The organism is Tenacibaculum sp. 190130A14a, assembly GCF_964048965.1.
Classification (GTDB): Bacteria; Bacteroidota; Bacteroidia; order Flavobacteriales; family Flavobacteriaceae; genus Polaribacter; species Polaribacter polynesiense.
On sequence record NZ_OZ040189.1, the window covers coordinates 3,273,187 to 3,330,857 of the forward strand.

The 57,671-nt window shown below is 32.3% G+C and carries 50 protein-coding genes (2 of these 50 only partly in view); 20 read left to right on the top strand and 30 right to left on the bottom strand.

The features are described 5' to 3' along the window. The 5 genes in view from tpiA to ABNT22_RS15235 are tightly spaced (at most 42 nt apart) and all read right to left on the bottom strand, a layout consistent with a single transcriptional unit that may run on beyond the window. Positions 1 to 173 carry the 5' end (the start) of a triose-phosphate isomerase gene (gene tpiA / locus ABNT22_RS15215; protein ID WP_348717818.1) on the bottom strand. It extends 589 nt beyond the left edge of the window, so the window shows 173 of its 762 coding nt (coding positions 1-173); its start codon is at positions 171 to 173; its stop codon lies off the left edge, out of view. Between the two features lie 16 nt (positions 174 to 189). Further along, positions 190 to 684 (bottom strand): TlpA family protein disulfide reductase, encoded by a 495-nt coding sequence (locus ABNT22_RS15220; protein ID WP_348717817.1) that lies wholly within the window; start codon positions 682 to 684, stop codon positions 190 to 192. A gap of 42 nt (positions 685 to 726) precedes the next feature. Then, the gene (locus ABNT22_RS15225) at positions 727 to 1,218 is read right to left on the bottom strand and encodes a TlpA disulfide reductase family protein (protein ID WP_348717816.1); all 492 of its coding nucleotides are present in this window, start codon (positions 1,216 to 1,218) and stop codon (positions 727 to 729) included. A gap of 2 nt (positions 1,219 to 1,220) precedes the next feature. Next, positions 1,221 to 1,703: a TlpA family protein disulfide reductase gene (locus ABNT22_RS15230; protein ID WP_348717815.1), complete on the bottom strand. Its 483-nt coding sequence runs from the start codon at positions 1,701 to 1,703 to the stop codon at positions 1,221 to 1,223. 2 nt (positions 1,704 to 1,705) lie between these two features. Beyond that, positions 1,706 to 2,782, bottom strand: a complete 1,077-nt coding sequence (locus tag ABNT22_RS15235; protein WP_348717814.1) for an ABC transporter permease — start codon at positions 2,780 to 2,782, stop codon at positions 1,706 to 1,708. Positions 2,783 to 2,845: 63 nt separating this feature from the next. Between ABNT22_RS15235 and pyrF the strand changes: the two genes are divergently transcribed. Further along, positions 2,846 to 3,655, top strand: a complete 810-nt coding sequence (gene pyrF / locus ABNT22_RS15240; protein ID WP_348717813.1) for an orotidine-5'-phosphate decarboxylase — start codon at positions 2,846 to 2,848, stop codon at positions 3,653 to 3,655. A 95-nt stretch (positions 3,656 to 3,750) separates the two neighbouring features. Here pyrF and ABNT22_RS15245 read toward each other — a convergent pair whose 3' ends face one another. Then, positions 3,751 to 5,385, bottom strand: coding sequence for a RagB/SusD family nutrient uptake outer membrane protein (locus ABNT22_RS15245; RefSeq protein WP_348717812.1), 1,635 nt, complete (start codon positions 5,383 to 5,385; stop codon positions 3,751 to 3,753). Positions 5,386 to 5,405: 20 nt separating this feature from the next. Next, positions 5,406 to 8,525 (bottom strand): TonB-dependent receptor, encoded by a 3,120-nt coding sequence (locus ABNT22_RS15250; protein WP_348717811.1) that lies wholly within the window; start codon positions 8,523 to 8,525, stop codon positions 5,406 to 5,408. Positions 8,526 to 8,877: 352 nt separating this feature from the next. Between ABNT22_RS15250 and ABNT22_RS15255 the strand changes: the two genes are divergently transcribed. Next, positions 8,878 to 9,669 (top strand): helical backbone metal receptor, encoded by a 792-nt coding sequence (locus tag ABNT22_RS15255; RefSeq protein WP_348717810.1) that lies wholly within the window; start codon positions 8,878 to 8,880, stop codon positions 9,667 to 9,669. Here the strand turns inward: ABNT22_RS15255 and ABNT22_RS15260 are convergent. The 6 genes from ABNT22_RS15260 to hutH form a co-directional block, all read right to left on the bottom strand. Then, positions 9,646 to 9,846, bottom strand: coding sequence for a Lacal_2735 family protein (locus ABNT22_RS15260; RefSeq protein ID WP_299107365.1), 201 nt, complete (start codon positions 9,844 to 9,846; stop codon positions 9,646 to 9,648). The genes ABNT22_RS15255 and ABNT22_RS15260 overlap by 24 nt on opposite strands. Before the next feature lie 149 nt (positions 9,847 to 9,995). Next, positions 9,996 to 10,703 carry a DUF4197 domain-containing protein gene (locus ABNT22_RS15265; RefSeq protein ID WP_348717809.1) on the bottom strand — a complete coding sequence of 236 codons (708 nt, stop codon included), beginning with the start codon at positions 10,701 to 10,703 and terminating at the stop codon, positions 9,996 to 9,998. A gap of 46 nt (positions 10,704 to 10,749) precedes the next feature. Further along, on the bottom strand, positions 10,750 to 10,917 hold the full coding sequence (locus ABNT22_RS15270; protein ID WP_348717808.1) for a DUF5522 domain-containing protein: 168 nt from the start codon (positions 10,915 to 10,917) through the stop codon (positions 10,750 to 10,752). An 82-nt stretch (positions 10,918 to 10,999) separates the two neighbouring features. Then, the gene (locus ABNT22_RS15275; protein WP_348717807.1) at positions 11,000 to 11,551 is read right to left on the bottom strand and encodes a DUF4136 domain-containing protein; all 552 of its coding nucleotides are present in this window, start codon (positions 11,549 to 11,551) and stop codon (positions 11,000 to 11,002) included. Positions 11,552 to 11,563: 12 nt separating this feature from the next. Further along, positions 11,564 to 13,558, bottom strand: a complete 1,995-nt coding sequence (locus tag ABNT22_RS15280) for a urocanate hydratase (protein ID WP_348717806.1) — start codon at positions 13,556 to 13,558, stop codon at positions 11,564 to 11,566. Between the two features lie 24 nt (positions 13,559 to 13,582). Beyond that, on the bottom strand, positions 13,583 to 15,073 hold the full coding sequence (gene hutH, locus ABNT22_RS15285) for a histidine ammonia-lyase (protein WP_348717956.1): 1,491 nt from the start codon (positions 15,071 to 15,073) through the stop codon (positions 13,583 to 13,585). Positions 15,074 to 15,151: 78 nt separating this feature from the next. On the opposite strand from hutH, the gene ABNT22_RS15290 reads away from it, so the two are divergent. The 6 genes from ABNT22_RS15290 (at position 15,152) to ABNT22_RS15315 (ending at position 22,996) form a co-directional block, all read left to right on the top strand. Then, positions 15,152 to 16,042, top strand: coding sequence for a LysR family transcriptional regulator (locus ABNT22_RS15290; protein WP_348717805.1), 891 nt, complete (start codon positions 15,152 to 15,154; stop codon positions 16,040 to 16,042). A gap of 452 nt (positions 16,043 to 16,494) precedes the next feature. After that, positions 16,495 to 19,920 (top strand): methylmalonyl-CoA mutase family protein, encoded by a 3,426-nt coding sequence (locus tag ABNT22_RS15295; protein WP_348717804.1) that lies wholly within the window; start codon positions 16,495 to 16,497, stop codon positions 19,918 to 19,920. Positions 19,921 to 19,993: 73 nt separating this feature from the next. Further along, the gene (locus ABNT22_RS15300) at positions 19,994 to 20,701 is read left to right on the top strand and encodes a prolipoprotein diacylglyceryl transferase family protein (RefSeq protein WP_348717803.1); all 708 of its coding nucleotides are present in this window, start codon (positions 19,994 to 19,996) and stop codon (positions 20,699 to 20,701) included. Next, positions 20,691 to 22,079, top strand: coding sequence for a radical SAM protein (locus ABNT22_RS15305; protein ID WP_348717802.1), 1,389 nt, complete (start codon positions 20,691 to 20,693; stop codon positions 22,077 to 22,079). The genes ABNT22_RS15300 and ABNT22_RS15305 overlap by 11 nt, the downstream gene beginning before the upstream one ends. Further along, complete coding sequence (locus tag ABNT22_RS15310) at positions 22,076 to 22,270, top strand: hypothetical protein (protein WP_348727162.1); 195 nt, start codon at positions 22,076 to 22,078, stop codon at positions 22,268 to 22,270. The genes ABNT22_RS15305 and ABNT22_RS15310 overlap by 4 nt, the downstream gene beginning before the upstream one ends. Before the next feature lie 102 nt (positions 22,271 to 22,372). After that, entirely contained in the window at positions 22,373 to 22,996 is a 624-nt protein-coding gene (locus ABNT22_RS15315; RefSeq protein WP_348717801.1) for a TonB-dependent receptor plug domain-containing protein, read from the top strand. A 24-nt stretch (positions 22,997 to 23,020) separates the two neighbouring features. Here ABNT22_RS15315 and ABNT22_RS15320 read toward each other — a convergent pair whose 3' ends face one another. From ABNT22_RS15320 to ABNT22_RS15340, 5 genes are all read right to left on the bottom strand, one after another. Further along, positions 23,021 to 23,728 carry a DUF2071 domain-containing protein gene (locus ABNT22_RS15320; protein WP_348717800.1) on the bottom strand — a complete coding sequence of 236 codons (708 nt, stop codon included), beginning with the start codon at positions 23,726 to 23,728 and terminating at the stop codon, positions 23,021 to 23,023. Between the two features lie 91 nt (positions 23,729 to 23,819). Beyond that, the gene (locus ABNT22_RS15325; protein WP_348717799.1) at positions 23,820 to 24,197 is read right to left on the bottom strand and encodes a hypothetical protein; all 378 of its coding nucleotides are present in this window, start codon (positions 24,195 to 24,197) and stop codon (positions 23,820 to 23,822) included. 4 nt (positions 24,198 to 24,201) lie between these two features. Next, positions 24,202 to 24,543, bottom strand: a complete 342-nt coding sequence (locus ABNT22_RS15330; protein WP_348717798.1) for a hypothetical protein — start codon at positions 24,541 to 24,543, stop codon at positions 24,202 to 24,204. Then, the gene (locus ABNT22_RS15335) at positions 24,540 to 24,917 is read right to left on the bottom strand and encodes a hypothetical protein (RefSeq protein WP_348717797.1); all 378 of its coding nucleotides are present in this window, start codon (positions 24,915 to 24,917) and stop codon (positions 24,540 to 24,542) included. The genes ABNT22_RS15330 and ABNT22_RS15335 overlap by 4 nt, the downstream gene beginning before the upstream one ends. 38 nt (positions 24,918 to 24,955) lie before the next feature. Next, a complete protein-coding gene (locus ABNT22_RS15340; protein WP_348717796.1) occupies positions 24,956 to 25,462 on the bottom strand; it encodes a GbsR/MarR family transcriptional regulator in 507 nt (168 codons plus the stop codon). 121 nt (positions 25,463 to 25,583) lie between these two features. On the opposite strand from ABNT22_RS15340, the gene ABNT22_RS15345 reads away from it, so the two are divergent. Next, positions 25,584 to 26,066: a sigma-70 family RNA polymerase sigma factor gene (locus ABNT22_RS15345; protein ID WP_348717795.1), complete on the top strand. Its 483-nt coding sequence runs from the start codon at positions 25,584 to 25,586 to the stop codon at positions 26,064 to 26,066. Then, positions 26,050 to 26,667, top strand: coding sequence for a hypothetical protein (locus ABNT22_RS15350; RefSeq protein WP_348717794.1), 618 nt, complete (start codon positions 26,050 to 26,052; stop codon positions 26,665 to 26,667). Before ABNT22_RS15345 ends, ABNT22_RS15350 begins: the two co-directional genes overlap by 17 nt. Before the next feature lie 43 nt (positions 26,668 to 26,710). Here ABNT22_RS15350 and recQ read toward each other — a convergent pair whose 3' ends face one another. From recQ to ABNT22_RS15400, 10 genes are all read right to left on the bottom strand, one after another. Further along, on the bottom strand, positions 26,711 to 28,816 hold the full coding sequence (gene recQ, locus ABNT22_RS15355; RefSeq protein ID WP_348727164.1) for a DNA helicase RecQ: 2,106 nt from the start codon (positions 28,814 to 28,816) through the stop codon (positions 26,711 to 26,713). 78 nt (positions 28,817 to 28,894) lie between these two features. Next, the gene (locus ABNT22_RS15360; protein ID WP_348717792.1) at positions 28,895 to 32,065 is read right to left on the bottom strand and encodes a S41 family peptidase; all 3,171 of its coding nucleotides are present in this window, start codon (positions 32,063 to 32,065) and stop codon (positions 28,895 to 28,897) included. A gap of 65 nt (positions 32,066 to 32,130) precedes the next feature. Beyond that, complete coding sequence (trpA, locus tag ABNT22_RS15365; protein WP_348717791.1) at positions 32,131 to 32,901, bottom strand: tryptophan synthase subunit alpha; 771 nt, start codon at positions 32,899 to 32,901, stop codon at positions 32,131 to 32,133. Between the two features lies 1 nt (position 32,902). Further along, positions 32,903 to 34,081, bottom strand: coding sequence for a tryptophan synthase subunit beta (gene trpB, locus ABNT22_RS15370; RefSeq protein ID WP_348717790.1), 1,179 nt, complete (start codon positions 34,079 to 34,081; stop codon positions 32,903 to 32,905). Positions 34,082 to 34,102: 21 nt separating this feature from the next. Further along, the gene (locus ABNT22_RS15375; protein ID WP_348717789.1) at positions 34,103 to 34,873 is read right to left on the bottom strand and encodes a hypothetical protein; all 771 of its coding nucleotides are present in this window, start codon (positions 34,871 to 34,873) and stop codon (positions 34,103 to 34,105) included. Between the two features lie 53 nt (positions 34,874 to 34,926). Beyond that, a complete protein-coding gene (locus tag ABNT22_RS15380; RefSeq protein WP_348717788.1) occupies positions 34,927 to 35,580 on the bottom strand; it encodes a phosphoribosylanthranilate isomerase in 654 nt (217 codons plus the stop codon). 23 nt (positions 35,581 to 35,603) lie between these two features. Next, positions 35,604 to 36,392 (bottom strand): indole-3-glycerol phosphate synthase TrpC, encoded by a 789-nt coding sequence (trpC, locus tag ABNT22_RS15385; RefSeq protein WP_348717955.1) that lies wholly within the window; start codon positions 36,390 to 36,392, stop codon positions 35,604 to 35,606. A 71-nt stretch (positions 36,393 to 36,463) separates the two neighbouring features. After that, entirely contained in the window at positions 36,464 to 37,450 is a 987-nt protein-coding gene (gene trpD / locus ABNT22_RS15390) for an anthranilate phosphoribosyltransferase (RefSeq protein WP_348717787.1), read from the bottom strand. A gap of 10 nt (positions 37,451 to 37,460) precedes the next feature. Then, positions 37,461 to 38,054 carry an aminodeoxychorismate/anthranilate synthase component II gene (locus ABNT22_RS15395; protein ID WP_348717786.1) on the bottom strand — a complete coding sequence of 198 codons (594 nt, stop codon included), beginning with the start codon at positions 38,052 to 38,054 and terminating at the stop codon, positions 37,461 to 37,463. Between the two features lies 1 nt (position 38,055). Continuing rightward, positions 38,056 to 39,447 carry an anthranilate synthase component I family protein gene (locus ABNT22_RS15400; RefSeq protein ID WP_348717785.1) on the bottom strand — a complete coding sequence of 464 codons (1,392 nt, stop codon included), beginning with the start codon at positions 39,445 to 39,447 and terminating at the stop codon, positions 38,056 to 38,058. Positions 39,448 to 39,828: 381 nt separating this feature from the next. Between ABNT22_RS15400 and asnB the strand changes: the two genes are divergently transcribed. The 3 genes from asnB (at position 39,829) to ABNT22_RS15415 (ending at position 43,225) form a co-directional block, all read left to right on the top strand. Beyond that, the gene (asnB, locus tag ABNT22_RS15405) at positions 39,829 to 41,490 is read left to right on the top strand and encodes an asparagine synthase B (protein ID WP_348717784.1); all 1,662 of its coding nucleotides are present in this window, start codon (positions 39,829 to 39,831) and stop codon (positions 41,488 to 41,490) included. A 344-nt stretch (positions 41,491 to 41,834) separates the two neighbouring features. After that, positions 41,835 to 42,395: a helix-turn-helix domain-containing protein gene (locus tag ABNT22_RS15410; RefSeq protein ID WP_348717783.1), complete on the top strand. Its 561-nt coding sequence runs from the start codon at positions 41,835 to 41,837 to the stop codon at positions 42,393 to 42,395. 41 nt (positions 42,396 to 42,436) lie between these two features. Then, complete coding sequence (locus tag ABNT22_RS15415; RefSeq protein ID WP_348717782.1) at positions 42,437 to 43,225, top strand: type II CAAX endopeptidase family protein; 789 nt, start codon at positions 42,437 to 42,439, stop codon at positions 43,223 to 43,225. 19 nt (positions 43,226 to 43,244) lie between these two features. Here the strand turns inward: ABNT22_RS15415 and ABNT22_RS15420 are convergent, their stop codons facing one another. Further along, positions 43,245 to 44,417, bottom strand: coding sequence for a DUF3103 family protein (locus ABNT22_RS15420; protein WP_348721674.1), 1,173 nt, complete (start codon positions 44,415 to 44,417; stop codon positions 43,245 to 43,247). 457 nt (positions 44,418 to 44,874) lie between these two features. On the opposite strand from ABNT22_RS15420, the gene gyrB reads away from it, so the two are divergent. The 3 genes from gyrB to mdh all read left to right on the top strand — a co-directional run bounded on the left by gyrB (position 44,875) and on the right by mdh (position 49,140). Further along, positions 44,875 to 46,812, top strand: coding sequence for a DNA topoisomerase (ATP-hydrolyzing) subunit B (gene gyrB / locus ABNT22_RS15425; RefSeq protein WP_348717781.1), 1,938 nt, complete (start codon positions 44,875 to 44,877; stop codon positions 46,810 to 46,812). A gap of 106 nt (positions 46,813 to 46,918) precedes the next feature. After that, a complete protein-coding gene (locus tag ABNT22_RS15430) occupies positions 46,919 to 47,947 on the top strand; it encodes a DUF6588 family protein (protein WP_348717780.1) in 1,029 nt (342 codons plus the stop codon). Positions 47,948 to 48,213: 266 nt separating this feature from the next. Then, on the top strand, positions 48,214 to 49,140 hold the full coding sequence (gene mdh, locus ABNT22_RS15435) for a malate dehydrogenase (protein ID WP_348717779.1): 927 nt from the start codon (positions 48,214 to 48,216) through the stop codon (positions 49,138 to 49,140). A gap of 193 nt (positions 49,141 to 49,333) precedes the next feature. On the opposite strand, the gene ABNT22_RS15440 is transcribed toward mdh, so the two are convergent. After that, positions 49,334 to 50,020 (bottom strand): cell division ATP-binding protein FtsE, encoded by a 687-nt coding sequence (locus ABNT22_RS15440; RefSeq protein WP_348717778.1) that lies wholly within the window; start codon positions 50,018 to 50,020, stop codon positions 49,334 to 49,336. Positions 50,021 to 50,145: 125 nt separating this feature from the next. On the opposite strand from ABNT22_RS15440, the gene ABNT22_RS15445 reads away from it, so the two are divergent. The 4 genes from ABNT22_RS15445 to ABNT22_RS15460 all read left to right on the top strand — a co-directional run. Next, the gene (locus ABNT22_RS15445; RefSeq protein ID WP_348717777.1) at positions 50,146 to 53,166 is read left to right on the top strand and encodes a tetratricopeptide repeat protein; all 3,021 of its coding nucleotides are present in this window, start codon (positions 50,146 to 50,148) and stop codon (positions 53,164 to 53,166) included. Positions 53,167 to 53,189: 23 nt separating this feature from the next. Further along, entirely contained in the window at positions 53,190 to 54,998 is a 1,809-nt protein-coding gene (locus ABNT22_RS15450; RefSeq protein ID WP_348717776.1) for a hypothetical protein, read from the top strand. 29 nt (positions 54,999 to 55,027) lie between these two features. Continuing rightward, a complete protein-coding gene (locus ABNT22_RS15455; RefSeq protein ID WP_348717775.1) occupies positions 55,028 to 56,170 on the top strand; it encodes a hypothetical protein in 1,143 nt (380 codons plus the stop codon). Between the two features lie 117 nt (positions 56,171 to 56,287). Beyond that, a protein-coding gene (locus ABNT22_RS15460; protein ID WP_348717774.1) for an alanine/glycine:cation symporter family protein crosses the window boundary here: on the top strand, positions 56,288 to 57,671 show its 5' portion. Its footprint extends 170 nt past the window's final position; only the first 1,384 of its 1,554 coding nucleotides appear in the window; its start codon is at positions 56,288 to 56,290; the stop codon falls past the right edge of the window.

Consider the following 57,671-nt stretch of genomic DNA (forward strand, 5'->3'; position numbering starts at 1 on the left):
TTTGTTCTATTAACAGCAGATCTTAAATTTACGAAACTTGGAGCTATAATCACTCTTGTATCTTCGTCTAATTTTACCTTTTTTAATTCTTTTTTTAAACCTTTTATTAATGACTTCGCTTCACCTAGGTTTTTATTCATCTTCCAGTTACCTGCAACTATCTTGGTTCTCACTAAAATATATTTCTTTTTATTGTTCTTTTAAAGCTTCTGCTAATCTAGGGTCTGTAGATTCAGACACATTTGATATAGAAGCTATACCTAATTCATTTAATACTGTATAGTAAGGAATATCTTCTATTCCTAAACTTTTAGCAAACCCTCCTTTTAAAGCAGAAGGCAAATAGTAATGATCTCCTTCAATATTAAAGAAACGATCTATACCATTTTTCCATTGTGGAATTGTTTTATCTATAGATAAAAAGACAAATACCACATCTGGGTTTTCTTCTTTCAATTTTTTAACTTGAGGAATGCCCGATATACATTCTGCACACCACGATGCACAAACCTCAAACATAACCTTTTTTCCTTTATACTTTGCTAGAATTTCCTGAAATGTTATTGGACTTTCATCAATTGTTAAAAACTTTTCATTTAGAGCTTCTTCTGGAAAAGCCGTTGGTTTTTCTGTATTACACGAAACCATAAAAACGAACAATAAAAGTAATGTTATTCTACTCATAATAAACAGTTTAAAATTATTGGTTAGTATAGCTAATGTACGTTATTTTTTTAAGTTTTGTCTAATTAATTGATCTGTAGGTTTTGTTGCTTTGAATAACTGAATTGCTCCTTCTTTATTTACTATCAAGTATCTTGGTATCCAGTTTAAATTTAAAAAATCTCCAAAATCTCCCTTCCAACCTGATTTCATAAAATAATGTTCTCCTTCTAATGCTAGTCGTTCAATACCATTTTTCCAACTTTCAACATCTCTATCTAAAGATAAATGCAAAAACACCACTTCTGAAAATTCATTCTTCAATTTTTTCTCTTCTGGTATTGCTTCTATACAATCACCGCACCAAGATGCCCATACATTAATTAATACCGTCTTCCCTTTGTAACTCTCTATAACATCTTTAAACTGAATAGATTTTCCTTCTAAATTCAAAAAAGTATCTCTCAGTGCTTTTTCTGAAAATGATGTTGGAGTTTCAAATGTACATCCTAGACAAAACAATATTATCAGAATTAAAAAAAGTACATTTTTCATGATTATTTTATTTTCTGCTGAATAGTTTCTGTCAGCTTAGACGTTTTAAAAACCAAAATATTACCAGCTTTATCAACCACCAAAAATCTAGGAATCGTTTTTAACTTTAAAAATTGTCCGAGTGCCCCCTTTCCTTTTTTAGGAATATAATAATGATCTCCTTTTACTTTTAAAGACTCAAGGCCTCTTTTCCAGTCATGATAACTATGATCTACAGATAAGAAAATATAATCTACATCTTTATGCTTCTGTTGAAATTTTACTACATCATCAAAGCTATCTTGACTAATTGGACAATAGCTTGCATACACTTGAATAAATTTCTTTCTCCCCGTATTATCTGCAAGTATATCTTTTAACAAAATATCTTCTCTGTCAACCGTTTGTAAGTTTTCATTCAACGCATTTTCGCTAAAATTCTTAGGTTGAAAAACTGTACAGCTTGTAAATAAACAAACCATTAATAAAATTACTATTCTTTTCATTTTTATTGAAGTCTAATTCTAGGATCTAACCAACTGTAAATTACATCAACTAAAATATTTATAATAATAAACAACGTTGCTACAACCAAAACACTCCCCATTATAACTGGTAAATCAAGCGTATTTAAAGAATTCACAATTTCCTTCCCAAGTCCATTCCAGTTAAATATGTACTCAACAAAAACTGCTCCTGCAAGCATGGACGCAAACCATCCTGAAATTGCTGTTATCACCGGGTTTAAAGAATTCTTTAAAGCATGCTTTTGAATTACTTTAAACAAGGTTAAACCTTTAGCCTTTGCTGTACGGATATAATCTTGACTTAAAGTTTCTAACAATGAATTACGCATTAATTGTATTACTACTGCTAACGGACGGATTCCTAAAACTATTGCAGGTAATATTAAGTTTTTCCATTGCATATGAACTCCTTCACCAAAATTATCTACTTCATACAAACTTCCTGTCATTTCTAAACTTGTATACTTATGTAAAACAAATCCAAAAAACCAAGCAAATAAAATAGCAGAAAAAAATGAGGGTACACTCATTCCTAAGGTACTAATTACAGCAATAATTCTGTCAAAAACTGAATCTTTAAACAACGCAGAAAAAATTCCTAAAACAATCCCTAAGAACAGTGCTATGGTAATAGCAACAACCGCTAAAACGGCCGTATTTGGCAATGTTTCAGCAATCACTTCAGACACACTTTTTCCATTTTTTTGAAAAGACTCTCTTAAATACGGAAATTTAATAACCAAATCTAAATCTCCCAAAGTAAATAATCTTTGTGCACTATACTTTTCTTCAGACAAAAAAGTGTAATCGCTCTCATCTTTACTGTGTAAAGAAATAGGAGATACATCATTCAAATAATATAAATACTGTGTAAATACAGGCTTATCAAAACCATATTTCCTTCTAATATTTTGAAGTTGTTCTGTATCTTCTCTTTGGTCTAACATCATTCGTGCAGGATCACCAGGTAAAATATTAAACAGTAAAAAAATTACTGTTACCACTCCAAAAAGAGTTAAAAATCCATAAAAGACTTTGCTTAATATATACTGAAACATATACAACAAAGATAAAAGAAAGTGACAAAAAAGTGTACTTTTGCATAACTTTTACAACAACAAATGACAACACAACAACTAGTTAACGAAATAAGAAAAAAGAAATCGTTTTTATGCATCGGATTAGATGTGGACTTAAACAAAATCCCACAACACCTATTGCAAGAGGAAGATCCTATTTTTTCTTTTAATAAGGCCATTATTGATGCTACTCATCACTTATGTGTAGCCTACAAACCAAACACAGCTTTTTATGAAGCATATGGGATTAAAGGGTGGAAGTCTTTAGAAAAGACAATTAATTATCTAAACGAAAAGCATCCTGAAATATTTACTATTGCTGATGCAAAACGTGGAGATATTGGTAATACTTCCACCATGTATGCAAAAGCTTTTTTTGAAGACTTATCTTTTGATAGTGTTACTGTTGCTCCTTATATGGGAAAAGATTCTGTTGAACCTTTTTTAGCTTTCGAAGATAAACATACTATTATGTTAGCCTTAACATCAAACCAAGGTGCATTTGACTTCCAAACATTAACTGTAAATAACCAAGAACTATATAAAGAAGTTTTAAAAACTTCAAAAACTTGGAACAACTCTGAAAACTTAATGTATGTTGTGGGAGCAACTAAAGCAGAATATCTTGCTGAGATTAGACAAATCATTCCTAATAACTTTTTATTAGTTCCTGGTGTTGGCGCTCAGGGAGGCAGCTTAACTGAAGTATGTAAATATGGTATGAATGATACTATTGGACTTCTTATCAATTCTTCTCGAGGAATTATTTATGCCTCAACAAAAGAAGATTTCGCCAAAGCAGCTGCTCATAAAGCGGAAGAATTACAAAAACAAATGCAAGCAATTTTATAAAAGAAAAAATCGAGTAAGTTAACTTACTCGATTTTTTTATGAAAAACAATTACATCATTAAATAATAATGATGCAATTGCTATTTTTTATTTTACCTAGTTTTGATCACTTGGTGTAATATTTGGATTGGCATCGATTTCAGCTTGTGGAATCTTGAAAATCCAGTCATTGTTTGTTGATGGCTTATCAACTTGGAAAGCACTTTGATAAAGTACAGCAGAAGCACCAGAACCACCATTAGCTGCATGGTCAATTCCTTCATCCCATCTGATCTTATCTGTATATCCAAATCCTTCTCCCCATAACTCTAAACGTCTTTGGAACTTAATTTGATCCATTAAGCTAGCTTGAGAATTAAATACTGTTACATCAAAAGCACTATCTCTCTCTTCTCCAAGAGGTCTTAATGCAGCTTGAGCACCAGGTACATCATTCATCATAGCCTTTGCTTCAGCTTCGATTAAGTACATTTCAGAAGTACGCATGTAAATAACATCATCTGGATCAATAGACCCCGGATTCTTGTTCTTTAATTTGAAGTGCATATATGGGTGTTGGTTAAATCTTGTAGTAATACCATATGTAGCATTGATTTCAGCACGTCTTGCATTGAAAGCCGCTAAACTAGTATAATTAGGATCATTACCAAAACCTCCTTGACCATTAGCTGCTGAAGTATTTGTATTTGGTGCATCAATAATGAATACATCCTTTCTATAATCAGTAGCAGGAATTGCGTCTACTAATCTTTTATCTGCAATCTTTGGATTGTTTCTAATTTGACTTCCGTTAAAAGTGTTACTAGCTAAGTAGAAATAAGAACGGAAGAAAGTAGTTTCTGCAGCAATTACATTACTACCCCAAATAACTTCTGATAAATCATTTGTGTTAAATCCAGATTTCCAAGCAGCTTCATCCATTAATGGGAAACCTTGTCTTGCTAAAACAGCTTCAGAAGCCGCAGTAGCCCAATCTCCTTTAGATAATGCCCATCTTGCTTTTAAACCATGTGCTACATTAACATTTAATTGAGACTTGTGCTTAGCTGCACCAGTTGGTCTTGGAGTTGCAGATGCAAAAGCAGTAATTGCAGCATCAAGATCAGCACCAATTTGAGTATACACCTCTTCTACAGTAGCTCTAGGCCCAGTAGTTTGTGGCTTTAAAATAATTGGTACACCTGGATCTGTTGATGGGTTTCCAATTAAATAACCTTTAGCATAATGCTGGACTAATGATAATAAAGCATAAGCTCTATATGTATAAGCTTGTCCTTCAACAGCACGTAAATCAGGAGTTGCAGCTAAACTACCTTCATTAACTTTTTCAATGATATAGTTTGCATGTAAAATTGTGTTATAACGGTGATACCAAAGAATTTCATTTGTTAATGAAGTTGGTAACGTATGAGAGTTCCATTGCATCTCATCTCTCCATCCTAAGTTATTCGCACTTGCAGAGTGGATTAAATATCCCGCTAAATTATCTCCTAATGGCACCCAGTAGTGATTTCCAGCTCTTGCTGTATTACCTCCAGGGAAAACCGTTTGTGATTGTGAATATAAAGTTCTGTGTACTCCATTTAATACTTTTTGCATATCCTCTACTGAAGATAACGCAATGGCTGGAGTAACCGCATCCGTCGGTGTAGTTTCTAAAAAGTCTTCTTTACAAGAGGCAAAGGAAGCAATAAAAACTACAATTAGTAATATTTTTATTTTATCTAACATAATTTGTTTGTTTTATCTTATTAAAATGAAACATTTAATCCTACAGAAATAATTCTTGCTGGGTTAAAGTCATTACCTGCTGGAGTACCAGCTAAGTTATATTGTGGATCTAAACCTTTTCTCTTAGACTTTAAGTATAAGTTCTCACCAGTAAGAGATACTCTTAAGTTATCAACTCCATACTTTTCTAATAATTTTTGATCAAACTCGTAACCAATACTTACGTTCTTTAATGCCCAGAAAGAAGCATCTGTTAAGAATCTATCAGAGTTAGCAACTACTAAATCAGTATTACCATTTTCTAATCTAGGAACATTAGTAATATCTCCTGGTTGTCTCCAAGCATTTAATAAATCTGGGTGAACAGCACGTCCGAAAGTTCCACTATGCATCATTGCAGAGTATCCACGATCTAAAATACTACCTCCGATACCATAGTTAATTAAGAAATCTAAAGTAATTCCTTTATAGCTTAAGCTATTAGAAATAGATCCTAATAAATCTGGAATTGAAGAATCTCCTGTATATGCTCTCTCAGTATCTTGCCAATCGTTAGTAGTTTCAATGTTTCCATTTGCATCTCTAACTGGTACACTTTCTCCTGTAGCAGCATCAATTTCGTACTTATAGAATAACTGATCTCCATTATCTGGATCTACACCAGCAGTTCTAAATAAGAAGAAGTCAAATCTAGATCTTCCTTCAGCCCATCTTTTAGAACCATTGATAAATGGAGTTGGGATAAAAGTAATTTCATTTTTAAGAGTAGACGCTTGTAAAGTAACATCCCATTTGAAATCATCTTTCTTGAATAAGTGTCCTGTTAAAGCAACTTCCCATCCAGAGTTAAACATGTCTCCAATGTTATCTGGCTGTACATTAATACCAATACTTGCAGGAATTGGCACATCAAATAATAAGTCAGAAGAATTACGCTTATAGTATTCTATAGACCCATCTAATAATCTATCAAATAATGTAAACTCAGCAGCAACATCGAAGTTTTCAATTGTTTCCCACTTTAAATTTAAGTTTCCTAAATCAGATAATACGAAAGCTCCATCAGCAGCATTTGAATTAAGTCCGAATCTTGCTTGGTATAAGAAGAAGTCTCCTAAATCATCGTTTCCAACCTCTCCCCAAGAAGCTCTAATCTTAAGTTTATCAATAAATGATACATTTTCCATAAACTTCTCTTCGTGTACATTCCAAGAAGCACCTACAGAGTAGAAGTTACCCCATCTAGAGTCTGGTCCGAATACAGAAGAAGCATCACGTCTGAAAGAAGCACTTAAGTAGTACTTTCCATCGAAGTTATAGTTTAATCTTGAGAAATATCCCTCAACAGATTTTTCGCTAGAAGAACCTCCTAAATCAACAATATTTGAAAAGTTTTCAAATTCGAAAATTCCAGCAGTAGATTGTACTGTAGCTAATCCGTTGTTTCCTGAGAATTTCCAGTTAAAACTTTCGTGTCCTAATGTTAATTCTACATTGTGCTTACCAAAATCTTTGTTATATGTTAAGATTTGAGTGAAGTTTTGAATATCTCTTCTAAATCTTTCTTCACTATATCTACCATCTGGCTGTGCATCACCAATAATAGCGTTTTCATACTCTTTTTCGATTCCTTCATTGATATCTCTACCATAGTTTAATCTGAAACGTAAACCTTCCATGATTTTGAAATCTCCAAAGAATCTAAATCCGTACGTATTATCTCTATCTCTTTCATCATTTAATAAAAGTTCTTGTAATGCGTGACGTCCTTGGTTTGTAGGTCTAGATCCAATATTATATTGTGCAAATCCTTCTCCACTATCAAAAACTGGGTTACCAGCAGCATCTCTTACGATATTACCATTTTGATCATTTACATATACTGGATAAATAGATCCAAGACCTTGTGCAAATCCAAATGGGTTTACAATACTGTTAGCACCAGCAGAACTTGGTCCTACAGCTTCTGAAATAGTAACATTTGTACTACCTCCAATTTTGATGTTTTCATTTACATCGAAATCAGCGTTAATACGTGTAGTAAGTCTGTTGAATTTAGACTTTACAATATATCCTTCTTCGTCTAAGTAAGAAGCTGAGAAGAATACTCTATGCTTCTCTCCACCACCTGCAATATTAACATTGTAGTTAGTTCTAACTCCAGTACGCTCCATAGCATCAAACCAATTTAATGACTTGTAGATCACTTGAGCATTTGGGTTAATTTTACCGTCTGTTCCAACGATTTGATCATTAGGAACATTAAAAGGATTGTATCCTAACTGATTGTAAATATTTGCTGAAGCAAAACTAGCACTTCCTCCACCAGCTGCAGAGTTCTTTAAAGCCTCCCACATTACTTCGTAATATTGTCCTGGAGTAACTCTTTCATATAATGGATTTGCACGAGATACAATACCTCCTTGAACAGAAGCACTTACTTTAATATCTCCTCTTGTACCACTTTTAGTTGTAATAATTACAACTCCGTTTGCAGCTCTTGCTCCATAAAGAGATGTAGATGCTGCGTCTTTTAAAATAGTAAGAGATGCGATATCCTCTTGGTTAATGGTATTTAAAGCTCCTTCATACTGAATACCATCTACAATAAATAATGGATCAGAGCTACCATTTAATGTTCCAACCCCACGAATAACAATACTTGGTGAAGAACCTGGTTGTCCGTTTGTAGAAGTAAACTGTACCCCTGTTGCTCTACCTTCAATTGCAGCAATAGGAGAAGTTACATTACGTGTAGCAAGGTCTTCTGCTCCTACAACACTTGCAGAACCAGTAAAAGCCTCTTTTGTTGTAGTACCATATGCTACTACTACTACCTCGTCTAATAAGTTATCTTCTTCCATAACAACATTAATAGTTGAAGATAAACCTACTTTTCTTTCTACGGTTTTCATTCCTACGAAGCTAAAGACCAAAACATCTTCACTCTTAGCTTTAATAGAATACTTTCCATTAAAGTCCGTTTCGACTCCATTGCTCGTACCTTTAATAATTACATTCACTCCGGGTAACTCCCCAGATGCGTCACTAACAACCCCCGTAACGGTTCTTTCTTGCGCGAACATCGAGATGCTCATCAGCAGAAAAACTGCCAGTGACAAGTAGTTTTTTAAATTCATAAATTATAGTTTTAGTTTTTAGATTTTAGGGCTACTAAACCCTTAATTAAATTTAAAAGTATAAAAAAATCAATAGTAAACAAACAAGACGTTAATAAAGATTTAAAAATTAACATCTTTAATTTTTTTTATCACATTTTTAACATAAAAAAGGGGTTTTCCTCTTAAATTTTAACATAATTAACTTAAATTTAGTCATCCTAAATTAGTATTACACCTTCAGCCAACACTAAAAAACCATGCATTTTTATTAGCTCTTTTAACTAACCAAAATTCACTCATTTTTTTATACGTTTGTAACTTAAAATAGCTCTTAAATAGGCTCTCATTATTTTGTTTATCCATACCCTTTATGCTTGATCAATTACACAGAAAAATAGACATACAAAAAACACCTAAAAAAATCATATCTCTGGTTCCAAGTCAAACTGAATTATTGGTTGATTTAGGTTTGGAAGATCAAATTATCGGAATTACTAAATTTTGCATACACCCTATTCACTTAAGAAAGACAAAAACTATTGTTGGAGGTACAAAAAATATTAAGATTGATAAAATCAAAGAACTTCAACCTGATATTATATTATGTAATAAAGAAGAGAACACTAAAGAAATTGTTGACGCTTGTGAAAAAATAGCTCCAACACATGTTTCCGACATATTTACGCTAGATGATGCGAAGGAACTTATTCATCAATATGGCGAAATTTTTGCTAAAAGGACAGAAGCTTCTAAAATTATTTTAAAACTAGATTTTAAACTCAATGACTTTAAAGAATTTATCCAATTTAAAGAAAAAAAGAAAGTAGCTTATTTTATTTGGCGAAAACCATGGATGGTAGCAGCAAACAATACTTTTATAAATCATTTACTTGAACTCAACAATTTACAAAACATATATACTAACAAAGAGCGTTATCCTGAAGTTGAATTAAAAAAAATACGATTAGAGGGTGATCCAGATTTGGTTTTTCTCTCTTCTGAACCTTATCCGTTTAAAGACGAACATGCTTTTGAGGTAGGGCGATTCACCCATCATGCAAAAACTGTATTTGTAGATGGTGAAATGTTTTCTTGGTATGGGAGTAGATTGTTAAAAGCTTTTGATTATTTTAAAAAGTTACATAACAGGATTCACCGTTAATTCATTATCTAAATATTTTAATCTATTTAGTTTCTCCAATACTTTCATTGCTTTAAATGCAGAACGATCACTTTTACACTCGTCTTCATATTTATAATCATTAGCTCTTTCAACCAATTTATTATACCTCTCCTCAAGATGCTTTCTATACCTATGTAATTGACTAATTCTTGACATTATAAATCTGGTTAAAGGAACAATAAATATACATAATTATTTGAAAAACAGCTACATAAATTTAGATTAATTTAAAAAAAAGGAAAAAACCTATTCATAAAAAAAGACGCTCGTTGAACAGGCGTCTTTTACTTAGATAATTTTAAAATTTATCTATTATCTTGTAATGCAAAAACTCGTCTTAACAAATCTGTATTTCGTAATCCTACTTTTTCTCTAATTCCTTTTTCCTCTACTGCAATCATAGTAAACACTCCTTTCAACGCTTCTGAAGTAACATAATCTGTTAAATCAGGATTTACTTTTTTAACAAAAGGTATACTATTGTATTTAGTAATTAAATCTGTCCAAATCTTATCTGCCCCTACTTTAGAAAAAGAATTCTTGATAACAGGATTAAATTGTCCATAGAGTGCTTGTGATGTTTTCCCTTCTAAATAAGTTGTTGCTGCGTTTTGTTCTCCCAACAAAATGTTCTTGGCATCAGCAAACGTAATCCCTTTTACCGCATCTACAAAAATAGGAGTTGCAGTCTTCACAGCATCTTCTGCTGTTCTATTAATAGCTCTTAACCCTTCGTCTGCTAGAGAACTAAGTCCTATTTTCCTAAGTCCTTTATCTACTACTTGTAATTCTTTAGGTAATAAAATTTTTACAAGTTCATTTCTATAAAAACCGTCTTTTGCCGTTAACCTAGACACTTGATTTTGAATTCCATTATCTAATGCCTGACGTAAACCTGCTCCAATTTGTTCTTGTGTTAAAACTCCTCCTTGTGGTAATTGATTAACTACTTTTTGTAACTCTGCACAACCAGTTAACAGAATTACAAAAACGAATGCTATAATTTTTTTCATCTAACTTAATTTATACCTTTAAGATACATTTACTTGGTAAAAGTCACTATTTTTTAAAACTATCGGTTTTTTTATCATATCCGTACGGACAATGTTTACAACCATTTTTACAACAATATCCACGTCTAAGGTGGTAAGCTTCTTTAAAAACACGATATCCTTGTTCATTTGTATAATACTCATCAGGATTCGGTTTTAAGATTTTATTTCTCATAGTGCAAATATCATAAAAAAATACGTTAAGTAATTTCTAAAACAAACTACTTAACGTATTTTCAAAACGAACTAAATAATCATTATTTTTTATCCCAACCTGGAGGATATTTTGACATAATCTCTTTTACAAATTCTTTAATACGTTCTTCTTTTTTCTCAGCATTACGAATTTTAAGTGCTCCAGTACCAATTCCTTGCCAAACCAACTCTTTATTCTTAGCATCAATAATATCTAAAAATAAAGTACCTTCAGTATACTGGTTTACATTCAATCGATTAGCTCCTCCCCACATCCATGGGTTCCAGCCCCAACCATAACCCCAGCCCCAGCCGAAATTATTGTCATTTATATTTATACGCTCTCTAGATTTTGTAAACAAGCTTACTAAAACATCTGGATTAGACGATTTTGTCATCCCTTTAGCAACTAATTCTGCTTCTACAGCACGCATAATTCTTTTTTTGTCCAAATCTGAAATTGGCGCTTTATCAATTCCAGTTTTATAAAACGCAAAGGTTTTATAGTTGTTAAAATTTGCTTTTGTATCATAATCGGTTGCAACTTTCACAGAACTGCATGATGTTACAAGCAAAGCAATAATTGGTAGTACTAGTAATTTTATTTTTCTCATTTTTCTTAGGGTTTATACATTTTCTAATAATGCATCATCCACTAAGTTTGGTAAAGTTACTTTTAAGTTCGGCTCAACATTCATGGCACGTTTAATGGCAAAAACTGCTTCTTCATTTCTTGCCCAACTTCTACGCGCTATCCCGTTATTAACATCCCAGAAAAGCATTGATTTTAAGCGTCTTGATGCATCTAAACTACCATCAAGAAGCATGCCAAATCCACCGTTCATTACTTCTCCCCATCCTACACCACCTCCGTTGTGTATTGAGACCCATGTTGCACCTCTAAAACTATCTCCAATTACATTATGAATAGCCATATCTGCTGTAAAACGAGAACCATCATAAATATTTGAAGTTTCTCTATATGGTGAATCTGTTCCTGAAACATCATGATGATCTCGACCTAATACAACTGGACCAATTTCTCCTCTTTCAATTGCTTCATTAAATGCTTGTGCTATTTTCATACGTCCTTCAGCATCCGCGTATAAAATACGTGCCTGAGACCCTACAACTAGTTTATTTTCCTGTGCTCCTTTTATCCACTGAATATTATCAGCCATTTGCTGCTGAATTTCTTCAGGTGAATTTTTCATGATTTCTTCTAAAATTTCACAAGCTATTGCATCTGTTTTTGCCAAATCTTCTGGTTTTCCAGAAGCACATACCCAACGGAACGGTCCAAAACCATAATCGAAGCACATTGGTCCCATAATATCTTGTACATAACTCGGATATTTAAATTCTCTTCCTAAGGTAGGGTTTGAACTCATAACATCTGCCCCGGCTCTGCTAGCTTCTAATAAGAATGCATTTCCATAATCAAAGAAATAAGTTCCTTTCTCCGTGTGTTTATTAATAGCTTTCGCATGGCGACGTAAGGTCTCTTGAACTTTTTCCTTGAACAATTCTGGATTATTAGCCATCATTTCGTTAGACTCTTCAAACGACATATCTACAGGATAATATCCTCCCGCCCAAGGATTGTGTAATGATGTTTGATCTGAACCTAAGTCGATATGGATATTTTCTTCAGCAAACTTCTCCCACACATCCACTACATTCCCTAAATAAGCTAAAGAAACAACTTCTTTATGCTCTTTTGCTTTTCTTACGCGTGCTACCAGTTCATCTAAATCTGTTATCTTCTCGTCAATCCATTTTTGATCTAAACGTACTTGCGTTATTTTTGGGTTTACCTCAGCACAAACAGTAATACAACCCGCTATATTTCCTGCCTTAGGTTGGGCTCCACTCATCCCTCCTAAACCAGCAGTAACAAATAAGTTTCCTTTTGGAGATTTCCCTAACTTTCTAAATCCATTTAAAACAGTAATTGTTGTTCCATGCACAATTCCTTGCGGCCCAATATACATATAACTACCAGCTGTCATTTGTCCATACTGAGTAACTCCTAAGGCGTTGAATTTCTCCCAATCGTCTGGTTTCGAATAATTCGGAATCATCATTCCGTTTGTTACTACAACTCTCGGTGCATCTTTATGAGATGGAAACAAGCCCATTGGATGTCCAGAATACATTACCAAAGTTTGCTCATCTGTCATTTCCGACAAATACTTCATAGTTAACAAATACTGAGCCCAGTTAGAAAACACCGCTCCATTACCTCCATAAGTTATTAATTCATGTGGATGCTGGGCTACGGCATAATCAAGGTTATTTTGAATCATTATCATAATTGATCTTGCCTGCAATGATTTCCCTGGATATTCTTCAATTGGACGTGCATACATCTTGTACTCTGGTCTCAATCGATACATATAAATGCGTCCGTACTTTTCTAATTCTTCCTTAAACTCAGGAAGTAATTCTGCATGATGTTCTTTATCAAAGTAACGCAAGGCATTCCTTAATGCTAGCTTCTTTTCTTCATCAGTTAAGATTTCTTTACGTTTAGGAGCATGATTTATAGTGGTATCATATTCCTTCTTAGGAGGTAATGTATTAGGTATTCCTTGTTGAATTTGTTCTTTAAATGTCATAATACTTTCTTTTTAAACTATAAATTATGCTACTTTGAAATCTTTGTTCTTCACCATCGTTACTAAGATATTAATATCATCTTTTAGCACACGATCTTCTTCTAACTTTGCTACTTTACTCCTAACCAAAGAGAAATTTTCTTCAATGATTTCAGAAAACGTGTTAGGCCTCCTAAAATCCATTGCTTGAGCAGCATACATTAGCTCAATTGCAAAAATCTTATCTAAATTCCCTAAAATTTGATTGAATTTTCTTCCCGAAATACTTCCCATAGACACGTGATCTTCTTGTCCTAGTGAAGTAGGAACACTATCTGCAGATGGAGGAAAACATAAGGACTTATTTTCAGTAACTAATGCCGCAGTAGTATATTGAGGAATCATAAAACCTGAATTCAAACCTCCTGCTGTTGTTAATAATCTAGGTAACCCATACTTACCTTCCAATAATAAGTAACAGCGTCTATCTGAAATATTTCCTAATTCTGCTGCTGCAATAGAAGCATAATCTAAAGCCATAGCTAAAGGTTGTCCATGGAAATTACCTCCTGAAATTGCTTCTGTTTCACTTAATACAATTGGATTATCTGTTACAGAGTTCATTTCAATCTCAGCCAATTCATTTAAGTGATTGAAAGCATTTCTTGAAGCTCCGTGTACTTGTGGCATACATCGAATTGAGTATGGATCTTGTACGCGTTCACATTCTAAATGGTTTTCAACATTTTGAGATCCTCTTAGCAACATTCTTATACGTTCAGCAACTTTTAAGTTTCCACTAAAAGGTCTAATAGTATGTAATTCTTCTCTAAAAGGAGAAGCACTTCCTTGAAACCCTTCTAAACTCATAGCTCCAGCAACATCTGCCAAATCTAAAAGGTATTCCATTTTCTTCAATCCTAAGATTGCATGTGACAGAATGAATTGTGTTCCATTAATCAAACCTAGTCCTTCTTTAGCCATTAAAGTTAAAGGTTTCAAACCGTGATTAGCTAACACTTCCTTTGCTGGTAAAATTTTATTTCCTACCCAAAATTCTCCTTCTCCGAGTAATGGTAAGAACAAATGAGATAAGGGTGCTAAATCACCCGACGCTCCAACTGAACCTTGTTCTGGAACAATTGGCAACATATCATTCTCTATAAAGTATACAATCCTTTCTATCATTTCTAAACGAACTCCAGAAAATCCTTGACATAATGCATGTACTTTACATATCATCATTATTTTCGACAAAATCTTATCAATAGGATTTCCTACTCCAACGGCATGCGTTATTAGTAAATTCTCTTGTAACTTACTAGTTTCCTCTGGAGTAATCTGCACATCACATAAAGGTCCAAAACCAGTATTAATTCCGTAAACGGCAGCATCAGAATTTGCCATTGTTTCTACTTTTCTTCTACATACATCTACCTTCTCTTTAGCTTCTTCTGTTATTACTGCCTCTAATGTGCCTTTAGCAATAGCAATTACCTTATCTACCGTTAAATGATCTATTCCGTATTTAAACATATTCTTTACTTCGTTTTTTACAAAATTACCTGTATTTTTGATGCTTAACAATATCATCTACATCAATTATTAATAACTATGGGTTATCAAATTGAATTAAGACATTTACGATATTTTCTAGCAGTTGCTGAAGATTTACATTTCAGAAAAGCTGCAGATCGTTTGTTTATTTCGCAACCTGGTTTAAGCAGACAAATCAAACAAATGGAAGAAGATTTAGATATCCAACTTTTTGAAAGACACAATAGAAAAGTTGTATTAACTCCTGCAGGAATATATTTAAAAAACGAATTTACTCGTAACTTGAAAAATCTTGACAATATTATTAATCATGCAAAACTATTACAGGAAGGAAAGCATGGAAAATTAGAATTTGGTTACGTAGGCTCTGCAATGCACAATATCATCCCTAATTTACTAATTCAATTCAAAAAGGAACATCCACATATCCAGTTTGGTTTAAAAGAGATGGACAATCAAAAACAAATTGAAAGCCTGCTACATCAAAAAATAGATATTGGTTTTGTTCGATTGGACCGGGTTCCTAGAGGATTGGATATTCTACCTATTTTAAAAGAAAACTTTTGTTTGGTGCTTCCTAAAGACCACCCTATTGACAAGAGTAGCTTCAAGTCTTTAAACCAATTAAAAAACGAGTCTTTTATTCTATTCGATCCTTCCTACAGTCCTTCCTATTATGAAAAAGTAATGCAAATCTTTACAGATAGTGGGTTCGCTCCAATTGTATCACATAACACCATTCATGCGGCATCCATTTATAAATTAGTAGAAAACAACTTTGGTTTATCCATTGTTCCTAAATCTTTACAACAAGGATACAATATGAATGTAAAATTCATTGAATTAGACACCATAAAACAACACACAACGCTTTCCGCTGTATGGGATAAAAACAATAGAAACCCCTTATTAAACTCACTTATAAAAGTAATTTCGAAAACATCATAAGTTGCATTTATTTTAAATTAATTACTTTTACAACTGTATTTTTGCAATTGATATAACTATGATATTTATTTCTAAATATATGGTTCCTAAAGGTTTTATAGGAATTACCCTATACCCTTTTATCTTTTTAAAACGAAAGGATTTAAAGCACGACTCTGAACTTATCAATCATGAAAAAATACACTTAAAACAACAAAGAGAACTACTCATTGTATTTTTTTATCTTTTCTATTTCATTGAATGGGTTATTAAATTATGCATCTATAGAAGTTCTAGTTTGGCTTACAAAAATTTAAGTTTTGAACGAGAAGCTTATATCAACGAATCTAATTTATACTATTTGGAAAATCGAAAATTTTGGGCTTTTATTAACTATATATAATTCCTAAAAAAACCTCATTTTCTTTATTATTTCCGTAAATTGCGTACCCGAAAATCAAGACAATTTACGAATGGAACAAATAGCTCCTTATAAACCAAAACATAAAGTAAGAATTGTAACTGCAGCCTCTTTATTTGATGGACACGATGCAGCGATTAATATAATGCGTAGAATTATACAGTCTACTGGGGTTGAAGTAATTCACTTAGGACATGACAGAAGTGTAGAAGAAGTAGTAAACTGTGCTATACAAGAAGATGCCAATGCTATTGCTATGACATCTTACCAAGGAGGACACAATGAATATTTTAAATATATGTACGATCTATTACAAGAAAAAGGTGCTGGACATATAAAAATATTTGGTGGTGGTGGTGGAGTAATCCTTCCTGAAGAAATTAAGGAATTAATGGATTACGGTATTACTCGTATTTATTCTCCTGATGATGGTCGTGAGTTAGGGCTTCAAGGAATGATTAACGATTTAGTTGAGAAATCTGATTTTGCTATTGGTGACACCTTAAATGGTGAAGTAAACAAACTAGTCGACAAAGAAATTGGTAGTATTGCTCGTGTAATTTCTTCTGCTGAAAACTTCCCTGAAGTTGCAAAAGAAACTTTAGATAATATTCACGAAAAAAATAAAAACTCTAAAACCCCTGTATTAGGTATAACTGGTACTGGAGGTGCAGGAAAATCAAGTTTAGTTGATGAATTAGTTCGTCGTTTTTTAATTGATTTCCCAAATAAAACAATCGGATTAATTTCTGTAGATCCGTCAAAAAGAAAAACAGGAGGTGCTTTATTAGGTGATCGTATTCGTATGAATGCTATTAATAATGAACGTGTGTATATGCGTTCATTAGCAACACGTCAATCTAACCTAGCCTTATCTAAATATGTTAATGAAGCTGTTGAAGTACTAAAAGCAGCAGAGTTTGATTTAATTATTTTAGAAACTTCAGGTATTGGACAATCAGATACTGAAATTATAGAACACTCTGACACTTCTTTATACGTAATGACTCCAGAATTTGGTGCTGCTACGCAATTAGAAAAAATTGACATGCTAGATTTTGCTGATTTAGTAGCTATTAACAAATTCGATAAGCGTGGTGCTTTAGATGCTTTGCGTGATGTAAAGAAACAATACATGCGTAACAACAACTTATGGGATGTTCATATGGATGACATGCCTGTATTTGGAACTATTGCTTCTCAATTCAACGATCCAGGTATGAACTCGCTTTATAAAGCTATCATGGATAAGCTGGTTGAAAAAACCGGAGCAGATTTACAGTCTACTTTTGAAATCACAAAAGAAATGTCTGAAAAAATATTTGTAATTCCTCCGGCAAGAACACGTTATTTATCTGAAATTTCAGAGAACAATAGAGCTTATGATAAAAAGGTAGATGCTCAAGAAAAAGTAGCTCAAAAGTTATATGGAATTTATAAAACTATTGAAAGCGTTTCTGAATCTACTATTAGTCTAGATAAATCAGGAATAGAACAAAATTCTATTCACTCAACTGAAGAGAATTCAGACTTTTTAAAATTATTAGTAGCCGAGTTTGATCGAGTAAAAATGGATTTAGATCCTTATAACTGGGAGGTTATTTTAAACTGGGACACAAAAGTTAAAAAATATAAAGATCCTATTTACACGTTTAAAGTACGTGATAAAGAAATCAAAATTGAGACACACACCAAGTCACTTTCTCATTCTGATATACCAAAAGTAGCCTTACCTAAATATAAAGCTTGGGGAGACCTATTACGTTGGAACTTACAAGAAAATGTTCCCGGTGAATTTCCATATGCATCAGGACTGTATCCATTCAAGCGTACTGGAGAAGACCCTACAAGAATGTTTGCAGGAGAAGGAGGACCTGAAAGAACTAACAGACGTTTCCATTACGTAAGTTTAGGAATGCCCGCAAAACGTTTATCGACAGCTTTTGACTCGGTAACTCTATATGGTAACGACCCTGGACATAGACCTGATATTTATGGTAAAATTGGTAATGCTGGAGTTTCTATTTGCTGTTTAGACGATGCTAAAAAACTATATTCTGGTTTTGATTTAAGTCATGCCATGACATCCGTTTCTATGACTATTAATGGTCCAGCCCCAATGTTACTAGGTTTCTTTATGAATGCTGCTATTGATCAAAATTGTGAGAAATACATTAAAGAACATGGTTTAGAGGCGAAAGTAGAAGCCAAATTAAAAGAGTTATATGATAATAAAGGTATTGATCGCCCGAAATATAATGGTGACTTACCAGAAGGTAATGATGGATTAGGTTTATTACTTTTAGGAGTCACTGGAGATCAAATTTTACCTGCAGATGTGTATGCTGAAATTAAAGCAAGTACACTTGCACAAGTTCGTGGAACTGTTCAAGCAGACATCTTAAAAGAGGATCAAGCTCAAAACACTTGTATTTTCTCTACAGAATTTGCTTTGCGTTTAATGGGAGATGTACAGGAATACTTTATTGAGAAAAACGTAAGAAACTTCTACTCTGTTTCTATTTCTGGATACCATATTGCAGAAGCTGGTGCCAACCCAATAACTCAATTAGCGTTAACATTAGCTAACGGATTTACCTATGTAGAGTATTATTTATCAAGAGGAATGGATATAAATAAGTTTGGTCCAAACTTATCATTCTTCTTTTCAAATGGTATCGATCCAGAATATGCAGTTATAGGTCGCGTTGCTCGTAAAATTTGGGCAAAGGCATTGAAATATAAGTACAATGCAAACCCAAGAGCACAAATGTTAAAATATCATATTCAAACTTCTGGACGTTCGTTACACGCACAGGAAATTGACTTTAACGATATTCGTACAACATTACAAGCTTTGTATGCTATTTACGATAACTGTAATTCATTACATACAAATGCTTATGATGAAGCCATTACTACTCCTACAGAGGAAAGTGTAAGAAGAGCCATGGCAATACAGTTGATTATTAATAAAGAATTAGGATTAGCGAAAAACGAAAATCCAATACAAGGTTCATTCATTATTGAAGAATTAACCGATTTAGTTGAAGAAGCAGTGTTAACAGAGTTTGATAGAATCACAGAACGTGGTGGAGTTTTAGGAGCAATGGAAACGATGTACCAACGTTCTAAAATTCAAGAAGAAAGTTTATACTATGAAACTTTAAAGCATACAGGTGAATTCCCTATTATTGGAGTTAATACTTTCTTAAGTTCTAAAGGATCTCCAACAGTAACTCCACAAGAAGTAATTAGAGCAACTGAGGAAGAGAAACAATTCCAAATAAAAACTAAAGAAAACTTAAACGAAGCTAATGAAGCGAAAGTTGCTGAAGAGTTAGCTAAAATTCAGAAAGCCGCTATTCAAAATGAAAACATTTTTGAAAATCTGATGGAAGCTTCTAAAGTATGTTCTTTAGGTCAAATTACTGCTGCTTTGTTTGAAGTTGGTGGTCAATACAGACGAAATATGTAAAAAGCATCGAGCTTTTTAATAACTATTTACAAACCCTCACTATTTTGTGAGGGTTTTTTATTAAAATTGAGCTATGAATTTGCACCTTATATTTGAATATTTAGCATTTTTTATTGCATACAGATATTACGTTTATCTAAAGAAAAAGAACTCAGATCATATTTCATCAAATAATAGATTGTCTATTATTTTGGGAGCTGCCATTGGTGCTTTTCTAGGCTCACGACTCATCGGGCTGTTTGAAAACCCAGCTGATATGTTTGTTAAAAACATACTAGAGTTACTCAATACAAAAACTATTATGGGTGGACTTTTTGGAGGGCTCATTGGTGTAGAACTTTGTAAAAAAATCATTGGTGAATCTCAATCTTCAGGAGATTTATTTACTTTTCCTATTATCTTGGGAATTATTATTGGGCGTATAGGCTGCTTTTTATCTGGAGTTAATGAATTTACCTACGGAAAAGAAACACACTTTTTTTTAGGAATGGATCTTGGTGATGGTTTAAACAGACATCCAATTGTACTTTATGAAATTCTATTTTTAATACTATTGCTATTGGTATTACATAAAATAAAAAATCAAAATTCTCTTACATCTGGAATGTTGTTCAAACTATTTATGGTTAGCTATTTTGGTTTTCGATTTCTTATCGAATTCTTAAAACCAAATGTATTTTTTATTTACGGATTGAGTACCATTCAAATTTTATGTTTAACTTGTTTGATATATTATAGAAAAGTCTTTACTAAAATAAATAGCATAAAAATTGCCAGTTAGAAATTACACCTATTACGATTATACCTTAAGCCTTTGTCCAGAATGCTTAAAACGTGTCGATGCCAAAATTGTTTTTGAAAATGAACATGTATACATGTTAAAACGTTGCCCAGAACACGGCAACTCCAAGGTTTTAATTGCTGATGATATTGAATATTATAAAAATATTAGAAACTACAACAAACCATCAGAAACTCCCTATACTTTTAACACCAAAACAATGTATGGTTGCCCATATGATTGTGGACTATGTCCTGACCATGAGCAACATTCGTGTTTAACTATCATAGAGGTTACCGATCGATGTAATCTTTCCTGCCCAACATGTTACGCAGGTTCTTCTCCTTCTTATGGACGGCATAGAACTCTTGAAGAAATTAAAGAGATGCTAGATACTGTTGTTAAAAACGAAAAGGAACCTGATGTTGTTCAAATTAGTGGAGGTGAACCAACATTACATCCTCAGTTTTTTGAAATTCTCGATTACGCTAAATCCCTTCCTATTCGTCATTTAATGGTAAATACCAATGGGATTAAAATTGCAAAAGAAAAAGACTTCGTAAAACGTTTGAAAGAATACAGTCCAGATTTTGAAATTTATCTTCAATTTGATTCTTTTAAAAATGAAGTACTACAATCACTTCGAGGAGCTGATTTAACCGAAATAAGAAAAAAAGCCATTGAAAACCTAAACGAGGTAAACCTTTCAACGACATTGGTGGTTACCTTACAAAAAGGACTCAATGATGATGAAATAGGTAAAACCATTGAGTATGCATTACAACAACCGTCAGTAAGGGGTGTTACTTTTCAGCCCACACAAATTGCTGGAAGATTAGAGAATTTTGACCCAACTAAAGACCGAATTACTCTTACAGAAGTTCGTAGAAGAATACTTGAACAAACTTCGATTTTTGAACAAGAAGACTTACTTCCTGTTCCTTGTAATCCAGATGCTTTAGTAATGGGGTATGCTCTAAAATTAGACAATGAAGTTTTTCCTTTAACTCGTTACATAAATCCAGATGATTTATTAAACAACAGTAAAAATACCATTGTGTACGAACAAGACGAACATTTACATGGTAAAATGATTGAACTGTTTAGCACTGGAAACTCGGTTGAATGTGCAGAAGAAAACTTAAAATCTATATTATGTTGTTTACCTAAAATAGACGCTCCAGAACTCGGTTATAACAATTTATTTAGAGTTATTATCATGCAATTTATAGATGCTTACAATTTTGATGTCAGAGCTATTAAAAAATCATGTGTTCATATTGTTAATAAGGATAATAAAATAATTCCTTTTGAAACTATGAATTTACTTTACAGAGATGACAAACGACAACAACTAGAAACTTTAAGAAAATTATGATGTTAGAAATTGATTTATCGGGTATATTCATTTTTTTATTCCTAATAATGCTTGGACCATCCTTACTTTTTGCAGGAATTGGACTCGCTTTAAAAAAGAAAAAACCTAAAAGCAGTAAAGTATTTTTTATTCTTGCCGTAGTCTATTTAATTATATCATTAGGCACTTGTGGTTCTATGATGTTAGGTTAAAAAGCATATATATTACCCTTTACACAAGGTATGGAATGTTAAAAAACAACCGTTTTTGCATGGCATTGATTTTTTAGTTAAGTTTGAGAAAACATTCAAGATATGAAGAAATTATACTTTATCCCGTTCACCATCATATTTGTTTTCTTGTCTACTACAATTTTTAGTCAAAATAAAACCGAGAAAAAAATCACTATTCAAGTTAGAGATTTTAATAATAAGCCTGTACCAGGTGCCATTATTCTTTTTGACAACGTTAGACAAAAAAGCTGGACAAATTCTAGTGGTGTATTAAAAATAAAAACAACAAACGCACCTGTTGAAATTAGTGCCTTCTCTCCCAAATTAGGTATTAAGAAAATCAAGTATAATGGTCAGAAAAAAATAAAAATTACGATCCCAAAAGGAGACAAAAAATTACTGATTACAGATAACAAAGAAAAAAAGAGAGACCCTTCGCAGTTTTGGTCCATCTACGACTATTTAAGAGGTAATATTGCTGGCGTACATGTAACACCAACTAATGTAATTAGAGTTAGAGGATATGGAACGGTAAATGGAAGTATGGAACCGTTATTTATTTTAAACGGAACAAATATTGATCAAGAAACCTTTGGTAGAATTAGACCTAATTTAATCAAATCCGTACGAGTTCTCAAAGGTCCAGAAACAGCTATTTATGGTTCTCGAGGCGCTAATGGGGTTATTATTATCGAAACCTTGTAAAAACATACTAAAAACTTACATTGATCAATGTAAGTTTTTTTTATTCTCTACACTTATCTCCGAACCTTCTAACAAAAACACTGAATTGGGTTTTTCTTTCTCTAGAAAAGAAAACTCCCTTCCATATGTCTTTTCAAAGTTTACATTTATTTCATAATTTAATACTGGGTAATACTTCCAGGTAGGGTGTCTCACTTCATACTCTGTAGTTTTATGCTTGTTTTTTGCATACCCCCAATAATGTTCAGCAATAAACTCAATTTCAGTATTTGGTTGTATTGGTAAAGTATTTTTCTCACTCTCAACAGTAATGGTATTCCATATATTTTTTGTTTTCCATTGATATGAAGTAATCATTTTTTTATCCTCAAGTAACCAATTATGCTTCATTGGAAGGGTTTGATAATTCTCTTTATAAATGGTATTGGCTACAAAGGTAATGGCAGGTTTGGGGACAATTTCTTTGATAAACACCACCCCTCTTTTAAACTGCTCTCCTTCCTTTCTTTTCACATAAAACCGAAGATTTACTTCTTCAAAGTTAACATGCCCCGGTATTTTTACTCCTAACAGTTTTGTGTTTAAAAACATAAAACCAACCACACTTACGAAACAAGCATTGTTGTGGTAATCTAATTCAGTACCCTTAGGTAAATATGGAAATAAAATTTCGGGATTTACCTGATAGTTAATCATTATTAATTTTCTCCATTCTGCTTTTAAGAAACTCATATTGTTCTGATTTTTTAATAATTCACAAACCTCATAGGTAATATACTTATGAGGTTTACTTTTTCTTTTCCAATCTATTCAGCAATCTTCCCTAACTACTTTTTCTTAATTTTAAGTTTTCTTCTTTACTCGCTTTTCTTCCTTTCAAGAAAAATACTATAAAAAATATCATAATTACTCCAAGATAAATCGAAAATCCTCCAATCTTTGCACTTAAAGCTTCTACTAAATCTTTATAGTTTGACAAAGCATATATTTGAATAATCCTCAAAGCAAACCCTATATTCAATAAATAGAAGCCTATTTTGAATAATTTGTTTGTAGCAAAAGCTATTTCTTCCTTTTGGTGAAAGATATCTAACATAAATATCTTACTATTCTTAAATAAATGTTGCGATACAAAAGTGGTTAATCCAATACTTATAGGTAAGTAAATTAGATACGCAATTAACTCTAAATTTCCATTCATAATATTACTTTTTAAAATGTTTGTGAATTAAATGAACTATATAAATATTACTAAAATGTAGTATTCCAATAATCAAAAATATGGTACTAAACTTTGAGGCAAGTTCAACTAGTACTTCTGGTAAACTGTAAAGTCTCTTGATTGAATGTAAACTCCATATTGCCAAACCAATATTTAGGCAATAATAGGCTACTAATAACGTATTGTTTAATGCATTTCCAATAGATAAATCATTCGGAAAATAATTTCGGATATATACTTTTCCATTTTGAAAACAAAAGTTTCCTACATATAAAATAACTGTAACAGAAAAGACTAAATACAATATATAAGTAACTTGAATCATAGGACTAAGGTTATTTTATGTAATAGGTATGTAAAAAATACAGATAATAATATTGGGGGAGGAACTAAGAAAATTAAAACAACCTTATCTAATCCTCTAAAAAACTCTGCCAACACAAACCACATTACAAAATATAGAATTACAAGTGATAAATAAGTCATCAAATATTTTCTACAATCTTGTTCAAGTCGTCTCCAAATGATTAAAGTTAACACAGCAATTGTCAATTGAAAAACCCCAAGAAAAAATGCCACATATAGGGACAAAGCATTTGCATCATCAATCTGCATTACTCCTCCTAAAAATAATAACATCAAAAAGAGAAAGGTAAAAACGTAATTGACATAATTTATAATCATATATGATGTTTTCATATTTTCAGAAATTTTTGAAAGTTTATATTTAAATTTTTTTACTTTTTAATCATTTTGGTAAAATTAGATAACAACCAATGCTCATCAGCCTTAATTGCCTTATCTAAAATACCATTGACCGTATTGGTTACCGAAGACAAATCTCCCATCAACTTTTTAAACTGTTCCACTTCCTCTCCTTCTCCCGTTACGTTTTCTTGAAGCTCATCCAAAACCTTTAATACAGGTTCTACTTCCCTTTTCTTACGCTCTTTGGTAACTTGTTTAAACAACTCCCAAATATCCTTGTCGGCAACAAAAAACTCTTTACGTTCCCCGGCAACAAACTCTTTACGTACAATTCCCCAATCTATCAACGCACGCACATTCATATTTACATTTCCTCTAGAAATTTTTAAGGCTTCCATAATTTCATCGGCAGACAGTGCTTTGGTTGAAACTAATAATAGCGCATGCACTTGAGCCATCGTTTTATTAATTCCCCAACTAGTAGCTAAACTACCCCAGGTATGAATGTATTTTATTTTTGCGTCTTCTAATTGCATGGTTCAAATATACAATTATTTTTAAAACTTTCAATAATTATTGAAAATAAAATATTTTAAAATTATTCCCATATCTTGTAATAATTTTAATTCTAAGATTACTTATCAAGAAAACACAATTTTGAGTAACGATTTTTATACGTCATCTATTTTACCTCATTCAGGAATAATCATCAAGATTTGTAGAGCCTATACAGACTCTCAAGAAGATTTTGAAGATTTCTATCAAGAGGCTTGTTTACAAATTTGGAAAAGTAGAAATGCTTTTCAAAACAAATCAAAATGGTCAACTTGGATATATAGAATTACGTTGAATGTTTGCTTAACTCTTTCTAAAAAAAATAATAAAAAAAGATTTTCGGCAGAACATATAAGTGATGTTTCAGAAGAAAACAGAGCTTTTGAAAATGAAAATTTGAATTTATTGTACGAGGCTATTAAACAGCTTTCTGAAGTTGATAGAGCAATTATATTATTGCATTTAGAAGAAAATCCTTACAAAGAAATTGCTGCAATTATTGGAACTAGCGCTAACAATATTGCAGTTAAGATTAACAGAATTAAAAAACAATTAAAAATACTACTAGATGGAAAAATCAATTGAGAAAATATGGAATGAAGCTTTTATAGATGAACAGTCTTTAATAGCGCCAAAAGTAATTGACATATACAATCAAAAATCAAAATCAATTATAAACAAGATTAAGAGAACTTATGAGTTTGACAATAAAGGTTTACTTCCTATGGCAGGGATTGTTATTATTGGAGGAATTCTTTTATCTGAAACCATTATTGGTGCCTATGGAGCATTCTTAATTCTATGTCTTTATGTTTTTAACACTAAATTATTGAGCAGATTTAACACCATTGATGTAAAATCTGACAACTTAACTTACTTAAAAAACTATAGGAGCATTATAACTGGCATAACCAATGCTACAAAAAAACTGTTCATTTTTGCTATTCCTTTGGCTGTACTGTCTATATTTATATTAGCATATAATATTAAAGAAACCAGCTTTCTTTCTAAATTTATTTCTAACGATACTACCTTATTGCAAATGGGCGGAATTGGTTTACTTGTAGCAATTGCTGTAGGGATAATTGGATTAGCTGTCTTTACTATTTCTACTAAAATAGTTTATGGAACGTTGATTTCGAAACTTGATGATGTAATCAATGAAATTGAAGAAATAAAAAGTTAAGTCTACCATATATAAACGGAAGTATCTAAAGAATACTTCCGTTTTATTTTTTCTTTTGTAAAATGGTCAACCCAATACGAATTTGTTCATACGGAACCTTTTCTCCTAAAAATTCAAAATATGGTTTTAATGCCATCTCATTTCCTAATACCTTTTTAGCGTTGGCAATCTGTTTAACAACATCTGCCTCTATAAATTCATCTAAACTCACATCCTTTCCGTCTAGATATAGTTTAGACAAGTGCGAAAATATAGTTTGTGGTTTTAAATTTCTCTTAACTGCTATTTCATCCACAGAAAATCCTTCTTTGTAAAGATTAAATGTTTCTAGAGTAGTGTCCTTTTTCTTACGTTTCTTTTCGTTTAAAAATGTCTTTATTTCTTCTATAAACTCTCCACCGTAAACTTCAAGCTTACGCTGTCCTACTCCACTTATTGCTAAAAAATCATCATCTGTCTGTGGTCGTTCTCTTTCTATTTCCTGTAAAGTAGCATCACTAAACACCAAATAAGCAGCTATATCTTCTTCTTGGGCAATACGATACCTCAACTTTCTTAATCGTTCAAACAAAGTATCTGATGTTTTTGTCTTTGTTTTACGTGTTTTTAATATCTCTTTTACTTCTTTCTTAATTTCTACTGGTGTTGTTAATGCAATTTTTTCCCCTTCAAACAATACTTTTTTTGAGAATTCAGTTAACTGCAACACATTATTCAAATGAAAGGCAATTTGAATATACCCTTGATTTATTAACTGAATTATATAATGTTGCCAATCTCTCCAAGAAACTCCTGCACCTGCACCATACGTTTTTAGAGTTTGATAATTTTTATCTAAAACATTGGCATTTTTAGCTCCTCTTAAAACGTCTATAACCGTACCCATTGCCTCTTTCTGTTGCAATCTATACACCGCCGACAACGCTTTTTGAGCAATAATAGTTCCATCAAAGAATTGTGGAGGGTTTTTACATACATCGCAATTCCCACAGTTTTCTTCAATCAGCTCTCCAAAGTAGCTCAACAATATTTTACGTCTACAAACAGTTGCTTCAGCAAACTGTTTCATTCGATCTAATTTGGCTTCTTGTACTTCTTTGTTTCCTGTATTCGATATAAACTGCTTTAACTGAATAACATCGGCATAGCTGTGAAAAAGTAAAGCATGGGCTGGCAATCCATCTCTTCCTGAACGTCCAATCTCTTGGTAATATCCTTCAATATTTTTGGGCATATTGTAATGAATAACCCAACGTACATTAGATTTATCTATTCCCATACCAAAAGCAATAGTTGCACAAATAATTTGCACATCATCTTTTACAAAATCTTCTTGTGTTTTAGTTCTTTCTTCAAGATTCAATCCGGCATGATAGGCCTTCGCATCAATCCCATTTTGTTTTAGTTTGGTTGCAAGTTGTTCTGTAGTTTTTCTACTCAAACAGTATACAATACCAGACTCTTGGGGTCTTGCTTTAATAAATTTTACAATTTGCTGTACTCGTTCATTGGCTGGTCTGACTTCTAATCTTATATTTTCTCGGTTAAATGAGCTTACAAACTTTACTGCTTTTGGTATTGATAATTGCTCTAAAATATCTTCTTGTGTAGCTCTATCGGCAGTTGCAGTTAAAGCAATAATAGGAACATTAGGTAAGGTCTTCTTTAAAAAAGAAAGTTGTTTGTAAGACGGTCTAAAATCATGGCCCCATGCAGAAATACAATGTGCTTCATCTATAGCAACACAACTAATATAATTTTGATTCAATACATCTTGGAGTAACGGTAAACTCTCAGGAGCGACATAGAGCAAATTGAGAGTGTTATTAGCTATTCCGTCAAAAACCTCTCTTTGTTCCTCTTCGGTTTGCGTACTGTTGTAAAATGCAGCCGAAATACCATTAGCTTTTAAGCTATCTACCTGATCTTTCATCAGAGCAATTAATGGAGATATTACCAAGGTAATTCCTTTAAGAAATAGCGCTGGTAATTGATAACAAATAGATTTACCTCCTCCTGTGGGCATTATGACTAACGTATCGTTCTTATCCAATACATTTTCAATAATCTTTTGTTGTTCTAGTCTAAAACTATCGTAACCAAAATTGCTTTTAAGTTTCTCTAATAAATCTCTCTCTGTAATCTGCATCATGTTGGCAAAAATAACCATAAAAAAAGCGTAGAAATTAATTTCTACGCTTCATTTTCTTTATTCTTTAAAAGAATATTAATTGATGTCTTGTAACAATACCTCAACTGCTTTTTTCAATTGAGCATCTTCTCCTCTTTCTTTCCATCCTGGAGCATTCTTAATTAAATAATCTGGAACAGCAGGAGCTTCATTTTCCATATTCCCACCTGTTTTCTTTACAAACCAAGCTCTAAATGGCATACGAATGTATCCGTTTTGTAATCCTTTTCCTCCTGTAGAAATTACAGCTCCAAAAGTAGGTTGCCCTACTAACTTTCCTAAACCTAAGTTCTTAAAAGCATGTGAGAAAATTTCTGCATTCGAATAACTATTCTCGTTACATAGTGCAACAACTGGTTTGGTATTTACCGATAAAATTGCACGCTCATTGAATGGATAGTTCTTACTATACTTCTTATGATTCTTTAAACTTTTTGTAGCTCCTCTTGGAACCGTATATGCATGTTGATCTACATTTAAAACGGCCATTAATCTATCGGTAGTCCATCCACCTCCGTTATAACGTACATCGATTACAATTCCCTTTTTACCGTATCCGCTTGCCTTTAATTCTCTTTCAAAACGCTCAAAGCTAGGCATACTCATTCCTTGAATATGTATATACCCTAATTGACCATTTGAATATTGATCAACTAATTTTTTACGAGATGACACCCAAGCTTCGTATTGAGCTGTTCTTAATGAACGTTGTGGACGAATAACCACCTCTTTACCGTTCTTTAAACTCAATAAGGTTTCAGCACCTTGTGTGTTCTTTAGTAAGCTATAAAAGTTTGTATTCTTTTGAATCTCTTGTCCATTTACAGCTGTAATAACATCTCCAATATTTAATTTACTTTTCGATTTATCGGCTACCGCATTTTCTAACACATAAACTACACGTGCACCTTCTGAAGTATTTTCTACTTCTAATCCTAACAATCCAATTTTATCACTTGTATTTCTTGGAGCACTTCCTCTATACCCCATATGACTTGCATTTAACTGTCCTAATAACAAGTTATACATATATGAATAATCTTGGTGTGTGGTTGCTGATAATACCCAAGGTTTATATTTCTTTACTAAGCCATTCCAATCGTATCCATGGAATTCAGGATCGTAAAAACCTGCAGTTAAAGCTCTAATACCCTCATCAAAAATTTGAGCGTATTCTTTTTCTTTATTTCTTGTGTAAGTTGCTGAATGTGGTAATCCGGTAACCTTATCAGATTTAGTATCTAATTGCTTTAATCTTCCTCCAGAAACAAAGTATACTTTTCCTTTATTAAACTCAAAACCTCCAGCTCTAGAAACTCCTTTTACTGGTTTTGTTTTAGTTCCATCCCACTTAATTTTATACAATCCTCTTTTTTTAGTTGCAGGGTTTGTTGCTGAGAAATAGATAAACTTACTATCTGCACTAAACACAGGACTAAATTCATTATCTTGTAAAGAAGTTACTTGTACTAAACGATCAAAAATTCTATCTGAATCAATCTTTACATTTACTTTTTTCTTCTTTTTTGATTTCTTTTTGTCCTTTTTATCAGATTTACCTTCTTCTTTTTTCTCTGGATAATATGCTCCTTCTTGGTGGTCTAACTTAGATTTTTCCCAATCTTCTTTTTGTAACCAAACCATCCAAACATCATAATTGATTCCATTTCTATTTGAAATGAAGGCTAATTTTTTTCCGTCTGCACTCCAAACTGGGCTTCTATCACTTCTAGGGTGCATAGAAACATTCATCTTTTGCGTTTTATCTGCTATAGATTGAATAAAAATTTCGCTATCAAAATCTAAATCTTCTTGAGAATAAGCTACATATTTACTATCTGGACTCCAAGACACTCCTTCAGCAGCTGCCCAAGAATCTGAATATACTTGTGGTTTTACAATTTTTCCATCTTTGATGTCTGCAATCATTAAAGTTCCTCTTCCTACTTGGTACGCTATTTTCTTTCCATCAGGAGATACTAAAGGATTTTCTACATCTTCTTTACTATTTGTTAGTTTTGAAACTTTTGTTTTTAAACTTCTATGTAAACCAACTAAAGTATCTGTAGAAACTGCGCTGTATAATTCAAAATGACCATCTCTATCAGAGGTAAACACTACTGTTTTATCATCTAACCATTGCGGGCTACGATCTCTATAAGGATGCTTACTAACATTGTTAGAACGTTTTTTCTCCTTGTTATTTTCTTTTACAAAAATTTCTCCTTTTACTTCGATAGCCACCTTTTTACCATTAGGTGATACTGCATACCCTTCAATTCCGTTTGAAACCGTCTTTGTTTCCTCAGCTTCAAAACGATTATCGGAAGAAATCTTTAATTTAATTTTACTTGCCTTTCCATTAGTAACCTTATAAACATCTACACCGCTTAAATATACTATTGTTCCATTGTTACTAATTGAATACGTACGTACTCCGTCTTTCTTATGTGAAGTTAATTGAGTAGCTACCCCACTAGTAGTTCCATTTCCAGAAACAGCTTGCTTGTAAATATTATATCGTCCGCTTTTTGCCCCTATATAATATAAGTTTCCAGCTGCATCCCATTTTGGAGAATGGTCATTCTTGTTACTCGTTGTTATTTGGTTGTACTGCTTGGTTGCAGTATTATAAATCCAAATATCACGTTGTGCCGAACCTGAATAGTCTTCACGAGCGATTCTACAAGCACCTTTTGTAAACGCAATAAACTTACCATTTGGAGATAATTGAGCATCTTCTCCATAAGCCGTTAATAAACGTTTAGGAGTTCCTCCATTCTGGTTTACGCTATACATTTGACGATCCCATTCTGGACCTCTATACACTCTTCCTGTAGTAAAATAAATGTTTCCATCTGCTGTCCAATCGGTTGGCGTATTCGCCGTTGGATAATAGGTAAGTTGTTTTGGCACCCCTCCGTTCAATGAAGTGGTAAACACATTATCATTTCCTTTTCTATTAGAAGAAAAAGCAAGTTCAGTTCCTTTACTATTCCAAACAGGGTTACTCTCATATCCTTTATGAATAGTTAACCTGTTGGCTTGTTGTGTTGTAAAGTTATAAGTCCAGATATCTCCATGATAGCTAAATGCCATTTGGGATGCATCTGGACTTATAGCTGGCACTCTAATTAAGGTATGTTGTGCCAGTAAAATATTGCTGGTAAGTACCGCAATTACTAATAGTAATTTTCTAGTAGTCATTTATAAATCGTTTAAACCACTAAAGTACTTTATTAAGTTGTCTTTTATAAAAATTTAGCAATACCTTAACAATTCTTTAAGTTTTTTACAAAGCCTTCTACTCCTTGTATTCCTGTCTTATTCAATTCTTTAATAAATGCCGAACCAATAATAGCTCCATTCATATACTCACAAGCAGTAGAAAATGTTTTGTGATCTGATATTCCGAAACCAACAATCAATTTACTTTGTAGTTTCATGGCTTTGATTCTATTAAAGTAATCTATTTGTTGTTGAGAAATTTCTCCTTTTGCTCCGGTAATGGATGCAGAAGCTACTACATAAATAAATGCTTTTGTTAATGCGTCTATTTTACGAATTCGTTCTTCTGATGTATGAGGTGTTATTAAAAAGACATTGGTAATTCCATAACTTTCAAATAAAGATTGATAATGGGTTTCAAATTCTACCATTGGTAAATCAGGAATAATGATGGTATCAATTCCGCAATCCTTTACTCTTTGACAAAATGCATCTTCTCCATATTTAATTATCTGATTCAAATACCCCATTAAAACTAACGGTGTTTTATTCGTCTCTTTCAGGGCCAATAATTGTTCAAAAATCACATCCAAATTCATACCATTGCGAAGTGCAACAGAACTACTATGTTGAATTGTCGGCCCATCTGCTAAAGGATCTGAATAAGGTAATCCTACTTCAATAAAATCTACTCCATTAGTACTAAGTTTAGAAATAATAGGTGCTGTATCTTCAAGTTTTGGAAACCCAGCTGTGAAGAATATAGATAATAAGTCCTGATCTTTTTGTTGAAATATTTGTTGAACTGAATTCATTTTAATCTTCTAAGTGTTTTATGTAGGTTTCTAAATCTTTATCTCCTCTCCCTGACAAATTAATGATAATTGTTTGCTCTTTACGCAAATTCATTTTTGGTAATACTGCCAATGCATGTGCTGTTTCTAAAGCAGGAATGATCCCTTCTATTTTTGTTAATTCATAGGCTGCTTCTAGAGCTTCTTTATCGGTTGCATTCATAAATGTTGCTCTTTTTTCATCATATAAAAATGCGTGTAAAGGTCCTACTCCAGGATAATCTAATCCTGCTGAAATTGAGTAAGGCTCAACGATTTGTCCATATTCATCTTGCATTAAAATCGTTTTACTTCCATGAATTACTCCTACTTCTCCTAGCTGAGAGGTTGCAGCACTTTCTCCAGAATTCACTCCTAAACCTGCTGCTTCTACAGCTATTAATTCTACATCTTCATCATCTAAATAATGATAAAAAGCACCTGCTGCATTTGATCCACCACCTACACATGCAATTACTGTATCTGGATTCTCTTTTCCTGTATGCTCTTTTAATTGCCATTTCATCTCTTCTGAAATAATAGCTTGTAAACGAGCTACCATATCTGGATATGGATGTGGTCCTACTACTGAACCTATTAAATAATAGGTATCGGGGTGTTGAATCCAATAACGAATAGCTTCATTGGTTGCATCTTTCAGCGTTTTACTTCCACTGGTAGCCGCAACAACTTTTGCTCCTAGCATTTTCATTCGTGCTACATTGGGTGCTTGACGCTTAATGTCGGTTTCTCCCATAAAAACAATACATTCTAAACCCATTAATGCACATACCGTAGCTGTGGCTACTCCATGCTGTCCTGCTCCAGTTTCTGCAATAATTTTGGTCTTTCCTAATTGCTTTGCTATTAATATTTGACCAATCGTATTGTTTACTTTATGCGCTCCTGTATGATTTAAATCTTCTCGTTTCAAATAAATAGTAGCACCATATTTTTTTGACAATCTCTTTGCTAAATACAAAGGACTCGGACGACCTACATAATGTTTTAACAAATCTTTGTATTCTTTTTGAAATGTTTCAGATTCGATAATTTGTATGTAATTGTCTTCTAATTCTTTTACGTTTGGATACAACAATTCTGGAATAAATGCTCCTCCAAATTGTCCGTAGTAACCATTATGATCTGGATTGTATTTCATAATCCTTTATTGTTAGTTTTGTTATATTTCTATTTTTATTTCTTCTCCTTTTAACCATTTCACTAAAAGACTTTCATTTGTACTTAATTCTACTAAGTGGAATTTTAAATAAGAAGAAAACACCGCAGAGTTTTCTATATTTTCAATCCCTACTTTTCCATCCAAATAATTTGAATGAATCAGATATAATTGGCCCTCTCTTTTTAAAATAAAACCTACATGACTCTGATCAAATCCTATAAAATGAATTCCTTGAGGTAACCTTTTTCGGATTAGTTCAATATTCTTTTCTTTTGAACTTTCTGCTACATTTATAACACTCGTATCAAGTGCTAATATTTTAGCTTCATGCTCGGGAGATTGTTGTGCTAATTTGTATCTGTTTATATTTACTCCAATATGTTGAAGTGTTGTAGAAACAAAATACCCGCATGCTATTTCCCCTTTTCTAGGCTGAGCTGTATGACCTTCAAAAGACCATTTTGTTCCTTCCCAAAACGGAATTATTCGTTTCAAAAGTGATTTTTCAAATAGTACCGAAGTCTCTTTAGTATTCACTGATTTTTTAGACAATACTTTTTTATCCTCAAGAATCAATGATTTTACAATTCGATAATCTATATTTTCATCTTCTTGTAAAATAAACTCTGACAAGCTTTTTATCTTAACCGCAGCTTTATCGATATGAGCTTCTTTCTTGTTTATCTTTTCTGAATCTGTATTCTTTTGACCTTTACAAGACATTGCCGAAAACACCAACAAAACACTTAAAAATCTCACAAATACTTTCATAGAAATTCTAATTTTAAAAACATCGCACCTTATCTTTTATAAACCCTTCGTTCTTAATTAGTAAAAAGTTCCTTTTTAAACTTTGCCAAATCTTTTACCGATTTTACACCTGGTTTTGTTTCGAATTTACTGTTTACATCCAACGCGTGTATTGGTAAATTTGAGTTCACTATTTTTTGTATTTCTGGTATCTCCTTTAAACCAATACCTCCACTTAAAAACAAAGGAGTTTCTGAATTATAATTTTCCAAGACCTTCCAGTTAAAGGTAATTCCATTACCTCCTCTTTCTTTTCCCTTTGTATCAAACAAAAAATAATCTACCTCCGTTTCATATGGTTTTAATACTGTAAAATCAAACTCATCTTTTACTCCAAAAACCTTAATAACCTCAACATTTCTGGGTTTGCGTTTCTTTTTTAGTTGTGTTATCAACTCTTCCTCCGCTGTTTGAAAAGCTTCTTTTAGCTTTTGAATATATTCGACACTTTCATCACCATGCAATTGTACTGCATCTAATTGGTATTCTTGAATTAATGAGACTGCTATTTCTATATACTCATTCACAAAAACGCCCACTTTTTTTATACTTTTTGGTAGCTCTGGAATAATTCCTTCAAAATTTCTTGGAGATCTATCATAGAAAATAAACCCTAAATAATCAGGTGTTAATTCAGCTACTTGCTGAATATTCTCTACATATTTCATCCCGCAAACTTTTAACTTCATGGTTATCTAATTTGCTCAATGAATTCTTTACACGCTTCTCCTGGATTTTCTGTTTTCATAAAATTTTCACCAATTAAAAAACCTTGAAAACCGTGTTCTTTTAATCCAGTAATAATTCTAGGATCTGAAATCCCACTTTCTGAAACTTTTAATGCGGTATCTGGAATTTGACTTGCCAAGTTCATTGAATGTTCTAAATCAACTTCAAAAGTTTTTAGATTTCTATTATTAATCCCAATAATCTTATTATCTAAATCTCCAATTTTATCTAAATCTTCTTGAGAATGTACTTCATATAACACTTCTAAACCCAAGTCAGTTGCCAACTGCCCGTAATTTTTCAACTGTACTGCGTCTAAACAAGTTGCAATCAATAACACTACATCCGCCCCAATTGCTTTCGCTTCTACCACTTGAAATCCGTCAACAATAAAATCTTTTCTAAGAATAGGTTTTGTTGTATTAATACTTCTAGCTTCCATTAAATCTGCCATTGTTCCTCCAAAAAAAGAGGTGTCCGTTAAAATAGATTGCGCTGCAACATTTGCGTCTAAATAACCATTGGTTACATCACTTATCGTTGCTTTATCATTAATCACTCCTTTAGAAGGGGATTGTCTTTTAAACTCAGCAATTATACCCGTTGAATAAGGTTCTAATAAAGATTTCTTTAAAGAAATAGTGTCTTTTTTAAAATGTGGGCTTTCGATTAACTTTTTTACAGGAATCTCTGCTTTAATCTTTGCTATTTCCTGTTTTTTAAATGCTATTATTTTATCTAAAATGGTCATACTCATTGTTAATTATGAATTATGAATTTTCAGTTCCTTGAGACTTCATTCATAATTTTAAACTATAAAATTTATCTAACTAATTTTTCTAACGATTGTTTTGCTTTTAACCCTAATAAAGAATCTTTTGCTTCCTCAAAAGCCGTTGCAAAGGATTTATTTTTATCAAAAGTCTTTAAGGCAAATGCAGCATTGGTTAGCACTACATTATTTTGAGCTTCTGTTCCTTTACCGTCAATTATATTTACAAATATTTTTGCTGCTTCTTCTACAGTATCTCCTCCAAATATATCTGATTGCTGTAATTGTTTTTGTCCTAAATCTAACGGTGAAATTTGTTGTTCTGTTTCTTTGGTAAACAGTTTAAAATCTCCTGTCAAAGATATCTCATCGTATCCATCTAAGGCATGAACAACTCCATAATTAACATTAGATTGTTGTAACATATAATTATATACTCTTGCCACTTCTAAATTAAATACTCCTACTAATTGATTTTGTGGTGAACTTGGGTTTACCAATGGCCCCAACATATTAAAAAATGTTTTTACTCCTAACTCTCTACGAATTGGTGCTACAACTTTCATAGCTGGATGAAACAAAGGAGCGTGCAAAAAACAAATATTGGCTTCGTCTAATTGTCTTTTTAATGTGCTTTCATCATTGGTAAATTGATATCCTAAAAATTCTAACATATTAGAAGAACCAGATGCCGAAGAAACCCCATAATTTCCATGTTTTGCTACTTTATTACCCGTTCCTGCAACAATAAAAGAGGTTAACGTGGAAATGTTAAATGTATTTTTTCCATCACCTCCTGTTCCACATAGATCAATCGTATTAAAATCTGACAGATCTACTTTTACTGCCAATTCTAATAAGGCTTCTCTAAATCCAGATAGTTCGTCTACCGATACCGGACGCATTAAAAAAACCGTAATAAATGCTGCTATTTGTGATGCATTGTATTTCTCTTGAGCTATATTTATCAATACCTCTTTAGATTGTTCTTTCGTCAATCTTTTTTGCTCAAATAAAGTGTTTAATATTTTCTTCATTGTAACGACTTTAAACTTTAAGCTTTAAGCTTTCAACTGAATTAATAAAATTCTCTATCATCTTTTTACCTTCTGGTGTTAAAATACTTTCTGGGTGAAACTGAACAGCTTCTACAAAATACTCTTTATGCCTTAAAGCCATAATACTCCCTGCATCATCAATTGCCGTAATTTCTAAATCTGATGGAAAGTTATTATGAGAAGCTATCCAAGAATGGTAACGGGCAGCTTCAAAGGTTTCTGGAATATCTTTAAAAGTAACCGTGTTTTCTCTCGTTACTTTCATTTCGGTAGCCACACCATGAAATACATCATTTAAATTTTCTAATTCACCTCCAAAAACTTCTGTAATTGCTTGTAAACCTAAACACACTCCAAAAATTGGAATCTTCCCTGCATAGGTTTTAATCGTTTCCTTTAAAATTCCAGCTTCATCAGGAATTCCAGGACCTGGAGATAAAATAATAGCATCGTAATTTTTAATTTCATCGATAGATATTTCATCGTTACGATACACCTCTGGTAACGTACCTGTAATATCTTCTACATAGTGCACCAAATTATAGGTGAATGAATCGTAATTATCTAATATTAAAATGTTCATCTTAAATGTTTTCTGCCAACACCAAAGCTTTCTTTAATGCTGCTAATTTGTTATTAACTTCTTGTAGCTCGTTTTCCTCTTTAGAGTTTATGACTATCCCAGCTCCTGCCTGGTAATACAATGTATTGTTCTTACTTACAAATGAACGTATTGCTATGGCTTGATTCACATTTCCATTCAATCCGATAAAACCAACACACCCCCCATAAAACCCGCGAGTTTGATTTTCATAAGTATCTATCAATTCCATTGCCTTATACTTTGGCGCTCCACTTAAAGTTCCAGCAGGAAAGGTATCTCCAACTATATTCATTGGATTTCCTGTGATGGTTCCAGTTACTGTTGATACCAAATGTATTACATGACTAAAATATTGAACTTCCTTATAGGTTTCAACAGTTACATTGGTAGCATGTTTACTTAAATCATTACGTGCTAAGTCTACTAACATTACATGCTCTGCATTTTCTTTAGGGTCATTTGCCAACTCCTTTGCCAACTCTCTATCTTTTTCATCATCACCTGTTCTTCTAAAAGTACCAGCAATTGGATTGATAATAGCCTGTTTATCTTCTATTTTGATTTGTGCTTCTGGTGAAGACCCCATTAGCTTAAAACTTCCATAATCAAAATAAAACAAGTATGGTGATGGATTTATAGATCGTAATGCTCTATAAACATTAAACTCATCTCCTTTAAATTGCTGTTGAAATTGACGAGACAATACTAACTGAAAAACATCTCCTCTTTTACAGTGCTCTTTAGCTTTTGTTACATTTTGTTTAAACTCTTCATCAGTCACATTCGAAGTTTCTGCTCCAATAAAATTAAAATCATATTTAGCAAAAGATTGTGAGTTGACTAAATTTTCAATTTCTGACAATCGAGATGTTTCACCATCTGGAATATTTTCAATTAAAATCAATTCATTTTTAAAGTGATTGATTGCTACAATAAATCTGAAGAAACTGTATTGTAACATTGGAATGGCAGAAGGTGCTTTTTTCGAATTGAATTGTATCGTTTCAAAATATTGAACAGCATCAAATGTAGTATAACCATACAAACCGTTAAAAGATTTAATTTCATCAGAACAATCCACTTGGATCATATTACTATACGACTCAAACTTTTGATAAAAGTCTCTTTCTATAGGCTGCATTTCTAAAAGTTCTTTCTGATATGATAACGATATATTGTTTTCTTCAGCTTTAATAGTAACCATTGGTTCTATACATAAAAAAGAATAACTATTTTCTTTACTATGATAATCTGAACTTTCTAACAACAAACTATTTGCATACTTATCGCGAGTGCGTAAATACAAACTCACTGGAGTAATAGTATCAGCTAATTGTTGTTTCGAAATTGTTGTAAACTTTATTTTATTCATTCTTAAGTTTGTTATAACAAAAAAGGCTTATCATGAGATAAGCCTTTTCGTTGTATTATAGATATAACAGTATGGTCTCACTAACGTAAGTTAAGAGATTTCCACCACCAGTTATTTAATAATTGTTTCATCATTATGATACAAATGTATAAAGTCATTTTGATTTTGCAAACTTTTCTTTCAAATTATTTAACACAACTAAAAAATAGTAAGTCTCTTTCAATAAATCACACAAAACCGATTTCATTTTATTATAAATACAATAAAAAAAGTTAATAATCATAATCATAATTTAATTTTTGATTACAAAAAAGAAACATTCACCTGTTATTTGTACCAGAAATAAACCAAATAGAATAAAATTTATAAAAAGATATAGTTATGTGTGGAATTGTATGTGCGTTTGATTTAAAGCAGTCTTCAGAAGAGCTTAGACCACAGATTTTAGAAATGGCAAAAAAGATTCGCCATCGTGGTCCGGATTGGAGCGGTATTTATAGTGATAAAAAAGCAATTATGGCTCATGAACGATTAGCTATTGTTGATCCTACTTCAGGACAACAACCTTTATTTAGCCATGATCGTCGTTTTGTGTTAGCTGCAAATGGAGAAATATACAACCACAAAGAAATAAGATCTCAATTAAAGGAAAAACACGAATTCCTAACTAAATCTGATTGTGAAGTTATTTTAGCACTTTACAAAGAAAAAGGAGTTGAATTTTTAGACGACTTAAATGGAATCTTTGGTTTTGCAGTATACGATTCTACCACAGACGAGTATTTAATTGCTCGTGATCATATGGGAATTATCCCTTTATATATGGGATGGGATAAGCACGGAACTTTTTATGTAGCTTCTGAATTAAAAGCTTTAGAAGGATATTGTAACAAAATTGAAATATTCCCTCCAGGACATTATTATACAAGAGAAGACGGTTTACAAAAATGGTATCAACGTGATTGGATGGAGTACAAAGCTGTAAAAGAAAACCAAACTTCTATTGATGAGTTACGTGATGCTCTAGAAGCTGCCGTACACCGTCAATTAATGAGTGATGTTCCTTATGGGGTATTATTATCTGGAGGATTAGATTCTTCTATCACCTCAGCTATTGCAAAAAAATATGCTTCCAAGCGAGTAGAGTCTGACGACAAAGATGAGGCATGGTACCCTCAACTACACTCTTTTTCTATTGGATTAGAGGGATCTCCCGATCTAGCTGCAGCTAAGAAAGTATCTGATCATATTGGAACTATTCATCATGAAATTACCTTTACGATTCAAGAAGGTCTTGATGCTATTAGAGATGTAATTTATAATCTTGAAACCTATGATATAACTACTGTTAGAGCGTCTACTCCAATGTATTTAATGGCGCGTGTCATTAAATCAATGGGGATTAAGATGGTTCTTTCGGGTGAAGGTGCGGACGAGATTTTTGGAGGATATTTATACTTCCACAAAGCACCAAATGCGGAGGAATTTCATAAAGAAACAGTGCGTAAACTAGATAAACTTTATCAGTATGATTGTTTAAGGGCCAACAAGAGTTTAATGGCTTGGGGGATTGAAGGAAGAGTCCCTTTCTTAGACAAAGAGTTTATGGATATTGCCATGCGTATTAACCCAGAGGATAAAATGATTAACGGTGAACGAATGGAGAAATGGGTATTGCGAAAAGCTTTTGAAAGCTATTTACCAAAAGAAGTTGCTTGGAGACAAAAAGAACAATTTTCTGACGGAGTTGGTTACAACTGGATAGATACTTTAAAGAAAGTGGTTGAAACTGCAGTAACTGACGAAATGATGGCCAATGCTGCACATAGATTTCCAACTCAGACTCCACGAGCAAAAGAAGAATATTATTATCGTTCTATTTTTGAAGAGCATTTTTCAAGTGAAACTGCGGCTTTAACCGTACCATCTGTTCCATCTATTGCATGTAGTACACCAACTGCATTGGCTTGGGATGCTAGTTTCCAAAACCAAAACGAACCAAGTGGTCGAGCCATTAAAATGGTACATGAAGACGCTTATTAAGATCTTTTTATGTTATTATTATATTTTTAGTTGTGAAAAACCCCGCCTTATGCGGGGATTTTTATGTTTTCAACATAAAATACTTTCAATTGCTACTTATATTTGTAGCATATTCACTTTTCTTCAGTATTAAAAAAAACAAATTTTACTCCTTCTCCTCTATTCTGTTTCATCAATTTACAAAAGCTTTAGTTTGACAATAAAAAAGAAATCCAACCTACTTATTTCAACAAAGCCCCATTAGATTCCCTATTTTCACTCGACATGACAGATACATGACATTTAAATGACGTATAAATAACCATCTATTTTTTCGAGATTTGTACCAACGGAATTCATAAAAAATGAAAAATCAAACTTTAGGTAAAAGATTAAAATATTACAGAACTTTAAAAGGATATACGCAAGATGAACTCGCATCATTATCGTCTGTTGCAATACGAACAATTCAACGTATTGAAAAAGAAGAAGTGCAACCTCATTTGCAAACCTTAAAATTACTAGCTGAAAGCTTAGAAATTGGAATTGACGATTTAAAAATTATTGAAAATCCTAATCATGAAACCGTACAAAAAAAATGGTTGTTACTATTACACTCTAGTCCATTCTTAGGCTTAATTATTCCCTTTGCAAACATTCTTTTCCCTTTGTTTTTATGGATTCATAAAGAAAAAGATAACCCTTTATACAATCAACATGGAAGGGCTATTATCAATTTTCAATGCTCAATTACATTATATCTCATTATATCTTTAGTGCTATTTTTTCCCTTTCCCGGATACAACTTTTTCTTAACTGGTCTTGTTTTTCTATTTGGAATTATTACAACACTATATAATATTAAAAAAGCTATAGATTCTGAAACCTATCGATATCCGCTCTCCATCCAGTTTCTAAAAAACTAACAAGATTCTAAAAAAACATACTAACTTAAAATTTTATCCGAATGAAAAGAAAATTCATCACGGCAATAAAAGCTATTGCCCTACCTTTAGTATTCATTTTTATACTACAGTTGCTAAATCCATTAGCGAGCTTTATTAAAACAAACTCAAAATATAACCAAGTATTATTGGGTATAACGGCCATAACCATAGCAATTACCATTTCCTATTTCTATGATAAAAACACGAAGAACACCTTAACCCCCAATACAGCAACCATAGGTAAAACTCTTTTAGGTTTATTTACAGGACTTATTGCAGCGTCATTAATGATTTTAACACTGTTAACCTTTAGTAACCTGAAAATTGAACACAGCTCCAATATAAACTACTTAAGTATTTTCTTTAGTAGTTTACTATTTTTCCCATTGGCATATTTTGAAGAAATCATATTTCGAGGAAATGCTTTTATTAACTTAAAAAGCACTTTAGGTATGCGCAGTGCTCAAATCATATTTGCGCTATTATTTGCATATTATCATGATCCTGCGGGAAGCACCTTTGGCGCTCAGCTTCTTGGACCTGGAGTTTGGGCCGTAATTTACGGATGGTCAGCTATTAAATTTAAGGGAATAGCATTTCCAGTAGGGCTTCATGCCGGACTCAATATTACTCAGGGGGTTTTCGGAATGAAAGAAGATCGATATGCTATTTGGAATCTTTATTACGACAGTAACTTAGCAGAACATTTAAAAGATAAAACCGAATTTATAGGAATACTGATGCAAATAGTCGTATTAATTGTAGGAATACTATTAACAGAAAAGCTAATAAAAAAGAATCCCGCTTAAGCGGGATTCTAAACTCAAATTAATTAGAAGCAATAAAATAAGGCGCTAAATTTACTTTCGCATTTCCTCTAGCTCCATAATAATTATTATAACTTTTATTCTTCTCAATTGTATAAAATGAATCAACATAGTCATCATTATTCGTATACCAACTATTTGGCATTGCTTGAATAATTGCTCCTGCTACTTGACCAAGTACGTTTACCCATGGTTGTGTAGACACAGCTCCAATAATTTGAAATACTCCATTAACAATGGTAGATACTAAATCTTTGTAATTTACATTATCATCTTTTTCAAAAAGCTGAATATTTGCTGCTTGGTATTTGTAATCATCCCAAAATAACATTACTTGATTAGGATAATAATCCCTACCATCATGATCTAAATAATACATTGGAATTACCTTGATTTCTGGAGAGTTACTATCATCTTTAATTCCAGAAGTAATTGCATAAACCTCTGCAGCTCCACTAATCCAAGGCTCTTCATCATCATTTAAACGGATCTTATTTAGTTTCGTCGTTTCTAATCCAGATGTTTTTGCCGCGTTTAAAACATCTCCCACCTTTTTTCCTTCAAATCTATTGTTCTGAACACCTTCTTCTCTTAACATCTTATTCATGTAAGCTACTTCTTTCTTCAAAGTTTCAAAACCGTCTGTTTCAATAACAATTACAGGTTGCTCAGGTGCTTTATTTGCGTCTAAATACACCACTTTTTTATCTAGTGTATATGCCACTATTTGTTTCCAATCTTTTTCTTCTCCTTTAGGAGCAAAAGAAAACAACAATTCAGATGACGTTGTCACTGCTTTTGGATTATGCATCCAAACCTCTAAAATTTCAATTTTCTCAGGAGCAAATTCGGCACTCGCATTGCGTTCTAACTCATCGGTTTTCTTTTCTAAATTTTTAAACGACTGTTCTTCAGAAACAAAATTTGATGTTTTGTCTAATATCTTAGATAATTCAACACTAGGCTGTTGTTTACTTAACATTTCAAGAGTTACCTTCTTAAAATTTTCATTGTTCATTAAATCAATAAAATCTAAGGTGACCTCTTTTTTGTTTACCAAGTTTACATCAGCTAACTCATTTGTGGGGTTCTTTGTTAATTCTTCAGAGTTATTACAACTAACAAGTAAAATTGAGGCAATAGCCATGCCTAATAGAATACGGGGGATTCTCATTTTTTAAAAATTTATTTGGTTAATATCTGTCAACAAACATCTGAAATTTCAAAATAAAAAACAACATAAATGTTAATTTTTTATGAATTAAAAAACATAATCTTAATTTTAATGAATAAAAAACATTTTTTTAACACTGTATTAACATATGTTATTTTTTTATCTAAAATTTATTTTATGTAATTTTCGATTCATTATTAGTCTCCCTATAAAAGCTTCTAAAGCATTTTTAACATTCTTCTCTTTGCTTAAAAATATAGATAACCCTGTTTTTTATTTAAACATGATTTTTAAGCGTTTTAAGGCACTTTTAGCAAAAACTATATTTGTTAATAAAATTACAACCAAGCACCTTAAAAACTTTTATTTTTAGTTTTAAAAATTGTAAATTTGTTGAGATTACAAGTCGCTTTCGAGCGATTTTTTTATGAAATGATTTTAATTTAATTCACTTTTTATGAGCGAAGAAAAAAAGCATAATTATTCCGCCGATAGTATTCAGGCATTAGAAGGAATGGAGCACGTACGTATGCGTCCATCCATGTATATTGGTGATGTTGGTGTTCGTGGGTTACATCATTTAGTTTATGAAGTTGTAGATAACTCTATTGATGAAGCTTTAGCTGGTCATTGTGATACTATTTCGGTAGATATTAATGAAGATAATTCCATAACAGTTAGAGATAACGGACGTGGTATTCCTGTTGGACTTCACAAGAAAGAAGGTGTTTCTGCTCTTGAAGTAGTAATGACTAAAATTGGTGCTGGGGGTAAGTTTGACAAAGATTCATATAAAGTATCTGGAGGTTTACACGGAGTTGGTGTAAGTTGTGTAAATGCACTTTCAGATCATTTGAAAGCAACTGTTCATAGAGACGGTAAAATTTGGCAACAAGAGTACGAACGTGGAAAAACGATGTACCCAGTAAAAACAGTTGGAGAAACAGACATTACTGGAACAGAAGTTACTTTTTTACCAGATACCTCTATCTTTCAACAAACAACAGAGTACAACTATGATACCTTAGCTACTCGTATGCGAGAACTTGCATACTTAAACAAAGGAATCACAGTAACTCTAACAGATAAGCGTAATACAGATGATGAAGGAAATTTTATTTCTGAAACTTTCCATAGTACAGAAGGATTATCTGAATTCGTAAAGTATTTAGATAGTACTAGAGAGCAGTTAACAGCAGGTGTAATTTCTATGGAAGGAGAAAAAAATGGAATTCCAGTAGAAGTTGCAATGGTATACAATACTTCTTATGCAGAAAATTTACATTCTTATGTAAACAATATTAATACGCATGAAGGAGGTACACACTTATCTGGTTTCCGTAGAGGATTAACACACACTTTAAAGAAATATGCTGACGAGTCTGGTTTACTGAAAAATGTAAAGTTTGACATTTCTGGAGATGACTTCCGTGAAGGTTTAACTGCCATCGTTTCGGTAAAAGTAGCTGAACCTCAATTCGAGGGACAAACAAAAACAAAATTAGGTAACCGTGAAGTAACTTCTGCAGTATCACAAGCAGTTGCTGAAATGCTTACTGATTACTTAGAAGAAAATCCTAATGATGCGAAGACCATTGTTCAAAAAGTAATTTTAGCTGCACAAGCAAGACATGCAGCACGTAAAGCACGTGAAATGGTGCAACGTAAAACTGTTATGAGTATTGGTGGTTTACCTGGTAAATTATCTGATTGTTCTGAAACAGACCCAGCTGCTTGTGAAATATTCTTAGTTGAGGGAGACTCGGCAGGTGGAACCGCTAAACAAGGTCGTGATCGTAATTTCCAAGCAATTCTTCCTTTAAGAGGTAAAATCTTAAATGTTGAAAAAGCAATGCAACACAAAGTTTTTGAAAATGAAGAAATCAAAAACATGTTTACCGCATTAGGTGTTACTATTGGTACAGAAGAGGATCCTAGAGCTTTAAACCTTTCTAAATTACGTTATCATAAAGTAGTAATCATGTGTGATGCCGATGTAGATGGTTCTCATATTGCAACCTTAATCTTAACCTTCTTCTTCCGTTACATGAGAGAAATGGTAGAGCAAGGATATGTATACATTGCTACTCCTCCATTATATTTAGTTAAAAAGGGTCAAAAACGTGAATATGCTTGGGATGATAATCAACGTGATTTAATTGCTCAAAAAATGGGCGGAAGTGTCAACATTCAACGTTACAAGGGTCTTGGAGAGATGAATGCTGAACAATTATGGGACACTACTATGAACCCTGAGTTCAGAACTCTTCGTCAAGTTACTATTGATAACTTAGCAGAAGCCGACAGAGTATTCTCTATGTTAATGGGAGATGACGTACCACCTCGTAGAGAATTTATTGAGAAAAATGCAAAATATGCAAATATCGATGCATAACTCACTATAAAACAAAAAAAAAACAAAAGCTCAACTTTAACAGGTTGAGCTTTTTTTACATTTATATTTTACTACATTTGTCCAAGTAAACAAAACAATCCCTAAAATGAAAAAACTTACTTTTTCCCTTTTAACCATTTTCACTTTAGCATTTAACTCACAAGCACAAGAATTAGAAACAATTCTTTTAGCTAAAGATGACGCCGCTAAATTAACAGAAGCTTACATTAACCCTACAATGAAAGGTTTAATCTATAGCTCAAATAGCGGTTGGTATCACACTGCCAAAGTGCACAAAAAATTCGGATTCGATATTACCATCGGGGCGAGTGGTTCTTTTGCTCCATCTAAAGATGACATTTTTGATTTAACCAAACTAGGTTTATCAAGTAATACCACATTTACCAATAATACTTCTCCAACAATTGCTGCAGAGGAAAATGTCAATGGAACAACCGTTACATTTAACACCTCTATAGACACTCCTGCTGGACCACAAAATGTTTCGGCAGATTTCACAATGCCAGGAGGAGAATCAATTGATATAACACCTGCTCCAATGGTTCAAGTTGGAATAGGACTCCCTTTTAAGTTAGAAGCAATGGTACGTTTTGTACCAAAAGTTGGTTCAGATGACGTCAAAGCAGGATTATTTGGTATTGGTCTTAAAAAAGAAATTACAGATTGGTTTGGACCAATGGATAAAACTCCATTACACATTTCTTTATTAGCTGCATACACTAACATGACAGTTGATTACGAAATTGGAAATGTATCGGGTCAAGTTGCTACAACTAATGGTTTAACAGAGTTCAAACTTAACTCTTATACTGTGCAAGCAATTGCCTCATTAAACTTACCCGTAATTAACTTTTATGGTGGTGTAGGTTATAACGGTGGAACTACAAAATTAAACATGTTAGGAGACTATACATTAACGTACCAAACTAATACAACCCCATCAGTAGCAGTTCAAGAAAATGTTTCAAACCCCTTAGCTTTAAGTAATACTACAGGAGGTTTTAATGCTACCATTGGTACTCGTTTAAGCTTAGGTTTCTTCAAAATTTTTGGAAGTTATACACTACAGGAACAAAACACTTTAAATGCAGGGATTGCATTTAGCTTTAGATAATTTTTTTGTAAAAAAACTTAATAAAAGTCTGGAAAAGTTTAAATGTAAATTGATATATTAGATAAAACGATATCATAAATCAAGTTGATAATGGTGTTTTAATTAATGAAAAAAACATTTAATTTTACCGTATAAAATCCAATCTTTTACATTTTAGAAAAAAAAAGAATCTCCGTTGTAAATTCAGTGGAGATTCTTTTTTTATCCATAGTCAAATCGCTATTTTTGTGCATCTTAATAATAATTTTCAATAAAAAATATATAAAATGAAAGTAACAGTTGTAGGAGCAGGTGCAGTAGGTGCTAGTTGTGCTGAATACATTGCTATTAAAGATTTCGCCTCTGAAGTTGTATTAGTTGACATTAAAGAAGGTTTTGCTGAAGGTAAAGCTATGGATTTAATGCAAACAGCTTCTTTAAATGGATTTGACACTAAAATAGTAGGTACTACTGGTGACTATTCTAAAACTGCTGGTTCTGATATTTGTGTAATTACTTCTGGTATTGCACGTAAACCTGGTATGTCTCGTGATGAATTAATGGGAATCAATGCAGGTATCGTTAAATCTGTATCGGCTAGTTTAATTGAACATTCTCCTAACACTATCATCATTGTGGTTTCTAATCCAATGGATACAATGACTTATTTAGTACACAAAGCTACAAACTTACCTAAACACAGAATTATTGGTATGGGTGGTGCTTTAGATTCTGCTCGTTTCAAATACAGATTAGCAGAAGCTTTAGAGGCTCCTATTTCTGATGTTGATGGAATGGTAATTGGAGGACACTCTGATAAAGGTATGGTTCCATTAACTCGTTTAGCTACTCGTAACTCAGTTCCAGTATCTGAATTTTTATCAGAAGAGAGATTAGAGCAAGTTAAACAAGACACTAAAGTTGGTGGAGCAACTTTAACTGGTTTATTAGGAACTTCTGCTTGGTATGCTCCAGGTGCAGCAGTTTCAGGATTAGTTCAAGCAATTGCATGTGACCAAAAGAAAATCTACCCTTGTTCTGCTTTATTAGAAGGTGAATATGGATTATCTGATTTATGTATTGGTGTTCCTGTAGTATTAGGAAGAAACGGTATTGAAAAAATCGTTGAAATCAACTTAAGCGAAGAGGAAAAAACTCAACTATCTTCTTCTGCTGAAGCAGTTAAGAAAAACAATGAGGCTTTAACTTTCTAAGTTAAACTTTAACAATACTTAAGAAACCTGGGTTTTACTCAGGTTTTTTTTATAAAAAAATGTTAAATCAACCTAGTAGATGTAAGACTTTTGAAAATTAATCGTCTATTAATTGGAAGAAACAATAGTAGAGTTTCTTTTCATAGTTTTTCATAGCAATTTTCCCACTTCATTTTTTGAAGTGGGTTTATTTTTATGCGGTAGCTTGTTGTACTACTTCAAACAACTCTCCTCCTTCACATTTTACCGTTTTTTGCTTAAACTTTACGATCAATTGATAATCATGTGTAGCCATTAAGATGGTTTTTCCACTTTTATGAATTTCATTAAGCAACTCCATCACCTCTAATGAAGTTTTCGGATCTAAATTTCCAGTAGGCTCATCGGCTAAAATTAACTCGGGGTCATTTAACAAAGCTCTTGCTATTGCCACTCTTTGTTGTTCTCCACCAGAAAGCTCAAAAGTTTTTTTGTAATACTTTTCTTTCATTCCTACCTTATCTAAAACCTCATAAATTTTATCTTTCATTTCAGTTTTATCCTTCCAACCTGTCGCTTTTAAAACAAACTCAAGATTCTCGTAGACATTCCTGTCATTTAATAATTTAAAATCCTGAAAGACAATCCCTAATTTTCTTCTCAAAAAAGGAATATCTTTTTCTTTCATTTTTTTTAAATCAAAACCTACAATACTTCCCAATCCACGTTTTAAACGCAAATCTCCATAAAGTGTTTTAAGTAAACTACTTTTTCCACTTCCTGTTTTTCCAATTAAATAATAAAAATCACCTTTATTCAAAGTAAAGTTCACTTTTGATAATACAAGATTATCCAACTGATAAATATCGGCGTTGTCTAAATGTAAAACAGGTTGCTCCATATGAAAATATTGTTTTTACAAATCTAAAATTTTATTACGTAATTCTATAACATTTATTACTTTTGATAAAATCCCTCCAACAAAATTAAAAAACATACGTTATAGTTTCTAGATAACTAAAAAATATGAGAATCATTTATTTCAAAAAAGGCTATCTGTCTTTACTTTTTTTAGGGTTTACAACATCTTTTTTTGCACAAAAAACTGCTTTACATGTATCGGAGTCTTCTGATTTTCATAAAGCTATAGAATTGTATAATAACAAATCTTATGCTGCCGCTCAGCAATTATTTCAAAAAATATCTGCCGAGTCAAAAGAAATTAAGAATTTAAAAGCTGATGCCGATTATTATGACGCCATGAGTGCTATAAAATTGAATCAGGATTACGCTGATGATAAAGTAATAGATTTTGTAGAAAATTACCCATATCATAATAAGAAGGAAAAAGCATACTTAAACGTTGGAAACCATTACTTTGCTAATAGAAAAGCATCCTACGCTTTGAAGTGGTATCAAAAAGTAAATGAAAAATTACTTACACAAGAAGAAAAGGACGAGTTAAATTATAAAATGGGATATGCTTTGCTGGTTTCTAACTACTTAAAAGATGCCAAAGCTAAATTTAAAACCTTACTTGGAAATCCTATTTATGGAAATGATGCTCGTTATTATTATGGATATGTTGCTTACAAACAAGAAAATTTTGGAGAAGCAGAAGACAATTTAAGTCAACTTGCAGATGATGCCACTTATAAAGCAAAAGCCAACTACTATATTCTAGACATTAGTTTTAAAGCAGGTAGATTTGACAAATCTGTTCAAATTGGTGAAAAACTATTAGAAACGACTAAAGACAAAAAACAGATTTCTCAAATTTCAAAAATTATTGGAGAGAGTTATTTTAACTTAAAACAATACGAAAAAGCTATTCCTTATTTAAAAGCTTATAAAGGAAAAAGAGGGAAATGGACCAATACTGATTATTATTATTTAGGATACGCTTATTACAAGCAAAAAGACTTCGAAACAGCCATTAGCACCTTTAATAAAATTATTGGAGGAACTAATAAAGTGGCTCAAAATGCATATTACCATTTAGGAGAATGCTACATGGAACTTGATAAAAAAGTAGAGGCTTTGAATGCATTTAAGAACGCAAGTGAGATGGATTTTGATCCTCAAATTAATGAAAGTGCTTTTTTAAATTATGCTAAATTAAGTTACGAGCAAGGAAATCCTTATGAAAGTGTGCCAGATGTTTTAAAAAATTATTTAGCAAAATATCCTACATCAGTAAATACAAAAGAAATAAGAGAATTACTTATTACCTCATATTTACATCAGCAAGATTATACAGGTGCTTTATCATATTTAAATGAAAACAAATCACCAGAAAATGATGAATTGATAAGTGAAGTTTCTTTGTATCGAGGTATTCAACTCTTCAATAATCAAAAATTAAAAGAAGCTAAACCGTACTTTGAAACTGCTACTAAATCTGCATCAAGTATTGTAAACAATAAAGCAAGATATTGGTTAGCTGAAACGAACTACTTACAGGGAGATTACGAAGAAGCTTTACAAGAGTATTTATTGTTTACAAATAACGAAATTGAAGAGAGAAAAATGTTAGACTATAATATTGCTTACACCTATTTTAAATTAAAGAAATATGAAGAAGCAGCGAAACATTTTCAACAATTCTTAGATGCAAAAATTGAAAACAACGATTTAAATGATGATGCGGGTAATAGACTTGGAGATTCTTTTTATGCGACCAAAAATTATTCAAAAGCAATTACCTCTTATGACAACATTATTCAACAAGGAGGAGTGGGCTCTGATTATGCACAATATCAAATTGCTATGAGTAATGGTTTTATGGGAGATAGCGATTTAAAAGTTAAAAATTTAAATACGTTAATTAACGATTATACAGAATCTCAATTACAAGACGATGCTTTGTTTCAACTTGCTGCAACATACACCAGCAGTAATGATCAATTAAAAGCACAAAACACATATGAAAAATTACTAGCCAAACATCCACGAAGTAACTATGTTCCTTCTGTTCTATTGCGTCAAGGGTTATTATACTACAACAACAATAGTAATAGCAAAGCACTTTCTAAGTTCAAAGAAATTGTTGCAAAACACCCTAACTCAAATGAAGCAAGACAAGCTGTTACCAATGTTAAAAATGTATACATTGATATAGGTAAGGTAGATGAATATGCTGATTGGGTTAAAAACGTAAAATTCATCAATGTATCAGATGCTGAATTAGACAATGCAAGTTATCAATCTGCTGAAAACAAATTCTTAGAAAATAATAACACTAGGGCTATCGAAGGATTTAATAAATACCTACAAAGTTTTCCTAATGGTATTCATGCTTTGAAAGCTAATTTCTACTTAGCACAAGCGTATAGTAACACCAATCAATCTGAAAATGCAATTCCTCATTACACCTATGTAATGAATCAAGAAAAAAGTGAGTTTACTGAAGAGTCTTTAACAAAACTTGCCAATATTTATCTTAAAAAAGAAGATTGGGATAATGGTATGAAAGTACTTTCTAAGTTAGAAAGTGAAGCAAACTACCCGCAAAACATCATTTTTGCACAGAGTAACCTTATGAAGGGTCACTACAACAAGAAGGATTATGACAACGCTATTGCTTATGCAGAAAAAGTGTTAAGTAATGGGAAAATTGACATAAAAATAATAGAGGATGCTAAAATCATTATTGCTCGTGCTGCCTTTGAAACAAATGACTATGAAACAGCAAGAGATTTTTTCCATGAAGTAAATAAAAAAGCCACTGGAGCTTTAAAAGCCGAAACTTTATACTACAATGCTTTCTTTTTAAATGATGAAAAAGAGTATGAACTATCCAATAAAGCCATACAAGATTTAATTGCAAATTATTCTTCTTATAAATATTGGGGAGTAAAAAGTTACATTATCATGGCTAAAAACTATTATGCCTTAAAAGATGCATATCAGGCTACTTATATTTTAGAAAACATTATCAAAAACTTTACGCAATATAAAGACTTGGTAGAGGAAGCTAAAAATGAGCTAAGCACCATAAAAAATAAGGAAGCGAAAACAAACGAATCTGTAACTACCCAAAACTAAAATTTGTGATTAACAAACGTAAGATGAAACTAATGAAAAAGCATTTAGGGTTACTTTTATTATTTGCTGTGAGTGTCATGGTAAATGCGCAGGAAAAAACAAATACAGAAAAAGCAAAGGATACTATTATAAAAACAGAAGTTGTAAATGTTGTTACTTCTTATGTTCCAAAAATTAGCGATGCCTTTAAAATAAAACAAAAGCCTACTATACAGCATACAAAGGAAACAGAAAGAAAAGCGCTAGATTATAAGATCTTTTCAGTTCCAGTTGCTTCTACCTTTATTCCGCAAAGAGGAACTATGAAAAAAATAGACCTTGGAAAAAGAGAACGTTTGTATCCTAATTATGTTTCTGTAGGACTAGGTAATAAAATAGCTCCATTTGCAGAAGTATATGTAAGACAAAGTGAGTATTACAATAGCGAACTTGGTGGTAATATAAGATTTTTACTTAACTCAGACCCCGTTGAAAATACACAGTTAAGCAGTACATTTTACAACATTAATGTACATCTTTTTTACGAACAAAAAGAACGCTATTATACATGGAAAGCTGGTTTAGATGCAGAAAGAAGTAAGTATAACTGGTATGGGCTACCGAGTAACATTACCTTTACTCCTGCTACAATTGACAATATTGAGGAAGAACAAATTTATAATTACTATCAAGCCTTTGGAAAAATTGATTTTGACGAATCGTTTATTAAAAACATTAATGGAAATGTAAACTTTATGTCAGATGGTTTGAGCAGTAGTGAATTTGAATTTGATGCAAAAGCTAATTTAGAGTTTCCTTTAGATGGAATTCATAGGCAACTAAACGATTTAAAGTTAGGAGTTCATTTAAATTATTTTGGAGGTGAATTTGCCAGCACTTACATCAATGATCCTTTAAGTAATATTACAAGTTTAAAACATGGTTTTTTAACTGCCGGATTACTTCCTAACTACAAGTTTTTAATGCATGATTTTCTTATTCAAATTGGTGCTAAAGGATATTTCTCTTTAGACACACAAAATAGCACCAGTAACTTTCTGATTTATCCTGATGTAGAAGTTTCTTATCCTGTTGTAAAAGAATTTGCCAATGTTTTTATTGGTGCCACTGGTGGATTAGAAAACAATACCTATAAAAAGTTCTCAAAAGAAAATCAATTTGTATCTCCTACATTAACCATTGCTCCTACCAATGAAAAATACAATGCTTTTGCAGGAGTTAGAGGAAGATTTAATTCTCAATTTAGTTATAAAGTAAGAGCCAGCTATGCAGATATTGAAAACAATCCGTTTTTCTTATTAAACCCATCAAAATCGAGTGGTAACAATAGTGCTGGTGGTAATGGATTTACCTTTTTTGGCTATGAATACGGAAATTCTTTCAATGTGGTATATGACAACATAAAAAGAACAACTGTTTTTGCAGAGGCGGCTTTTGAGGTAGATAAAAAATTAAGTTTAGGTGGTAATTTAGAATTCAACAACTTTAAACTAGACAATATTGCTCATGCTTGGAATACTCCAAAAATTAGAGCAGAGTTTTTTGGAACTTATAAAACCGACAAATGGTATGCAGGAAGCAATATCTTTTTTGTAGGTGCTAGAAAAGGTATTCAATACGATGTGTTACCTGCCTCTACATCTTCTGTAGTCAATTTAAAAAGTTATATAGACGTTAACCTAAATGGAGGGTACCATTTCAGCGATTCTTTTTCGGTATTCTTAAACTTAAAAAATGTGTTAAACAATAGCTATCAACGTTATACCAATTACAACGTACAAGGATTTCAGGCAATGGCTGGTTTAACATGGAAGTTTGATACACTTTTCTAAAGTTAGTAGAAAAATCTTACATTCGAAGAATGTTTGTATTAGTATCTAATTATATTACAGCAATTGTTTGTTTGGTTACAGCTTTTGTAATTCAACGAATATATGTGAAAGAAAAAAATAGAAGTACCGATACTAAATCGGTCGAAGGAATTCAGTGGTTTTCTTTAGCTATTTTTTCTTGGGGATTGGGTGCTTTTATAAATATTCTTCTAATATCTGTTATTGGTATTCAAAGCCAACACAAAATCATTGTTAGCTTAGGAGTGCTGTTTTCATTACTCAATTCTGTCTTTATTTTAATGTCCATTCCTTCTATAAAACATTATGAAAAAAGAAACTTGGTTATTAGAATTATTGAGCGATTTTCTAACAAAGAAGTATTTGTAATTTTTGGAGGAATTCTCTTCATGATTGCTTCAGTTTTTTTAATTTCATTTTACAGTGGATATCAAGAGAACTCAAGTAACAATGTTATTTGGTTAATAGACATTCCTTTTTCTCTTGTAGTAGCTTTTGCTTTATTACAAGAGCTAAACAAAGCTTTTAAAAATAGAGGCATGCAGTTTATGTACCTCCCTACCTTTGCCCTATTTGTTTTAATAGTAATAGCAGTTACACATCGAATTATTCCTACAGAAAATTTACCTAATTGGATCAACCTAAATACATGGGATATACTTGGAATAGTGACAGCACTTTCATTTAAATTTCTTTTTATTCTGTTATTTACAATTTTGTTATACAGCTGGAAATTGTTAGCAGAAAAAGAAGAACAACAATCTGAATTCATCAAAATAAAAGAGCGAAAAGATAAGCTAGAAAAAGACAAAGAAACTTTGTTAATAGCCAACGAAAGTCACTTAGATACGATTAAACATTTAAAATCAGAAATTCAACAACAGAAAAAGAAATATAAAAAACTTAAAAAATCTTCAAAAGTTGAATTATCAGATCGTCAAAAAGAAGTTCTGGCAAACCTTGGTATTTGTGGCGCTAAAAAATCCTACACTGAAATTGCCGAAGCAATGAATATTAGTGTAGACGGATTTCAGGCACACATTTATCAAATTAAAAAAGTATTAAACATTTCTGGTTCTGGTGGTAAGAAACAATTAATCACCTATGCCATCAACAACGACTTACTAAAATTTGCTACCATTCAATGTGATTAAACGATATACTTAACCATATACTTAATTACAAAAATTAAAAAAAATCATCACTACGTAACCTTTCATTTACAATTGATTGTAAGCAATTTAGCATCCATCAATTTTAAAAATTAAATAATGAAACGGTTCATCTCATTCTTTATCGTTTTCTTGTCATTTTCAATTAATGCACAAGAAAATCAACAAACAGTAGATCAAAAAATCAATCAATCCTTTCACAATGCTACTAGTTGGTTTACCGATACCATCTTATATCAAATTCCAATTACCGATAACATTTCAATTCCTTGGGTACTTATTATTCTTGTAGGTGGCGCAACCTATTTCTCTATCTATTTTAAAGGAATCAATTTCAGTGGATTTACAACAGCCATTAATGTAGTACGAGGTAAATACGATGCTATAGACAAACCTGAAAACAAAAGTGATATTCCTGAAACTATTAAAATTGAAGGAGAAGGAGAAGTTTCGCACTTCCAAGCATTAACCGCTGCCCTTTCCGCTACTGTTGGATTAGGAAACATTGCTGGTGTTGCTATTGCATTGTCTATTGGCGGTGCTGGTGCTACCTTTTGGATGATTGTTGTAGGACTTTTAGGTATGGCCTCAAAATTTGTTGAATGTACTTTAGGAGTTAAATACCGAGAAATTGAAGCAGACGGAACCGTTTTTGGCGGACCTATGTACTATTTAAAAAATGGATTAAAAGAAATTGGATTCAGTAAGATTGGAAAAGGACTTTCTATACTATTTGCCATCATGTGTGTTGGAGGATCATTTGGAGGAGGTAATATGTTTCAAGTAAACCAAGCCTTTAAACTATTTGAATATGTAACAGGTGGTGAACAAAGTTTTATTTATGGAAAGGGATGGTTATTTGGACTTATCATGGCAATTTTTGCTGGTATTGTAATTATTGGAGGAATTAAAAAAATAGCCAAAGTAACTGATAAAGTAGTTCCTATAATGGTAGTCGTTTACATACTTGCTGTTGTTACCATTCTTGTAATGAATTATACCCAAATACCCAATGCAATCAACGAAATTATACAAGGTGCATTTAACCCTACGGGAATTGCAGGAGGAATTATTGGTGTAATGATTCAAGGATTTCGAAGAGGAGCATTTTCTAATGAAGCTGGTATCGGTTCTTCATCAATTGCCCATGCTGCTGTAAAAACAAATTATGCCGCAAGTGAAGGATTAGTGGCATTACTTGAACCTTTTATCGATACTGTAGTTGTTTGTACCATGACTGCATTAGCTTTAATTATTACAGGACAAATAACTGCTGGTAATGAAGTCTCTTTTGAACAAGGAGCCATTTTAACCTCAAAAGCCTTAGAAAGTGGTATTTCTTGGTTTCCTTACGTACTTACAATTGCCGTTATTTTATTTGCTTTTTCATCAATGATATCATGGTCCTATTATGGTTATCAGGCATGGTCATACCTTTTTGGAAGAGAAAAAAGAACTGGAAATATTTATAAAATCATCTTTT

Bases quoted from the DNA above. Each gene is read 5' to 3' on its own strand.
- ABNT22_RS15235 (WP_348717814.1), bottom strand. From the start codon at position 2,782: ATGTTTCAGTATATATTAAGCAAAGTCTTTTATGGATTTTTAACTCTT.
- ABNT22_RS15295 (WP_348717804.1), top strand. From the start codon at position 16,495: ATGGAACAAATAGCTCCTTATAAACCAAAACATAAAGTAAGAATTGTA.
- ABNT22_RS15260 (WP_299107365.1), bottom strand. From the start codon at position 9,846: ATGTCAAGAATTAGTCAATTACATAGGTATAGAAAGCATCTTGAGGAG.
- gyrB (WP_348717781.1), top strand. From the start codon at position 44,875: ATGAGCGAAGAAAAAAAGCATAATTATTCCGCCGATAGTATTCAGGCA.
- ABNT22_RS15290 (WP_348717805.1), top strand. From the start codon at position 15,152: ATGGGTTATCAAATTGAATTAAGACATTTACGATATTTTCTAGCAGTT.
- ABNT22_RS15420 (WP_348721674.1), bottom strand. From the start codon at position 44,417: ATGAGAATCCCCCGTATTCTATTAGGCATGGCTATTGCCTCAATTTTA.
- ABNT22_RS15415 (WP_348717782.1), top strand. From the start codon at position 42,437: ATGAAAAGAAAATTCATCACGGCAATAAAAGCTATTGCCCTACCTTTA.
- ABNT22_RS15255 (WP_348717810.1), top strand. From the start codon at position 8,878: ATGCTTGATCAATTACACAGAAAAATAGACATACAAAAAACACCTAAA.
- ABNT22_RS15230 (WP_348717815.1), bottom strand. From the start codon at position 1,703: ATGAAAAGAATAGTAATTTTATTAATGGTTTGTTTATTTACAAGCTGT.
- recQ (WP_348727164.1), bottom strand. From the start codon at position 28,816: ATGCAGATTACAGAGAGAGATTTATTAGAGAAACTTAAAAGCAATTTT.
- ABNT22_RS15265 (WP_348717809.1), bottom strand. From the start codon at position 10,703: ATGAAAAAAATTATAGCATTCGTTTTTGTAATTCTGTTAACTGGTTGT.
- ABNT22_RS15380 (WP_348717788.1), bottom strand. From the start codon at position 35,580: ATGAAATATGTAGAGAATATTCAGCAAGTAGCTGAATTAACACCTGAT.
- ABNT22_RS15335 (WP_348717797.1), bottom strand. From the start codon at position 24,917: ATGAAAACATCATATATGATTATAAATTATGTCAATTACGTTTTTACC.
- ABNT22_RS15395 (WP_348717786.1), bottom strand. From the start codon at position 38,054: ATGAACATTTTAATATTAGATAATTACGATTCATTCACCTATAATTTG.
- ABNT22_RS15315 (WP_348717801.1), top strand. From the start codon at position 22,373: ATGAAGAAATTATACTTTATCCCGTTCACCATCATATTTGTTTTCTTG.
- ABNT22_RS15340 (WP_348717796.1), bottom strand. From the start codon at position 25,462: ATGCAATTAGAAGACGCAAAAATAAAATACATTCATACCTGGGGTAGT.
- ABNT22_RS15310 (WP_348727162.1), top strand. From the start codon at position 22,076: ATGATGTTAGAAATTGATTTATCGGGTATATTCATTTTTTTATTCCTA.
- mdh (WP_348717779.1), top strand. From the start codon at position 48,214: ATGAAAGTAACAGTTGTAGGAGCAGGTGCAGTAGGTGCTAGTTGTGCT.
- ABNT22_RS15350 (WP_348717794.1), top strand. From the start codon at position 26,050: ATGGAAAAATCAATTGAGAAAATATGGAATGAAGCTTTTATAGATGAA.
- ABNT22_RS15320 (WP_348717800.1), bottom strand. From the start codon at position 23,728: ATGAGTTTCTTAAAAGCAGAATGGAGAAAATTAATAATGATTAACTAT.
- ABNT22_RS15360 (WP_348717792.1), bottom strand. From the start codon at position 32,065: ATGACTACTAGAAAATTACTATTAGTAATTGCGGTACTTACCAGCAAT.
- ABNT22_RS15375 (WP_348717789.1), bottom strand. From the start codon at position 34,873: ATGAAAGTATTTGTGAGATTTTTAAGTGTTTTGTTGGTGTTTTCGGCA.
- ABNT22_RS15280 (WP_348717806.1), bottom strand. From the start codon at position 13,558: ATGACATTTAAAGAACAAATTCAACAAGGAATACCTAATACATTACCT.
- ABNT22_RS15450 (WP_348717776.1), top strand. From the start codon at position 53,190: ATGAAACTAATGAAAAAGCATTTAGGGTTACTTTTATTATTTGCTGTG.
- trpC (WP_348717955.1), bottom strand. From the start codon at position 36,392: ATGACCATTTTAGATAAAATAATAGCATTTAAAAAACAGGAAATAGCA.
- trpA (WP_348717791.1), bottom strand. From the start codon at position 32,901: ATGAATTCAGTTCAACAAATATTTCAACAAAAAGATCAGGACTTATTA.
- hutH (WP_348717956.1), bottom strand. From the start codon at position 15,073: ATGTTTAAATACGGAATAGATCATTTAACGGTAGATAAGGTAATTGCT.
- ABNT22_RS15275 (WP_348717807.1), bottom strand. From the start codon at position 11,551: ATGAGAAAAATAAAATTACTAGTACTACCAATTATTGCTTTGCTTGTA.
- ABNT22_RS15270 (WP_348717808.1), bottom strand. From the start codon at position 10,917: ATGAGAAATAAAATCTTAAAACCGAATCCTGATGAGTATTATACAAAT.
- trpD (WP_348717787.1), bottom strand. From the start codon at position 37,450: ATGAAGAAAATATTAAACACTTTATTTGAGCAAAAAAGATTGACGAAA.
- ABNT22_RS15245 (WP_348717812.1), bottom strand. From the start codon at position 5,385: ATGTTAGATAAAATAAAAATATTACTAATTGTAGTTTTTATTGCTTCC.
- ABNT22_RS15400 (WP_348717785.1), bottom strand. From the start codon at position 39,447: ATGAATAAAATAAAGTTTACAACAATTTCGAAACAACAATTAGCTGAT.
- ABNT22_RS15300 (WP_348717803.1), top strand. From the start codon at position 19,994: ATGAATTTGCACCTTATATTTGAATATTTAGCATTTTTTATTGCATAC.
- pyrF (WP_348717813.1), top strand. From the start codon at position 2,846: ATGACAACACAACAACTAGTTAACGAAATAAGAAAAAAGAAATCGTTT.
- asnB (WP_348717784.1), top strand. From the start codon at position 39,829: ATGTGTGGAATTGTATGTGCGTTTGATTTAAAGCAGTCTTCAGAAGAG.
- trpB (WP_348717790.1), bottom strand. From the start codon at position 34,081: ATGAAATACAATCCAGATCATAATGGTTACTACGGACAATTTGGAGGA.
- ABNT22_RS15455 (WP_348717775.1), top strand. From the start codon at position 55,028: ATGTTTGTATTAGTATCTAATTATATTACAGCAATTGTTTGTTTGGTT.
- ABNT22_RS15410 (WP_348717783.1), top strand. From the start codon at position 41,835: ATGAAAAATCAAACTTTAGGTAAAAGATTAAAATATTACAGAACTTTA.
- ABNT22_RS15430 (WP_348717780.1), top strand. From the start codon at position 46,919: ATGAAAAAACTTACTTTTTCCCTTTTAACCATTTTCACTTTAGCATTT.
- ABNT22_RS15325 (WP_348717799.1), bottom strand. From the start codon at position 24,197: ATGAATGGAAATTTAGAGTTAATTGCGTATCTAATTTACTTACCTATA.
- ABNT22_RS15220 (WP_348717817.1), bottom strand. From the start codon at position 684: ATGAGTAGAATAACATTACTTTTATTGTTCGTTTTTATGGTTTCGTGT.
- ABNT22_RS15225 (WP_348717816.1), bottom strand. From the start codon at position 1,218: ATGAAAAATGTACTTTTTTTAATTCTGATAATATTGTTTTGTCTAGGA.
- ABNT22_RS15330 (WP_348717798.1), bottom strand. From the start codon at position 24,543: ATGATTCAAGTTACTTATATATTGTATTTAGTCTTTTCTGTTACAGTT.
- ABNT22_RS15250 (WP_348717811.1), bottom strand. From the start codon at position 8,525: ATGAATTTAAAAAACTACTTGTCACTGGCAGTTTTTCTGCTGATGAGC.
- ABNT22_RS15445 (WP_348717777.1), top strand. From the start codon at position 50,146: ATGAGAATCATTTATTTCAAAAAAGGCTATCTGTCTTTACTTTTTTTA.
- ABNT22_RS15440 (WP_348717778.1), bottom strand. From the start codon at position 50,020: ATGGAGCAACCTGTTTTACATTTAGACAACGCCGATATTTATCAGTTG.